Genomic DNA, 54,853 nt, shown 5'->3' with positions numbered 1-54,853 from the left:
GCCCGGCGCAGCGGTCGATCCGCTCAATGTGCCGATTCCCTCGCGGCCTTCGCCTGCTCGCGTGGCCGACGCGCGCAGCGCACAGATGCGCGATCAACGGCGCAACCTGGAGACGATCCGCGATCAGGTGCAACGCGCCTTGCAGCCGCTGATCGACAAGCAGATGGTGGTGGTGCGGAAAACCGCCACCTGGCTCGAAATCGAGTTGCGTACCGACATTCTTTTCAATAGCGGCGAAGCCAAGCTATCCGGCGACGCCGATGAGGTGCTCGACCAGCTGGCAGCGATCCTCAAGCCGTTTTCGAACCCGGTGCATATCGAAGGCTACACAGACGATCGGCCCATCAACACGACGCTCTATCCGTCGAACTGGGAGCTTTCGGCCGCCCGTGCGGCCAGTGTCGCGCGGCTGTTCACCTCGCAAGGTGTCGAACCGAGCCGCCTGGGTATTGTGGGCTGGGGCGAGTATCACCCCAGCGCGGATAACGGCACCGAGGATGGGCGCAATCACAATCGGCGCGTTCAGGTGGTTGTGCTGAGCGATGAATATTCTCCACGGCGCTTGTTCGACAACGATCAGCGCGCAGGCCGGTTTGCCGATGACACTCCGGCCACGCCGCCCGTGCGGCACATTGACGACCAACCACAAGGGGCGGCGTTGCCAGCGGCGTCACATCCTGTTTCTGACTCCGCCGTAGGTGAAGCCACTCAGCCACCTGGCAATGCCGTGCCGGATCGTGCGCCGCTCAACGAATTCAGTCCGCCGAATACGGGAACACCGGCATTGAAGCACGCGCTCCCTGGCGCGAATGCCAATGTCAACGCCGCAGGCCACGTACCTATTGTTCTGCCGGACCACGGCCCTTGATTCACCACGCCGCGCCCGGCGCGGCATCGACGCATGCCACGGAGTTGATCTCGTGAACCCCAACCCGACCCAAGGCGCGGACGAACGCTGGCTCTCTTTTCGGCTCGGCGGGCAGCTTTATGCGGCACCGCTGACGGAAGTGAGCGAAGTGATCCGCGACGGGGAACTCACCCCGGTGCCCGGTGCCGCGAACGACTTGCTGGGCATCCGCCACCTGCGCGGCCGCATCGTGCCCGTGCTGGACGGTCGCAGTCGCCTGGGCATGTCGCTCGCGCACACCAGCGATCCGGCGCAGATGCGCCTGGTGATGCTTTCACATGGTCCGCATCTGGTCGGCGTGCGTGTGGATGCCATCGGCGACCTGATCCCGGTGGCCACTGCGGATATCGCTCCGCCGCCGCCGGGTGGCGACGTGCGCATGGATGAGCCGGTGTTTGGGGTGTATCCCTGGCAAGGGGGATTTGTGGCCCTGCTCGATGTGCGCCGCCTGTGTCGCCTGCCGCAGGAGCAAGACGCGGCCTGAGCCTTCGTTCCATCCATCCGCGCTTCGGCGCGGCTATGCTGGCGGTCGTGCCAGCCTCCGTCGACTGGCTTGAGTAAGAACGGCCAGGAGATCGACCATGTCCGAGCAAGCCCAGGGGGCACCCGCCGCGTCGGCCAGCCAGCGGGCGGTGGTGATCGTCGCCGCCGCGTGCGTGTTGGCTCTGTTGTATTTCGGGCGCGAAGTGCTGGTGCCCATCGTGTTAGCGCTGTTTCTCAGTCTGCTGATGGCGCCATGGGTGCGGCTGTATCGACGCATCGGGCTGGGCCATGCCGCTTCGGTGCTTATTGCGGTGGTGGCCCTGGTGGTCGTGGTGAGCGGCATGGCGACCATGATCGGTTCGCAGGTAGTTCACGTGGCGCGCAGCCTGCCGCAGTACGAGGTCACCATCCGCAGCAAGGTGAAGGATCTGCGTGCGGAGACCTTTGGACGCCTCGACAGCGTGCGCGGCGAATGGGGCAAAGTGATCGAGGAACAAGGCGGTGTCGCGACGCCGGGTGGTGCCGTCGCTCCGTATGCCTTGCCCCCCTACCTTGGCGCGGCTACCGCGCCCAAAGCTGAGCCGACGGCGGCACACGCGCCCGGATCGCCGGTGGGCATTCTCACGCGCGTGCTCAGCGCCGCGTGGACGCCGGTGGAAACCTCCGGCATCGTGCTGGTGGTGCTGATCTTCGTGCTGCTGGAACATGAGTCACTGCGCGATCGTTTCATTCGCCTGGCGGGCGGCGCCGATCTACGTGCGACGACGGCGGCGATCAACGACGCTGGCGAGCGGCTGTCGCGATTCTTCCTGTCGACCTTCTCGGTCAATTTCGGCGTGGGCGTGGCGATCTGGGTGGGGCTTACCTTGGTCGGCGTGCCCAGCGCACCGCTGTGGGCCGCACTCACAGCCGTCATGCGCTTTGTGCCCTATGTGGGTGTGTGGCTGGTGGCGGCGTTGGTGGCGCTGTTCGCGGCGGCGGTGTCGCCGGGCTGGTCGCTGCTATTGATTACGGTGGTGCTCTACCTGGTGGTGGAGCTGGTGGTGTCGCAGTTGATCGAGCCCTTCCTGTATGGCCATACCACCGGCTTGTCGCCGCTCGCGGTGGTGGTGTCGGCGATCTTCTGGAGCTGGCTGTGGGGACCGGTGGGCCTCCTCATGTCCACGCCGCTCACGCTCTGCCTGGTCGTGGCGGGGCGACATGTGAAAGCGCTGGACTTGCTCAACATTCTGCTAGGCGATGCGCCGGCGTTGACGATGCCGCAGCGGGTGTACCAACGTGCCTTGTCCGGCGATGCCAGCGAGATACTCGCGGAGGCGCGCGAGTTCATGAAACGCAAAAGCTTCGCCGCTTATTGCGATACCGTGCTGCTCCCCGCCATGCAACTGGCGCGCATCGATCGCACGCGCGGCGCCATCAATCCCGTGCAACAGACCTCGGTGCGCAACACTATCGCCACGGTAGTGGAGTCGCTCGGCAGCAAGGGACGGCGCTGGTCGCGCTGGCGTCAACGCCATTCGGTGCTCGACGACATGAGCATTGGACGCCGCCTGCGCCAACAGCGGGAGGATGCCACCGGTCGCTGGCAGGGCTCGCTGGCGGTACCACCGGGCTCGGTGGTGCTGTGTGTGAGCTTGGGTTCGATGGTGGATGACCTGGCCGCCGAGCTGCTCACGCGTATCCTGCGCGATCTGCATATCGATGCCCGCCACGTGGCAGTGGAAGATTTCACCGCATTCGCCGCCGAACCCCACCCGGAAGCGACGCCGGGTGCGGTATCCATGGCCTACCTGGTTACGGGCGACCTGGATGTGGAGGGCAGCGAACTAGACCGTCTCGCCACGCGGTTGCGCGGTGACATACCCAAGGTGTGCCTGATCGGCCTGTGGCTTCCCGAACCGTTGGCACGGCACGACCTCACACAGCCTGCGAGTCCCGCGCTCAACGAGATGGCTTATTCCCTGGAAGAAGCCGCCCAGCAGGCTATTGCGCGATTCCCCGCCGATCGGGACGCCGCCTGAGCGCGGTTCAGCCGTTCGATTCCGCCGCGTCGTAGATGCTCGCCATCACCGCGGCAGCGGCGGCATAGAGCAGGGGCGGCACGTCTTTACGCAGGCGTAGCGAGGCAAGCAGCGCGGCCATCTGCGGGTCTTTGTGCAGCGGAATGCCCAGCGCGCGAGCGCGGGCCAACAGCGTTTCGAGCGATTCCGTCGGCAGCGCGGGCGCCGCAGGCGCGTCTGGCTGTCCGCTGGACAGCCGCAGGGTGACGCGGCGCTGCGGAGGGGGGAGGGACGTGCTCATGCCATGGCCTTCAACAGGATGGCGCTGTGCGGATTGCTGGGTTGTGGCAGGCCACGCTGGCAGCTGAGTTGATCAAGGATCAGGCCGTGACTGGCCAGTTGCTGGCGCAGCGCACCGAACTGTGCCTCCAGGCGCTCCACCGTATCGGGCCGTTCCGCCCACAGACGCACCGATAGTCGTAGATCGCGCAGTTGCAGCTCGCCCTGTAATGGCCCGAGCGCGGGCAGGTCGATAGCGAAGCCAAACACCCAGGCCGAAGGGTTCTCGGGATCGGCACCGTACTGCAGGTGGATCTGCAAAATGTCGTTGCCGCCTTCACCCTTCACGGGAATCTCGATCATCCACGCCGGTACGGTTGTGGCTTCCAACTGCGCCACTTCCACACGCGCAAGCGCAGCGTGCACTTCGCCATGCAAGCGCGTCAGCAGGATGTCCACGTCGTCATCGAGCAGCTCGGGTGGCAGCGCCGCGCGTGGCTGAATCTGCATGCCGCGTTGCTGCAGTGGCGGCGGGGTTTCGCTGCCGCTGCCACTGGCGCGACGGTTGGGCAGGTAGTCGTCGAGCAGGCTGGCCAGGCGCAGCAGGGCGCCCTTCCAGTCCTCCTGGCTGAGCGCTGCCATGTCGAGCTGGGATTGGGTCAGCTCCGCTTCGAGGAACAGGCCGCTGCGGTTGATGGCCTCCTTCAGGCCTTCGCCGCGGGTGATCTCAGCCGGGGTACGCACGCCGTGTTCGAGCAAGGCCAGCGCAGGGCGCAGGTAGGCGGGTAGCTGGCGTAGCGCCGGGCGCTGGGACAGTGCTGCCAACGTGGCCAACAGGGGCGCGTAGCCGTTCTGTTGCGGCAGGCGTTCGCGAAGGGCCAATTGGGCGGCGGTTTCCGGGGCACGCGGCGCAATCACTTCCAACTGCGGCTGGGCGCCCAGGGTAAGCACCCGCACCTGGAATTGCGGTGGAAGCTCCCCGCGCGGCGCCTCGGTTTCAACCGCCAGGGCGCCGATCTGCAACACCAGCATGCCCTGTTGGTTGATCCCCAACGGTCGCGCGGACAACACCGTGCCGATGCGCCAACTCTCGGCCGTGGTGCCGGAAGCGGCGCCGGCCCAGGTGAGGGCGGCGAAGCTGGTGGGTTGTATGACCAAGCAGGGCTCCTTGCAGAGGGTCGTCGCGCACGCGCCCATCCGTGCCCTATCCATCGGCCGACGCTGACATAACTTTAGGGCTTTTTGTTCGGCCTCGGTCACAAGCTTTTGGCTGCCCTCGCGCCTAAAGCGATCTGCGCCGATGCCGATAAAACCCACGAAGACGCCCACGGGGCGCAGCGAGGAACACGTGGCATGGGCGGAAAACAGGCGACTAAGCCGGCGGAACAGGGCAAGGCGCGCACCGTGGCGCTGCCGGCCGATTTCCGTTTGGCCGTGCTGGATGAGGTCAAGACCAACCTGATCGAGGCGTTCGACGCGCCCTCGGTGCAGCTCGATGGCGCGGCTGTCGAGCGCGTGGATACCGCCGCCCTGCAACTGCTGGTGGCGTTTCGTCGCGAAGCGGCGGCGCGCGGCCAGGCTCCGACCTGGCTGGGCGTGAGCGGCGCCATGCATGACGCGGCCGGGGTGCTCGACCTGGCGAAGACTTTGGAATTGCCGGCACCGACGCCGGCCTGAAACTGAGGTGGAAGATGGCAAAGATTCTTGCGGTGGACGATTCGGCTTCGATGCGCGGCATGGTGGCATTCACCCTGCGTGGCGCCGGTCATGACGTGAGCGAGGCCGAGAACGGCCAGATGGCGTTGGATGTGGCGCGTGGCGGCAGCTTCGACCTGGTACTGGCCGACGTGAACATGCCGGTGATGGACGGCATCAGCATGGTGCGCGAGCTGCGCACGATGCCGGCCTACAAGGGCGTGCCGATCCTGATGCTGACCACCGAGTCGCATACGGACAAGAAGATGGAAGGCAAAGCGGCGGGCGCTACCGGCTGGTTGGTCAAGCCGTTCGACCCGGAGCAGTTGCTTGCCACGGTCAAGCGCGTGCTTGGCTAAGCACTCCGTGGTCGCGGCCCTGGCGCGCGGCCCCGGATCGTGTGCATCCCCATAAGGCATCGCTGGGTCCCGGCAAGCGCCGGGACCGGGCCGACGCAGTAGCGCCCGTCGGGCGCAACTCCCAAGAGAACTACCCCCATGAGCAAGGCCGGTCTGGCGCAGTTCCAACAAGTGTTCATCGAGGAGAGTCTGGAAGGACTCGACACGATGGAATCGTCGCTGCTGGCGCTGGACGATGGTGGCGACGGGGAACTGGTGCACACCATCTTTCGCGCGGCGCACTCCATCAAGGGCGGCGCCGCCACCTTCGGGTTTCCGGAGATGTCCGCGTTCACCCATGACGCGGAATCGCTGCTGGACGAAGTGCGCGGCGGCAAACGCCAGATCGACAGCGCCATCATCGAGCTGCTGCTCCGTGCCGTGGACTGCCTGCGTGGCATGTTCGCGCGTGCACAGGCGGGCGAGCCTTTGGTGGACGCCGTGTCCGATGGCCTGCGTGCCGAGTTGGCGGCAGCCATGGGGCGCGGTGAGCCCGCCGTCGAATTGCAGGCACGACGCGCCGAGGACCAGGGCGACGTGTGGGTCATCCGGTTTCGTCCTCACGCCGGCATGCTCGCTGGCGGCAACGACCCGCTGCGCTTGATTCGCGAACTGGCGGGGCTGGGCGAAATCTCCGTATCCGCCGAGCTCGACAAGCTGCCAGTCACGCTGGCGGCACTCGACCCGACCCAATGCCACCTGGGTTGGGTGATCGAACTCAAAGGCCTCGCCAAGCGCGCGGACATCAGCGCAGTGTTCGATTGGGTCGAGGACGAATGCGACCTCTCCATCGAGGCCAGGCACATCCCCGAAGCCGCACCTGCACCCGCACCCACGCCGGCAGCGGCGCCCGCGGCCAACGTGCCCGATCTGGGCGCGGCGCGTACGCAGCGCGAAACCAGTGCGGAATCGAGTTCGGTGCGCGTATCCATCGACAAGATCGATGGCTTGATCAACCTGGTGGGCGAGCTGGTGATTACCCAGTCCATGCTCGACACCTTCCGCGGCGGGGAAATCGAGCCGTCGCGACTGGCCATGCTGGAACATGGCCTGGCGCAACTGGCGCGTCACACCCGCGAGCTGCAGGAAAGCGTCATGGGCATCCGCATGCTGCCCATCGGTTCGGTGTTCAACCGTTTCCCGCGCATGGTACGCGACATCAGCCAGAAGCTGGGCAAGCAGGTCAAGCTGGAGCTGGTGGGCGAGCAGACCGAGCTGGACAAGACGGTACTGGAGAAGATCGGCGACCCGATGGTGCACCTGGTGCGCAATGCCATCGACCATGGCCTGGAGACGCCAGACAAACGCCGTGCCGCCGGCAAGGGCGACATGGGCACGCTTAAGCTGGAGGCATCCCATCGCGGCGGCAACATCGTGGTGGAAGTGTCCGACGACGGCGCAGGCCTCAACCGCGACGCCATCGTCAACAAGGCGATCCAGCGCGGCATCATCAGCACCGGCGAGGGCATGACCGACGAGCAGGTGGCCGAGCTGATCTTCCAGCCGGGCTTTTCCACCGCGGCCGTCACCACCGACTTGTCCGGCCGCGGCGTGGGCATGGACGTGGTTCGCCGCAACGTGGCCGATCTCGGCGGCACCGTCACCATCCGCAGCACGCAGGGCAAGGGCAGCGTCTTCACCATCACGTTGCCGCTCACGTTGGCGATCATCGACGGCCTCACCGCGGCGGTGGGCGAAGAGCGTTACATCGTGCCGCTGGTGTCCATCGTCGAGTCCGTGCAGCTCCGCGCCGAAGCGGTGCGCAGCGTGGCGGGCGGCGGCGAGCTGTTCCGCTTCCGCAACGAATACCTGCCGGTGATTCGCCTGCACGATGTGTTTGGTTGTGCGGATGCCGTGCACGCCATCGACGAGGGTCTTATGGTGGTGGTGGAGGGCGACGGCACCCGCGTGGGCCTGTTTGTCGATGGCCTCATCGGCCAGCAGCAGGCCGTGGTGAAGTCGCTGGAGGCGAACTATCGCCGCGTGCAGGGCGTATCGGGCGCCACCATCCTTGCGGATGGCTCGGTTGCGCTGATCGTGGATATCGCCGGACTGGTGCGCATGCAGGCCCGTCGCAAAGCGGCCTGATTCGCGCTTGGCGGCATGCCGCCCCGAGGGGAGTCGGGGCGGTGACGACAACCTCTTTGGCAACACCCCTAAGCCGCGACAGGAAGCCGCGGCCACCGGCCGGCTGGACGGTGTCGAGCAGTGCAGGGAATGAACTCGGGCAATCGCAACCCGCCCTCTTCATTCTGAAGGTAGTTTTCATGAAGTCCCCTTTGCAATACGTCGATCGCCTTAGCCTGCGGGCCAAGGTGTGGTTGGTGATCGCCTTCGTGGTGGCCGGCCTGGCCGCCCTTACGACCATTTCCTCGGTAGGTAGCCGGCGTCAACAGCTCGAAGCGCGTGAGCATGCGCTGCGGGACGAAGTAAGTACCGCCATGGCGGTGATGCAGAGTTACTACGACCGCTACAAGGCCGGCGAACTCACCGAGGCCGAGGCGCAGAAGCGGGCGCTCGACGAGTTGCGCGTCATGCGCTGGAACAACGGCCTGGGCTACGTGTTCGTGTTCGACGGCAACTACGTGCTGCGCATGCATCCCGTGCTCGCCGGCGACGAGGGGCGCAACGTGCGCGACGACAAGGACCCCAACGGGCGTCCGCTCTACCAGCTGATGTTGGGCACCGACCGCGCCAATGGCGGCGGACTGACCGAGTACGTGTGGCCCATGCCGCCGGACAAGAAGTTCGAGCCCAAGATGACCTACACCACATGGTTCAAGCCCTGGGATTTCCACATCGGCAGCGGTGCCTATTTCGTGGATATCGACAACCAGTTCGTGCGACTCATGGAGGTCAGCCTGCTGCGTGCACTGCTGGTGGCTGCGCTGGTGATCCTGGTGGTCTGGCGCTCCATGCATAGCATTCGTCTGAGCATCGGCGGCGAGCCGGCCTTTGCGGTGGCCATGGCTGGACGCATCGCCGATGGCGACCTCCGTCAGGACGGCGGGGACCAGAACTTCCGTGCCGGCAGCATGCTCGACGCCCTGCAGCGCATGCGCGGCAAGCTAGTGGAGATCGTGCGCGAGGTGCAGCAGGGTTCACAGGCGGTGTCCACCGCCGCCGAGCAGATCGCACGCGGGAACGACGACCTGTCTCACCGCACCCAGGAGCAGGCCTCCAGCCTGGAAGAAACAGCAGCCTCCATGGAGGAGATGACCTCCGTGGTGCGCCAGAGCGCCGACAACGCCGGCCATGCGGACCAACTGGCCCGCAGCGCACGCATGCAGGCCGAGCACGGTGGCGAAGTCGCCGAGCGCACCAGCGGCGCCATGCGCGAGATCGAATCGGCTAGCCGGCAGATCACCGACATCGTGCAACTGATTGACGAAATTGCCTTTCAGACCAACCTCTTGGCTCTCAACGCTGCCGTTGAAGCGGCCCGCGCGGGCGAGCAGGGTCGGGGCTTTGCGGTGGTGGCTGGCGAGGTGCGCAACCTGGCCCAGCGCAGCGCCAGTGCGGCCAAGGAGATCAAGACCCTGATCGGCGACACCGTGGACAAGGTGCAGGCCGGTTCAGTGCTGGTGGAGGAGTCAGGCCAGGTGCTCGCCGCCATCGTGGACAGCGTCAAGCGTGTCACCGACATCGTGGCGGAGATCGCCGCGGCCAGTCAGGAGCAATCCGGCGGCATCGACCAGGTCAACCGGGCGGTGATGCAGATGGATGAGGTGACCCAGCAGAACGCCGCCCTGGTGGAGGAGGCTGCCGCCGCCGCCCGCGCCATGCAGGAGCAGGCCGATGAGCTGCAACGCCAGGTGCGCTACTTCCGTTTGCAGGGCGGCGCCCCTGAAGGCCCTGCGCGCAGCGTCTCGGCGACGGCGTCCAAGGCCCCGTCGACAGCCCCGCGCAAAGGCGCCCCGGCAGCGGTGGCCGCAGGCGGCTGGAGCGAGTTCTAAGCCAGCGTTCCCCTCAAGTTTCCACCCTTACCGCCGATTCAGTTTTCTGAAAGGGGCCGCGCATTGGGCTCCGACGACGAGGCAATCATGTCCGATAACACCCGGAGCGAGGCGCTCCAGTCGCAGTACCTCACCGTCAACCTCGCCCATGAGGAATACGGCATCGACATTCTGGCGGTGCGCGAGATTCGCGGCTGGACGCCGGTGACGCGCATTCCCCAGGCGCCTTCCTATGTGTTGGGCGTGCTCAACTTGCGTGGCGCCATCGTGCCCGTCATTGATATGCGCCTGCGCTTTGGCCTGGAGCGCGAAACCTACTCTGCCACCACCGTCACCGTGATCATCACCGTGGCAGGCCGCAACTTTGGCGTGGTGGTGGATGCGGTGTCCGACGTGCTGGACGTGACCGCCGACGTCATCCGCCCGGTGCCCGACTTGGGCACCACCGTGGATACCGAATACCTCAAGGGACTGACCTCAGCCGGCGAGCGCATGGTGCTGCTGCTGGACGTGGACAAGCTGTTGCAGCCCCAGGATGCCCAAATGCTGGAGGCGGCGCTGCCCGCCGCCTCTGATGTGAAAGCCGTGGCCTGATGGATTTAGCGGGAAGTCGAATCGTCATGAAGAAATTTGCTTTGAAGGTGCCCCAGCTGTCTGTTCGCAATCGCCTTCGCGTGGTGTTTGGCCTGCTTGGCCTGATGCTGATCGGCGGCGCAGTGATCGGTCTTGGCTCCATGCAGATGCAGAACAACGGCATGGGCAAGATCTACGAAGAGGAAATCATTCCGTCGCAGGTCGTGTCGCAGATTGCCCAGAACCATCTGATGTCGTTTGTCCTGTTGGGTGAATCCAGTTCGCTGGTGGGCAAGCAACCAGACCAGGTCAAGTCCAAGCTCGCCGAGTACGGCAAGCTGCGCGAAACCATGGGCGCGCTGAAGAAACAGCTTGCGACCGTGTCCATGAGTCCGCCGGTCAAGAAGCTCTACGACGACTGGCACACCACCGACGCCGATTACCAGGACGCGTTGAGCTCGATGGTCGACGCCCTCAACCAGGGCGACACCACCGCGAACGAGCTGCTGGAAATGCAGGTACGTCCGCTGATGATCCAGCGCGCCGACGCACTGGCCAAGCTGGTGGAAGCGCAGCGTGCCGACGCCAAGCAAATCTACGACGCCCAGGTCGAGCGCTACCATGTGATTCGCGCGCTGAGCATCGCCTCGCTGCTGGCGGGCCTGGTCATTGCGGGCATCATGGCGATTCTGCTGATGCGCTCCATCATGAGCACGCTGGGCGTGGCCGTGAAGGTGGCCGACGACATCGCCACCGGCAAGCTGGGTCATGAGATCAAGGTGACCCGCAAGGACGAACTGGGCGAGCTGCTGGGTGCCTTGCGCACCATGGATCAGCGCCTCGGCGCCATCGTGGGCGAAGTGCGCCACGGCGCCGGTTCCGTCAGCTCGGCCGCGCAGCAGATCGCTCGCGGCAACGACGACCTGAGCCAGCGCACGCAGGAGCAGGCATCGAGCCTGGAGGAAACCGCCTCTTCGATGGAGGAGATGACCTCCACCGTCAAGCAGAATGCCGAGAACGCCAGCCACGCCAACCAGCTTGCCACCGCGACGCGTCGCCAAGCCGAGCATGGCGGCGAAGTAGCCGCACAGGCCAGCGCGGCCATGCGCGAGATCAACGAATCCAGCCGCAAGATCTCCGAAATCGTCAGCTTGATCGACGAGATCGCCTTCCAGACCAATCTGCTGGCGCTCAACGCGGCGGTGGAAGCGGCGCGTGCCGGTGAGCAAGGCCGTGGCTTCGCGGTGGTGGCGACCGAAGTGCGCAACCTGGCACAGCGCAGCGCCGGTGCCGCCAAGGAGATCAAGGGCCTGATCAACGACAGCGCCGAAAAGGTGCGCGTGGGTTCCTCGCTGGTGGATCAATCCGGCAAGGCCCTGGCCGAGATCGTGGACAGCGTGAAGAAGGTCACCGACATCGTGGCCGAGATCGCCGCGGCCAGCCAGGAGCAGTCGGCCGGCATCGACCAGGTGAATCACGCCGTATTGCAGATGGACGAAATGACGCAGCAGAACGCCGCGTTGGTGGAGGAGGCCGCTGCCGCCGCCCGCGCCATGCAAGAGCAGGCCGGCGAGCTGGCGCGCCAGGTGGGCTTCTTCCAGGTGGGCGTAGGTGCGGCTGTCTCGGCGAGCGAAAAGGTTCGTTCGCAGACCGTGATGGAAGAGGCCGAAGCCGTGTTTGCGGCGGTGCGTGGTTCCTCGGCGCCGGCATCCAAGCCGTCGCGTCAGGAATCGGCTGACGCGGGTTCCTGGAAGGAGTTCTGAGCATGACCACCACCGCCACGATGGACAACAACAACGCCGTGGCGGGCATGGGTGGCCCGTCGCTCGGTAATACGGAGTTCGAATTCCTGCGGGCGTTCGTCTACGAGCATTGCGGCATTTCGCTGGGCGAGCACAAACGACAGCTGGTGCAGGGCAGGTTGCTGCGCCGGCTGCGTGCCCTGCAATTGCGAGATTTCGCCGCCTATTGCGACTTGCTGCGGCGCGACCCGAAAGGTGAACTGGGTGAGCTCGCCAGCGCGATCAGCACGAACGTCACGGCGTTCTTCCGCGAGTCGCACCATTTCGATCTGCTGACCGACGAGTTGCTGCCGCGTTGGATCGCCGAGAAGAAGAAAGACGGCGGCCGCTTGCGCATCTGGTCGGCCGGCTGCGCCACGGGCGAGGAACCTTATACGCTCGCCATCGTGCTGGCCGAGGCGCTGGAGAAACATGGTGCCGCGCAGCTCGACGCCAAGATCCTCGCTACCGATCTCTCACCGCAGGCGCTGGAGACCGCGCGCAAGGGCGTGTATCCCATCGAGCGGCTGGAAGGCGTGAGCGATGAGCGTCGGCGCCGCTGGTTCCTGCGCGGCGAAGGCGAGTACACACAGTTCGCCTGCGTGCACCCGCGCTTGCGCGAGCTGGTGAGCATCCTGCCGCTGAACCTGTTGCACGACTGGCCGATGCAGGGGCCGTTCGATGCGATTTTCTGCCGCAACGTGGTGATCTATTTCGACAAGCCGACCAAGCAGCGGCTGTTCCAGCGCTACGCCGGCCTGTTGCCCGACGGAGGATATCTTTTCCTCGGTCATTCGGAGTCCATGTACGGGCTCAACGATAACTTCGACCTGATGGGACGCACGGTCTATCGGAAACGTAGCGTATGAGCGTCCCCGCCGTACAGATTCCTCCAGGATCGACCTACGACCCGGCCCGCGTGCTTCCCGGTTTCGAACATTTGCGGCGCTTCTGGGATCCGGCCCATGCCTGCATGACGGTCAAAGTGCTTCCGGGTGATTTCTACGTGAGCCAGCAGGAGGAGATGATCTCCACCGTGCTTGGCTCCTGTGTGTCGGCCTGTGTGTTCGATCGCCTGCGGCGCATCGGTGGCATGAACCACTTCATGTTGCCCGAACCCATGAATGGCGAACGCGGCAACTGGGCCGACACGGTCGGGCGCGCGGCGCGCTATGGCAACGACGCCATGGAACAGCTGATCAACGCCATTCTCAAGGCGGGTGGCCAACGCGCCAACCTGGAAGTGAAGGTGTTCGGTGGCGGCCGCGTACTGGCCACCATGACCGATATCGGCGCGCGCAACATCGCCTTCGTCAGGCGCTACCTGGAAGCCGAGCACCTGCCGGTGAGCGCCGAGGACCTGGGCGACGTGCACCCGCGCCATGTCCAATTCTTTCCCACCACGGGCAAGGTGCGCGTGCGTCATTTGAGTGGCCGGGCCGACAAGGTGCTGGTGGATGGCGAGCGGCTGTACCTCAAGCGTTTGGCAAATGATCCGATAAAGGGAGAGGTGGAGCTGTTCTAAGCGCAACGCGCGCGAACGCCACCCTGGCAAGTATCCGGCGCCGGCATGGGCCTCTCGGCAAGGACGGAACCCGTCCGTGCCGCACGACGAAGGCGAGACGAATACGCAATGGAAAGAGTTCGCGTCCTGGTGGTCGATGACTCCGCACTGGTGCGGAAGCTGCTGTCGACCATGCTCTCCTGCGACCCTGGCATCGAGGTGGTCGGCACCGCCGCCGATCCACTGATCGCTCGCGAGAAGATCAAGCAGCTCAACCCCGACGTGCTCACACTCGACGTGGAGATGCCCCGCATGGACGGCATCACCTTTCTCGAGAACCTGATGCGCCTGCGCCCGATGCCGGTGGTGATGGTGTCGTCGCTGACCCAGGAGGGCGCAGAGGTCACGCTGCGCGCGTTGGAGTTGGGCGCGGTGGATTTCTTCACCAAGCCGGGCAACGATCTCGCCAGCACGTTCGCCGAAGGTGCGCAGGAAATCTGCGCCAAGGTGAAGCTCGCCGCACTGGCCAAGCCGCGCCAGCGCACCGCTGTGCGCAAGCTGGAGGTGCCACCTCGTCTGAGCGCCGACGCGGTACTGCCGCGCGCGCAGACCGCCGGCACGCGTGGCGGCAGCCCGATCATCGCCATCGGCGCTTCCACGGGCGGCACCGAGGCCATTCGCGTGGTGCTGGAGGCCATGCCGCCCGATGCGCCGCCGATCGTCATTACCCAACATATTCCCGCCGCCTTCAGTGGCCCCTTTGCTGCGCGCATGGATACGTGTTCGGCCATGCGTGTCTGCGAGGCCCGGGACGGCCAGCCACTCCAGCCGGGGCATGCCTATATCGCTCCCGGTAGCCAGCACCTGCTGGTGATGTGGGATGGCGCCAAGTACGTATGCCGCCTGCACAACGGGCCGCCGGTGAACCGCCACAAGCCGAGCGTGGATGTGCTGTTCCGCTCCATGGCCGCCACGGTCGGCAAGGCCGGCATCGCCGCACTGCTGACCGGCATGGGCGACGATGGCGCCCGCGGTCTCTTGGAAATGCAGCAAGCCGGTGCGCGTACCCTGGTGCAAGACGAGGAATCCTCGGTGGTGTGGGGCATGCCCGGCGCCGCCTGGAAGCTCGGCGCCGCCAGCGAAAAGCTCCCGCTGGATCACATCGCCGCGCGCTTGCTCGCGCTGGCGCACCAACCCCAAGCCCGCGCCGCCGTGCCGGTCACCTGATTGTTCGGATATCCCCATGGACGCCATCTATTCCTTCATGCGCGCGCGCCCTGTGGTTGGCCTGTCTGCCAGCGCCGCCGCCTTGCTGTTGAGCTTGTTCTGGCCGAGCGCATGGTTGTCGCCAGTGCTGATCGTGCTGGTCGCCGCCGCGTGGATCGTGGAAATGCGCCGCACGCCACCTGTGGTGGAGACGGTGATCGAAGAATCGCTGGCGCATCACGCCCCGGTGCGCGAGGCGCTCGAAGAGGTCCGCGGCTCCCTGGTCGATGAGTTGGGCCACGCCACGCGCGAACTGCACCAGGCACTGGATCTGCTGCGCGATGCGGTGTCCGAACTGGGCGGCGGCTTCGACGGCCTTTCGCGCAAGACCGGCATGCAACAGTCCCTGCTGCGCCAGATCATCGACGCACAGAACGAAGGTGTGTCCGTGCAGGACTTCGCCGCCCGCACCGGCGATTTGCTGGAGCACTTCGTGGATATGGTGGTGCAGATGTCGCGGGAAAGCCTGCGCATCGTCTATCGCATCGACGGCATGGCCAAGGAAATGGACGCCGTATTCGGCCTGCTGAAGAACGTGAACACCATTGCCGAGGAAACCAACCTGCTGGCGCTCAATGCGGCCATCGAGGCGGCGCGCGCGGGTGAGTCGGGCCGTGGTTTTGCCGTGGTGGCCGGCGAGATCCGCAACCTGGCCAGCCATTCGAACCAGTTCAACGAACAGATCGGCAGCCATGTGGAACGCGCCCGCACCGCCATGGAGCAGCTGCGTGGTCTGGTGGGCACCATGGCGTCACAGGACTTGAACGTGGCGCTGTCCGCCAAGGGCGGCATCGACGCCATGATGGCGCACGTGACCGAAAGCGATGCACGCACCAGCCAGGTCGCCGACCAGGTGGTGGAGATCAACCGTGGCCTGGGCAGCGATGTCGCCACCACGGTGCGCTCCCTGCAGTTCGAGGACATCCTCAGCCAGCTCATCAACCAGACGCGTCAGCGCTTGGTGGAACTGCAGGACGTGACCTCCGAGTGCACCCGCGATATCGAAGAGCTGGCCTGCAGCCCGATCGATGCCGAGTTGCTGGCGCAGCGTGCGGAGCGTGTGCGTAACCGCCTGGCGATCCAGCGCGAGAAGGCACGCATCCGTTCGCGCGGTCCGGCGCTGCAGAACTCGATGGATGCCGGCGAGATCGAACTCTTCTGAACCTGATGGCGGGGAGGCATTCGTGTCTCCCTGCCAGCTCAAGACCGGGACTGGCCCGGGCTTGGTTTCGACAGATCAGGCACCGGGTGCTTGATTTGCGAGCGGTCCCCCATGGATCGCCTTTGCCTTAGGAAATGCCGCCATGAGCCTCACTGTTCACCACGATTCCGAGCAAGACTGCCTGACCCTGCAGATGGGCGAGCGCTTCGATTTCAGCGTGCATCGCGATTTCCACGACGCCTGCCTTGGCGGCCGCGCCGCACGCAGCTACGTGATCGACCTGGGCGAAGTCACCAGCATGGATAGCTCCGCCCTGGGCATGCTGATGCTACTGCGCGAGCACGCGGGCTCCGACCGTGCCGACATCCGTATCGTCAACGCGGGTAGCAGCCTGCGTGGAACGCTGCGTGTGGCGGGCTTCGACAAGTTGTTCGTGCTGCACTGAGCCCGCCATCGCGGCGGGTGTACCAACGGCGCGCTGATCTCGCGCTATGCTCCCGATTCATCACCCCAGGGAACGGCCGCCAGGCCGGGGGGCAGGGAGAAGCACGATGAAGCGGATGGCATGGTGGTTGACTGCCGGTTTGGTCGCTGTGGGCGGCACGTTGGCGGTGGCGGCTTATCTGCAGTTGGCGCCCGCGCCCCTGCCGCCGCCCAATAGCAAGCAAGCCTTGCGGGCACCGCATGCGGTTCGCTTGGAGCCGCCACCGTTCGATGAAGCGGCATTTCGAGACTTCATGGACGCGGCTCGCAAGGCCGAAGCCATCGAGGACCCCCTGCAGCGTTGCCTGGCGTATCCCGAGCCGCCAGGCGTGCATTGGTCCAAGGCGACTACATCCGCCTACTGCCATTACCTGCTCGACCCGGTGATCACACTGGCGCAGGCGCGTGCATGGATCGAGCAAGGGCACATCGCCGAGCTGGAAGCACAGCTGGCGAGGGCCAAGCAGGCGCAGCTCGCGCGCAGCGGAACGCCCGGGCTGTTCGATGCCACCTATAACCATATATTTCGCGACGCATCTGCCGATACGCGCGCTCTGATCGATGCCTGGAAGCGCCAGGCGCCCGATAGCCCTTACGCCTTGGCTGCCAGTGGCGTGGCCTATGTGGCCATGGCTCAGCGCCAACGTGGCAGTGCTTATGCCTCTCAGACATCGCAAAGCGCGTTCGATGCCATGCATCGCCTGCTGGAACAGGGCCGTACCGATCTTGATCGCGCCGTGGCACTCGACCCACAGATGACGCCGGCTTATGGCGGCATGGTGTATGCGGCCACGTTGGACAGCGATGACGCGTATGCCGATCAAGCCGCAAAGGGAGCGTTGGCGGCAGACCCTGCCAACTTCCCGGTGTACATTCGCCTGGTTTGGGGTAGTGAACCCCGGTGGGGCGGCAGCGTAGCGCAGATGCGACAGGTGATCGACGACGCGCAGAAGCACGCTGCGCTGAACCCCCTGTTGCGTTTACTGCTGTCCGAGCGAACCGGTGGCGAAGACAGTGTGGAGAAATGCCGTTGCGACGAGCAGGGCGAGTTCCGGCTCTACCGCGAATTGTTCGACGAAGCCGCTCCCCTCAACATGCTGATAAGTGCTGGCTGGGCTGCGGCCAATCGCAACAACATCCAGCTGTCGGTGATCTATCGCTCCGAGCTGCTGCGTTTTGATCCCAGTCAGATCGATCACCGTCAGAGCCGTGCCTTCGGCCTGATCCAACTGGGGCACCCCGAGTGGGGGCTGGCGGAAGGCGAGGCGCTGGTGAAGTTGGCGCCGCAAGACGAAACCTCATACGACGTGCGCGGACAGGCACGTCGCGCGCTGGGTCAGCCTGGCGCCGCCGCCGCGGATTTCGAGCAGGCATTGCGGCTCAATCCCGCCGATGCCTGGACGCTGGCCGCCGTGGGCGACATCTACCTTAACGAGACGCATGAGTGGGACAAGGGCTGGGATGTCGCCAATCGATTGTTGCAGCTGAATCCGGATGACCCGCAGGGTTGGTTCCTGCGCGCCAACATTCAGAAGGCCCAGCCGCGCGATGGCCTGGAGCAGACCATCGCTGACTTCAAGGCACGTTTTGGAGAGGACCCACGCAAGGAGTGGCTAGTGGCGCAGATGCAGGCGCTGAATAAGCCATCGCCGCGATAGCGCCAGCAGTCAACAGCGCGAATTCCCTGCCTCCGCAAACTGAAAGCCATCAGGCTCCGCCGTACTTACGCCGTTGCGCCCCTCGAACTTGGTACGATACATGGCTTCGTCTGCCTGGCGCACCAGTTGCTCGAAGCGGATGCCCGGGCGTGAGGTGGCTACGCCAATGCTGGCGGTCACGGGTATGGCGTGGTGGTCGATACGCGCATGCGAGTGTGCGAGGGCGTGACGCAGGCGCTCGGCGATGGCGAGGGCTTGTTCCAGCGTGGCGCCGGGCAGGGCCACCACGAACTCCTCGCCACCGTAGCGGCTGGCCAGGTGGCCCGGCCAACGAAGCTGCTCGCGCAGCACCGCACTGACGTGTCTCAGTACGGCGTCGCCCGCGTCGTGACCCCAGCTGTCGTTGATCTGCTTGAAGTAGTCCAGGTCAAAGATGATCAGCGAGAACGGCTGGCCGCGTTGCACCGAGCGCTCCAGGCTGGCGCGGCCTTCCGCCACGATGGCGCTGCGATTGAACAGGCCGGTGAGGCCATCGGTGTGAGCGGCGCGGCGCAGATCCACCATCAGCCGCTCGGTAATGAGCTGCAATAGCGCAAAGTAGGTGGCCAGCCCGGCAATGATGCCCACGATATAGGTGGCCGCCACCGGGGTGCCGGCGCGCATGATGTCCTGGCCGGCTACCGGGTCGATAGGTATGAATACTCTGGCGAGGTAGAACGCCGCATTCATCAACATCACCACCGCGGCGATCCGGCAGCTGGTGCGTATGGAGGGCTCGTTGTAGCGCAGCAGCAGGTAGGCATAGGCGAAGTTGAAGCCGAACGCTTGCAGGCTACCGACGATCAGCCGCATGCCCAGGTTGGGTTCGATATAGGCGAACCAGGCCAGGCAGCCGAGGTACGCGATGATGAAGCAGCCAGGCCAACGCCAGCGAAAGGGCACATCCAGGTGTCTGGCGATGCCCTTGAGGGTAAGCACATTGGCCGTAACCAGCAGGCCGTTGCCGAGCACGATCGAGAAAAGGTCGGGAATGGTGTTGCGCAGGCCTATCAGCAGCACGCCGCCCATGGCGACCCACATGCTCGCCACCCATATGCGCAGCACCTCTTGGTTGTGCAGCACACGAATCAGGGCTGTAAACCCGAGCGTGGCGGAGATGCCCATCAGCAGGCTGACAAAGGTCAGGGTCGGTATGTCGAGATGCATCGCTCTCCCTCACGCCGCTACGCTCCTTGTGCAAGGGAGCGTGGTGGGCCTTGGCCGAGGCCCGCGGATCGGCGTCTCCGCCGTCGTTCGCCACTTTATCGGCAGCACGCCTAAAACTTGAACTGTGTCACAAAATCCGGGGCAGCCCAAAAAAAAGAGGCCCCGGGAGGGGCCTCGAAGATCAAGCAATGCGGAAACGCTGGGGTCTTACCAGGTGCGCACGTCGGCCACGCCGACGGTGTAGGACTGCATTTCGGGGTCAAAGCGGAACAGGCGGCCCAGGTCGAAATCCACCGACTGGCCCGGTCCGATGTTGGTGGTACCGGCCGGCCAGCCCTTCTTGGACTGCAGCACCTTGCCGCTGCCGTCCTTCGCGTCGATGGAGATCTGCGCGGCGGCGGGCTGGGCGCAATGGTTGACCAACTGGCCGCTCAGGCTCAGGCGGGCGCCCATGCCGGAGCCGACAACTTTCATCTTGAAGCCTTCCACGGCGAAATCGGTGGGCGCACATGCATGGGCGGCCAGCGGAGCGAACAGCAGCAGGGCAGAGGCAATCAGGGTCTTCATGGCGGGGTCCGTCAGTTCAAGTCGATAAAAGGGGTGCGACAAGAACGACATCGGCGGCGGCGCCGGATTCTTAAGTGTGGGGGCATGACTTGGGGCTAGCGCATGCGGCCCTTGGGGCCAGAGTGGCTGGCACCCGGCACGGCGTCATCACTCGGGAGGGCAAAGGCTTAGGCCCCCTCCCGGTTCCGCGGTCGGCGCGTACACCGCTTCCGTTGCGGGCCGGTCACCCATGGGTGACCGGAGCGCGGCAGTCAGCCCCGGGCGAGCAGATCGGTGTGTTCGATGAACCACAGGCCGGCGAACAGCTTGGGATCGATCGAGTAGCCTTCGGCGGCGCGTGCAAACAGCCATTGGCCGGCCTCCTTGCGCGGCACCTCGTGCACCACGATGTTCTCGCTTTCGTCGCCGCCGCCCGGGCCGACCTTGGTGAGCCCCCAGGCGCGTACGAAGGTGATCATCTCCGTGCTCATGCCCGACGAAGAGGGGCCCTCGTGCACGTATTGCAGGCGCTCGCAGCGGTAGCCGGTTTCCTCCTCCAGTTCGCGCCCGGCGGCCAGCAGCGCATCTTCGTCGCCATGGTCATGCAGGTCGCCTACCAGGCCGGCCGGCATCTCGATGGTGTTCTTGAGGATGGATACGCGGTACTGCTCCACGAACAGCACCTTGTCCTCCGGCGTGACGGCCAGAATGATCACCGCGCCGCCAGGGTTGTTGCGCTCGGCGTACTCCCAGCGCCCCCGCTTGCGCAGGCTCAGCCAGCGGCCGACGTAGAGGGTTTCTTCCGGTGCGTTGGCGTCGTCGGGGATGGCGCTGTGGGGATGATTCATGGCGTGAGCGGGGCGGTAGGAAAACGGCATGGTGCCCTGCCCATGTGTCAGTCACAACCGGTAGCGTCCATGCCTTGCGGCAGCGCTAGTCGGTTGTGCGCAGCTCCACCGGGCGCGGTCGCACGCGCACCGCCCAGGCCACGCCTGCCACCAGCAGGGCGACACCGGCCAGAGTGAGCGGGCCCGGTGCGTGGCCGCGCAGGGCAAAGGCATAGCCGAGCGCCGCCAGTGTCTCGAACACGATCAACTGTCCGGCCAGCGCCGTGGGCAGTCGCTGGCTGGCGGCGTTCCAGCACAAGGTGCCCAGCCATGAGGCGAACAGGCCGATGGCCGCCATCAAACCCACGAATCGCCAGGGCTGCGGGCCCAGCGGCATGAGGAACGAGCTGCCGCTGGCATGCAGGAACACCCACACGATGACATAGCCCGTGAGCGCGAGCGGCAGCGTCGCCAAGCCCTGAGCGGTTGCCCAGGTGCGCGGGTGTCGGTCCGGATGGCGGCGCAGCCAGTCGGCGTTGCGCAGCGGGTACCAGGTCCAGCAGGCCACCGCGCCGCAGGCGAGCAGGGCGCCGCGTGCGTAGCGCCATGGCGTGGCATCGCCGTCGAACACCAGCGCGTTCAACTCCGCGCGATTCACGCAGGCGATGCCCGCGCCGATCAGCAGCAACGAGGGCAATAGCCCGCGCCAGGGCAAGCGACCGTCGCGATGGGCGTCACGCAGGTTGGCGCTCACCGCGATCACCACCGGCAGCGTGCCGATGATCATGGTGGGCAGCGGTGCGCCGGCCAGTTGAATGGCGCTGGCCAGGCACAGGTAGTAGAGCAGGTTGCCAATGGCGGCGAGCTTGAGCGCTTCGATCCAGTCGGTTCGCGCGAGCTGACGCAGGGCGCGGCGATCGATCCACGCAAGGGGCAGTGCGATCAGCCCGAAGGCGAGATAGCGCCCTACGGATTGGAGTGCCGCCGGGTAGTCGGGCAGCAGCAGCGGGCTGACGAACACCAGCCCCCACATGAGGCCGGCCGCAAGCGCATAGAGAGTTCCTGTCCACATGGGTTGGAGCTTCTCCCATGGCGGGCGCGGCGTCTTGTACCAGATTGCGGTGAGGCATTCGCCGTGCCTCAGCGCTCAAGTTCCCGCTGGTAACGCACCGGCGTTATGCCATAGCGGCGCGCGAATGCCCGGGTGAGATGCGCCTGATCGGCCAAGCCCACCGCATTGGCGACCTGGGCGGCCGATTCGCCGCGCGTCAGCCGCCGCTTGGCCTCGGACAGGCGCAACGCCATCAGCATCTGTTGCGGTGTGGCGTGGTGCTGGGCGCGGAACTGGCGCAGGAAATGGAAGGGGCTCAGGCCCGCGACGTTGGCTAGTTCGTCGAGGGTCAAACGTTGTGAGAGATGAGCGTGCAGGTAATCCAGCACAGGCGCAAAGCGCGCCGCTCCCTCGCTGCGGGGCGATCGCGAGGTGTGCACGTGAGAGCGGAACAACGCCAGCAGTTCGAACAGCAGGCTGTCGAATGCCAACGGCTCGCGTGCTATCCACAAGGCATCGAGGGTCGCAGAGGCGCGGCGGGCCCGGGCAGCATCTTCGTGCACGGGGGCGGTGAACCACCAGGCGGGGTCGCCGGTGATGCGGGCCATGGCCGTCGGCTCGACGTACACCATGCGGTAGCGCCAGCCGCCTTCGGTCTCCGCGCGGCCGGTATGCAGCTCGTCCGGGTTCATCGTTACCAATGAATCCGGTGGCGCCAGATGTTCGGCGCCGCGATAGCGGAACCGTTCCACCCCAGCCTCGATGGCGCCCAGGCCAAAGCCATCGTGCGTGTGCGGCTCGAACGCATGGCGCACGATGTGTGCGCGATACAGCTCCACGCCCGGTCGATGCGCCGCCAGTCGAAACTGTGCGGCGTCATGGAGTGAGGAGAACGGGTCGGGCACGCCTTGCATGGGCTACATGCTAACGCCGGGCCGGCATCAACCGACGAGCGACTTCAGGCGCGTGCGCGTGAGCGGGCCAAAGCGCAGCCGCTCGCACAAGCTGTCCATGCTGGCCGTATCGCCGGCGAGGCGGCGCAAGGCTTCCGCTTCGGCGGCCACCGGCGCATCCAGCGCGATGCGGGTCAGGCGACGGTAGAGCCGCGCACTTTCTCCGTGCTCGCGTAGTTTTGCCGCACAACTGGCGGCACCACGCAGGCGCAGGAAGGGCACTTCCTCGATGCGATCGAGCAGATCATCGAGGTTTCCGAAATGCGCTAGCAGCGCCGCTGCCGTCTTGGCGCCAATGCCGGGCACGCCCGGGATGTTGTCCACCGCGTCGCCGCAAAGCGCCAGGTAATCGGCCACCTGGTGCGGATGCACGCCAAGTCGCTCCAGTACGCCCTCCGGCCCCCAGCGCGTATTGCGAGCGTAGTCCCACTGTTCGTCGTGCTCGCCCAGCAGTTGGCCAAAATCCTTGTCAGCCGACACGATGACGCTGCGGAAACCGTGAGCGCGCAGGCTCCACAGCGCGCTGCCGATCAGGTCGTCCGCTTCGTAGGTGTGGTCGATCAGTACCGGGATACCCAGCGCTTGCGTCACCTCGCGGCACAGCACGAACTGGTGCTCCAGGTCGGGCGGCGGCAGCTCGCGATTGGCCTTGTAGGGCGGATAGATGGCGTTGCGGAACGACGTGGTCAGCGAAGCATCAAAGGCGACCGCCAGGTGCTCGGGCTTGACCCGTTCCAGCAACTCGCACAGGAAACGGGTGAAGCCATGCACGGCGTTGACCGGGTGGCCATCGACATCGTGGAACTCGTCCGGCATGGAGTGCCAGGCGCGAAACACGTACAAGCTGCCATCGATCAAATGGACGGCTGGACGGCTCATGGCGCCCACTCGCTCACCAGGTCGTCCAGTGCGGGACGCTCGCGGTCGGGCACGTCGATCTGTGGCGTGCCGATATGCACAAAGCCGATCACGTGCTCGTGTTCGCGCAGTCCAAGCAGGGTGGCCACGTCACCATCGTAGGCCGCCCAGCCGGTGAGCCACTGCGCGCCAAAGCCAAGGGCCGTGCTGCCGAGCAGCAGGTTATAGGCCACGCAGCCGGCGCTCAGTTGCTGCTCGATCACCGGCACCTTGCTGTGCGGGTCCAGGCGCGCGACCACCACGACCACCAGTGGTGCAAAGTCGTAGCGCGTGCGGTCCTTCTCGCGCTTGGACTCGGGCATGTCCGGGTTCACTTTGAGCGAGAGTTCGGCGAGCTGCGCGCCGAAGCTGCGTTTGGCAGCGCCGCGCAACAGGATCAGTCGAAACGGCTCCAGCTTGCCGTGGTCGGGCACGCGAATGGCGGCCGTGAGCAAAGCCTCCAGGGCATCGCCCTGTGGCGCTGGCTCGCCCAACTGGCGCGACGGGGCGGAGTGGCGCTGCTGGAGCAGGGAAAGAGGATGGGACATGGGGATATCCGGGGAAAACAAAGGCGGCATGCTAACCCCGTGACAAGAGGCGCGTGAAGCGAAGCCGCTGGCTTGACTCAGCTCGCCAACCGAAATGAGCCCGGCAGCAGGGTCTGCACGGTGGTTTCCTGCACGGCACCGGCGAGATTGCCCAGCCATACCGGCATAGTGTCATCGCACAGCTCCGACATCACCTGGCGGCAGGCACCGCAGGGGCTGATCGGTGTGGCGGTGTCGCCGATCACGGCCAGGCCGGCGAAATCACCGGGTTTGCAGCCGGCCGCCACTGCCGTGAACAACGCGGTGCGTTCGGCACAGTTGCACAGGCCGTACGAGGCATTCTCGACATTGCAGCCAGTGAAATGGCGCCCATCGCGGGTGACCAGCGCGGCGCCAACCAGAAAGCGGGAATAGGGGGCATAAGCCATGTCGCGCGCCTGGCGCGCCATGTCCATCAGCTCATTGGGAACAACGACTACGGTCATCGGGATCTCCATGGCGGGACCCCCATCGTGGTGGCCGCCGGAGCGGCATCCGTACCGGTGGCGGGCCAGTTAACTCCGTTGGGGCCCCCGACGCAAGTGGCCGGTGGTTTGCGGCTCGGCGCTTCGGCTAGGATGCGGGGACCTTTCCGCAGGGGATGCACGATGCCGATCACCGTGGCTGCATTGCGCGAAACCGCCGCTGGCGAACGCCGGGTGGCGATCACGCCGGAGGTGGCGAAGAAGCTCCAGGGCAAGGGGCTGCGTGTGTTGTTGCAGCATGGCGCGGGCGAGGCCGCCGGCTTTCCCGATGACAGCTACGCCGGCGTCGATTTCGCCGATGCCGACAGTGTGCTGGCGCAGGCCGACGTGCTCGCCTGCGTGCTACCCCCTCAAGACGATGGTTGGCCTCGCCTGCGCGAGGGTGTCGTGGTGGTAGGGCAATTGCGTCCCTATGGCGCAGCCGCACGCATCGTGGCGATGGGTAAGCGGCGACTCACCGCGTTTGCGCTAGAGCTGCTGCCGCGCACCACGCGTGCCCAAGCCATGGATGTACTCAGCTCGCAGGCGGCAGTGGCGGGCTATCGGGCCATGCTCATCGCGGCCGAGGCCGCACCCAAGTTTTTCCCCATGCTCACCACGGCGGCCGGCACCATTCGCCCTTCGCGTGTGTTGGTCATCGGTGCTGGCGTAGCCGGCTTGCAGGCCATCGCCACGGCGCGACGGCTGGGCGCGCAAACGGAAGGCTATGACGTGCGCCCGGAAACGCGCGAACAGGTGGAGTCGCTGGGCGCCAAATTTCTGGACTTGGGCGTGAGCGCTGCGGGCAGTGGCGGCTACGCGCGTGAGCTTTCCGCCGAAGAGCGCGCCGCGCAGCAACAAGCACTGGCGGACCATTTGAAGAACGTCGATGTGGTCGTCACCACCGCGGCCGTGCCGGGCCGCCCTTCGCCCAAGATTCTCACCACCGCCATGGTGTCAGGCATGAAGCCGGGTGCCCTAGTGGTGGACCTGGCCGCCGAAGGTGGTGGCAATTGCGAGTTGACCCGTCCCGGCGAGCGGGTGGAGCAGGGCGGTGTGGTGATTCTCGGGCCGCTCAACCTGCCTGCCGGCGCACCGCTGCACGCGTCGGAAATGTATGCGCGCAACGTCTATAACTTCCTCGAACTGATGGTGCACGACGGTGGGCTCGCGCCGGATTTCAACGACGAGCTGATCGCCAAGAGCTGCGTCACGCGCAACGGCGAGCCGCACTTTCAGGGCTGATGTGTCGCGGCTGGACGTTACCCAAGAAAAACCCCGCCTAGGCGGGGTTTTTTCAATGCTTCGGCGGCGGGCCGTGCGGACCCGGGCCGTGCGGACCACCGGGGAACGGCGGCGGCTTGTGCATTTCCTGGCGCCATTGGCGCATCAACTGTTGGCGTTGGTCTGGCGGCAGCTGCTGAAAATGCTGGAAGGCCGCATGCAGGCGTTCGCGCTCATCCGGCGGCAACTCGCGGAACCGGCGGCTGTTCTCGCTGGCCTGCTCGCGTTGCTCCGGCGTCATCTTTTGCCACTGATCGATGCGCTGACGGATCGCATCGCGCTGTTCAGGCGGCAGCGATTTCCACTGTTGCGCACGTTGCAACATGCGGGCCTGGCGCTCCGGCGGAAACGAATTCCACTTGTCGGCCAGCGGGCGCAGCATGTCCTGGTCGCTGGGAGAAAGGCTGCTCCACGGACGCGGCGGCGGCGGTGGACCTCCCGCGGGCGTGCCAGGCGGCACGCCCATGGGCGGTGGCGGCGGCAGGTTCTGCGCCAGCGCGGTCGAGGCGGCGCCGCACAGCACGACGACCCACAGCAGCGCAGCGAAAAGACGAGATCGACGCATTATCAACGGCTCGCCTGGCTATCGCCGTTCTTGGCCAACCAGCCATAGAAGTCGAGGTTTTGGTAAAGCGCCGGGTCGGCGGCGGCCGCGTCGGGCGGCAGCTCGCTCTCGGCATCGGTGGCGATGACGGACGTACCCGCGGCGCCGGCTCCCGCCGGGCCCTCCACCGGCGCCGAGAACATCAGCGCGGCAAAGGCGATGGCTGCAAAGGCGCCGGCCGGCAGCAACAATTGCAGCAGGCGATGCGCCAGCGAAGAACCCTCGGCGCCGGACAGCGCCGCACGGCGGGCCGCTTGCAGCCTGGCCGCGGTGGCCGGGTCGAGTTGGTGCGCAGCCTCGCGATAGAGTTCGCGGGCGCGGCGTTCCAGTAGGTTGTCAGGCGCGTTCATCGCCATTCCTCCAGTAGTTCGCGCAGGCGTTGCAATGCGCGCGAAAGATGTGTTTTTACGCTGCCTTCCGAACAGCCCATGGCCTGCGCGGTTTCCGCCACGTCCAGGCCTTCCAGCACTCGCAACATGAAGGCTTCGCGCTGGCGCTGGGGCAGCTGTTTCACGGCCGCTGCCATGTCCGCATACGACTGGGAGTCGTGCAGCCGCTCCAGCGGCCCCGGCCCGGTGTCTGCCGGATCCCAGGCGGGCAGGTCGTCACCTTCATCGTCCTTGCCGCCCAGCCAGCTCACCATGATCGAGCGCACCTTGCGGCGGCGCTGCAGATCCACGATGCGGCGGCGAAGGATGCCCCAGAACAGCGGGGTCCACTCCTGTGGCGGTTTGTCGCCGTAATGCTTGACCAAGCGCAGCATGGCGTCCTGCACGGCGTCCAGGGCGTCCTCCCGATGACCCAGGTTCAGCTCGGCCATGCGAAAGGCGCGACGCTCCACCTGCGCCAGAAACGCATCCATCGAGGCCGGTACTGCGCGGCTATCTTCGGTCAGCAGGTCGGCATCAAGGGCGGAGACAACGCTGCTCATGGCGTCGTCATCCAGTTCACCGGACAGGGCATCCTGTGACTCCATCGGTTCGTCCTTGTGCATCAACGCTCAAGGCTCGCGCAGGTTGACCCGCGCCCGTATGATGCGGAAACAACGATGTCCGGGCAGGGAGGGGTCATGATCGACGGGTTCCTGGCGCTTTACATCTTCATGCTGGCCGCTTTCACGGGGTACGAGATCATCGCGCGGGTGCCGGTGATTCTCCACACGCCGTTGATGTCGGGTTCCAACTTTATTCACGGCATTGTGCTGGTTGGCGCCATGATCGCGCTAGGGCACGCCCAAACCACATTCGAGCTGGTGATCGGCTTTCTCGGCGTGCTGCTGGGGGCCGGCAACGCCGCCGGCGGTTATGTGGTGACTGAACGCATGCTGGAGATGTTCAAGTCCAGCAAGCCTGCCGCAAGCAAGGAGAGCCACTGATGGCCTGGCTGCCGGTGGTGATCAAGGCCTGTTATTTCCTTGCTGCTCTGCTGTTCATCCTCGGTCTCAAGCGCATGAGCTCGCCGCGCACGGCGCGGGGCGGCATCGTGTGGGCCGGCGTGGGCATGCTGGTGGCGGTGCTGGCGACGTTCGCCCTGCCGGACATGCACAACCGGGGGCTGATCCTGGCGGCCGTGCTGATCGGCGTCACGGCGGCCTGGTGGTCCGGGCGGCGGGTGGCGATGACCGCCATGCCCCAAATGGTGGCCCTCTACAACGGCATGGGCGGCGGCGCGGCGGCGGCCATTGGCGCTGCGGAGCTGTTCAGCTATGCCAGCAGCACCGTCACCTTGCTGGACGGCGACCAGTTCACCGCCAGCGGCGCGGCCACGCCGGGCACGGCCCAACTGGCCCTGGCGGTGCTTGGCGCGCTGATCGGCTCGGTGAGCTTCTCCGGCTCGCTCATCGCCTTCGCCAAGTTGCAGGGCTGGCTGGACAAGCGCTTCGTGTTCCCCGGTCAGCGGGTGGTGAACCTGCTGGTGCTGGCTGGCGCGGTGGTGCTGGGCGGGATGATCGCGGCGGGGCAGCTCAGCATGCCGCTCATCGTGTGCTTCTTCGTGCTGGCCCTGCTGTTCGGCTTGATGATGACCCTGCCCATCGGCGGCGCCGACATGCCGGTGGTGATCTCCCTCTACAACGCCTTCACCGGCCTGGCCGTGGCGTTCGAGGGCTTTGTATTGCAGAACGAAGCCATGATTATCGCGGGCACTGTCGTGGGTGCGGCAGGCACACTCCTGACCCAGTTGATGGCCAAGGCGATGAACCGCTCCATCGGCAACGTGCTGTTCGGCAGCTTTGGCGCGGCGGCAGGTGCCGAGGCGCAGGCCATCGGCGGTAGCCAGAAACCGATCGAGGCCAGCGACGCAGCAGTGATGATGGCCTATGCCGAGCGCGTGGTGATCGTGCCGGGCTACGGCATGGCCGTGGCCCAGGCGCAGCACAAGGTATGGGAATTCGCCAAGCTGCTGATCGAGCGCGGGGTGAAGGTGAAGTTCGCCATCCATCCCGTGGCCGGCCGCATGCCCGGCCACATGAACGTGCTGCTGGCGGAAGCGGGCGTGCCCTACGACCTGATCGCGGACATGGAAGACATCAACCCCGAGTTCCCCAACACCGACGTAGCGCTGGTAATCGGTGCCAACGACGTGGTGAACCCGCTGGCCAAGACCGATCCATCGTCGCCCATCTACGGCATGCCCATTTTGGACGTGGCGGCGGCCAAGCAGGTGATCGTGGTCAAGCGCGGCAAGGGCACGGGCTTTGCGGGCATCGAGAACGCGCTGTTCTATGCCGACAACGCGCGCATGCTCTACGGCGACGGACAAGCCGCCGCGAGCCAGTTGGTTACCGAGTTGAAAACGCTGGACGGCTAGCGCCCACGCGTGGAGACCTCGGCATGCACCGAGGTCTCGCCTCACATTCGCAAACACCGCTGTTATTGAGGGCTGCGTTTTAGGGAAGCTCTGATTTTGATCGTCATCCCAGCGAATGCTGGGATCCAGTGCCTGTCATTCTCTGTATGTAAAGGCACTGGAAGACCAGCCCTTCGGCTGTTGAAAGGCACCGCCTGCTCTTGCCCCCTTCTTGGGGGCCGCAGGAATGACGGACAAGAAGTCGATTAATCAGACCTTCCTTAGATCTCGCCGCGAATCATGCGCAGATACAGCGCCTCAAGGTCGCGGCAAAAGCGTTGCGGTTGAAACAGGGGCGATGCGGCGCTGTTCGATTGCAGCCTGTCGCGCAGCGCACCCAGTGCGGCCGGGTCGCGCGCCAGTTCAATCGCACGCTGTCGGTACTGTGTCCGATCCGCCGTGATGAGTTCCGGCAGGCCAAGCGTCATCAGCAGGCTACCCGCCATGCGGCTCACGAAAGTCGCGCCGCTGAAGGTAAGCAGCGGCACACCGGCGCCCAGCGTATCGCTGGCGGTGGTGCCCGAGTTGTAGGGGTGGGTATCCAGGGCGAGATCCGCCAACGCGATCCGCGCCCGATGCTCCGCCAGCGGCTTGCGGTCGCAGAACACGATGTGCGCGGGGTCGACACCACGTCGACGCGCCTCTTCCTTGAGGCGACCCTTGCCGTCCGGGTCGCTCGGTGCAACGAGCCAGAGCACCGAGTGGGGCACCGCAAGCAGGATTTGGCACCAGTCGTCCCACAGCGGCGGATTGAGCTTGATGTCTTGGTTGAAACTGCAAAAGACAAACGCACGGTCGGGCAGATTTTCGCGGGCACGATCGGTACTCAACGGGCCGCGCGAATCCAAAGCGGGGTTGGGCTGAAAGCACAACGGCATGCGGGCGATACGCTCGCTGAAATGCGACTCCAACTCGGGCGGAATGGCATGGCTGTCCGCAATCACATAGTCGGCCAGGCGTGCCTCGCCAAGCGAGCCGATGTAGCCAATCCAGGAGGCGATGATGCGTGCCGGACGCATGGCGGCAATGCCCGGACGCGTCAGCGTCGTATAGCCGGCAAGGTCCACCAGCACGTCGATGCGATCCGCGGCAATGCGTTGGGCTGCTTCGGTGTCGTCGAGCGATTCCAGCGGCACGAAATGATCGGCCGCCTCTTCCAGGCGCTTGCGCTCGGGGCTGCCGTCGTTCGGCCCATAGCTGTACAGCGTGACCTCGACGTCGTCGCCATGCGCTTCGATGACTTCGGTCACCAGGTGTGCCACCGGGTGATTGCGAAAATCCGGAGACAGGTAACCAATGCGCATCGGGCGCCCTTCCATCGGCTCCATCGCATCGGTGGGCACCAAGGGAGGCGCCACCAATTGAACACCCCAACACTTACGGGCAAAGGCCTGCGCGACTTCTCGTTGAACCTGCCCGGTGATGCCCGGCCAGCAAAGCAGCGGCAAGGGCGAGGTAGAGGCGTTGGGCCCCAGCGAGGCGATGAATCGGGCAAGGAGTTCGTCGAAATCCTCCCATTGGGCCATTTCATGGCGTAGCAAAAGCAGCTTGGCCAGCGCGTCCGGGTCCGTCGGCATCAAACCCAGGATGCGTTCGCGCCACAAGGCGGCGGAGCGAAAGTCCTTCTTGATTCTCGCGATCTGCGCCAGTCCCTTGAATGACTGGATGGAGGCTGGGTTTAGTTCCAGCGCTTTGTTGAAATGATCGGTCGCGGCGGCGTAGTCCTTCTTGCGCACCAGCGCCTCGGCCAGGTTGACATGCGCCAGGGTGTAACCCGGTGAATGAGCGATGGCCCGCCGATAGGCTTCGATGGCCGCGTGGTCCGCGTGACGCGCCAGCTCGATGTTGCCCAGGTTGTTCCAGGCGCGGCTGTGCGCAGGTGCAAGCTCGACGGTGCGCCGGTAGGCGCGCTCGGCTTCACCGAGCCGGCCTGCTTCGGCATAGGTCAGCGCGAGGTTGAACCAGCCGTCCTCGGTTTCCTGGATGGCGATGGATTTCTCAAGGCGCTGCGTCGCGCGTTGCAAATCTTTCTTCAAGTAATAGATAGCGCCCGCGAGGGTGAGTGCTTCGACGTGGCGAGGTTGTTTGGCCAGCACGCCTCGTTCGCATTGCGCCAAAGCACCATCGAGGTCGTTGCGGTTATAGCGGGCAAAAGCCTCGTTCAAGGCTTTGCTCACGCCCTGGCTGGCGGGCGCGCGAAACGGGCGCTTTGCGTTCATGTCTGGCGAGTTCCATCGACGCGGTCACGCGACACGGGTGCACGCATCCGCGACGTGACTCAGGAGTTGGGGCGCCGCGCCTGGTGCAACCAGAATGGCTCAAGGCGGGCGGTTGGCCTGTCCTCCTGCCGGGGCGCGGTAGGACAGGTCTTGAACGCGTGATGTTTCACCAAGCCGGCGTGCCGCTGTATCGGCGTAGTCTGAAATGTGCGGTTGGCGAGGCTCGCTATTCAGGCTCGGCCCTGTGGCGAGCGTGCCAGGGAGCGAGCGCCGTGAGCGGACGGCGCCAAGCGGGGCGTCAATGCCGGGGCGCGGGTCGCTTGGCTCGGGTCGCGGCGATAGCCGCCAGGCCGGCGCCGGCCGCATACCAGACGTAGTCGGCCGACAGGCTGCCGAGCTTGCTCAATTGCAGCAGCAGCCCGAGGCCTGCCGTGTGCAGTGCATCGACCAGGCCCAGGCCCATCAGGCCCGCAATGCGGGCGCCGGCGGTGAGCAGGTTCACGTAGACCGCCGCCACCAGCACCGCCAAACCGGCCAGCAGCGCGGCACCGACCACGGAAGGGCGTACCCATGCGCGTATGACCTTGCCCAGCGCCCAGCCGATGGGCAAGGCCAGCCACGGCAGCGGGCGCTGCAGGTAGAGGGTGGGCACCATCCACACCGCGCCCGCGGCAAGGCCCAGTGCGAGGGCGCTGATCAGGGCGAAAACCCAGGAAAAGACATGCCGTGCATTCATGACTGGCGAGGCGTGGGCAGGGTGAAAGGCACGGTAGATCCCAAACGTAAAACGGCCATGATAGCGCGGACGCCGACGCGCCCGATGTCGGCCCCTACCGCCTTGGCCCTTGAGTTTGGCCCATTCTGGCCTGATGTGAGCAGGCATGCCCGGCCGTCAGGCGGCATAATAGTGAGCTTGGCACGACCCCTTGTCGTGCTCTTCGATGAGATTTGGCATGAGTGGTTTCAGTCTTAGCAGTGAACCTTTCACCCTGGAGCGCGACTGCCAGGCCGTGATGGTGCCGCAGGGTGAGTCGGTGACGTTGCCCGCAGGGCAGATCGGCTACATCACCCAGGCGCTGGGTGGCAGCTTCACCGTGTATGTGGAAGGCAACCTGTTCCGAATCGCGGGCAACGACGCCGACGCCCTCGGCAAAGAGCCGCCGCCGCCGATCGAACTGCCCGCCGACGCCACCGACGCCGATGTCGAGGCCTTGGTGTGGCAGCAGTTGCGTACCGTGTTCGATCCGGAGATCCCGGTGAACGTGGTGGAGCTGGGCCTGGTCTACGACGTGAGCCTGGAAAACACGGCCGCCGACCAGCGCAAGGTCTACGTGAAGATGACGCTGACCGCGCCCGGCTGCGGCATGGGCGACATCCTGGTGGACGACGTGCGCACCAAGCTGGAGCTGATTCCCACCGTCCACGAGGCGGATGTGGACCTCGTGTTCGACCCGCCGTGGAACCACTCCATGATGTCCGAGCTGGCCAAGCTCGAAACGGGCATGCTCTAACCCGCTGCGCCCGGCAAAGCCGGGCGCCGACTTGATCCATATCAACGTGCGCATGCCAGGGGCAACGCAGACTTTCGCGTCCTGTCCGCCCCTGGAGCCTTGGCATGTTTCCCGAGTTTCGCGACCTGATCACCGACCTCAAAGGCCGGGATCCGCACTTCTCCCGCCTGTTCCACCGCCACAACACGCTCGACCAGGCGATCAAGAACATGGAGTCGGGTGTGGTGGCCGCCGATGACATGGCGATCGAGCAGCTCAAGAAAGAAAAGCTGCTGCTCAAGGATCAGCTCTACGCCATCCTGCGCCGCGTCGAACCTCGCTGAACCGCTCCAAATCGACTGCCCCGCGCGTCGGAAGAAGGCGCGAGGCGGTGCGCTGTCGTGGGCGTTGCCAGCCATGTTGACCGTGATGCGCCGATGCTCGATTGGCGCCGGGCGGCAATCTGCTCCGCGTGCGCCGATGCTTTGGGTTGATCTTTGGTAAGGCCGGTGAGCGTTTCTTTGCCGGACGACGCCTTGAAACGGGCGAAGATTGCCGAGGTTCAAATGACCAAGGATGGTCTGATTAGGCGACTTCTTGCTCGTCATTCCTGCGGACCCCAAGAAGGGGGCAAGAGCAGGAGGTGCCTTTCAACAGCCGAAGGGCTGGTCATCCAGTGCCTTTACGTTCAAGTGTTTACAGGCGCTGGACCCCAGCTTTCGCTGGGGTGACGATCAAAATCAAAGCATCCATAAGCGCTTCTTTGCGCCGACTAAGTGCCTTGCTGATGCGATAGCGCGCGGAATTCCCTCAGCGTCGAACGAAGAACATTTGGATAGGCCCTGGGCTTTCACGCCAAGATGCAAAGGGTCATGACGGAACGTATCGGAGGATGCGCGTGCGGCGCGATCCGATTTCGAATAACCGGCCCCTTGCTGGGCGTAGGCGTATGCCATTGCACGGATTGTCAGAAGGCGTCGGGCGGTCCGCCAAACTATGTAGCGCTCGCGTTAGACCCGACCTTTGAGGTCGTCAAAGGCGAAGCCAAGGCATACATCACCAAGAGCGACAGCGGCAACAATGCTGCGCGCATGTTCCGCTCCGGGTGCGGCTCGCCATGGTGGAGCGAGATACCCGAGTCGTCGCTAAAGGCGGTGAAGCTGGGTGCACTAGACCACAACTCGGACCTAACGCCCACCGTGCACTTGTACGTTTCGTCCGCAGCGCCATGGCACTTGATGCACTGGCGGCTACCTGCGTTCCCCAAAATGCCGCCACAGGCACCGCCGGGTGCGTGAATCGAAAGCCCCCTTCGGGCGGCTTTTTTTGGTTTAGCCACATGGACGAAAGGCAACTTGCTTCGGCATGCCATGACGAGTCCAGCCACGCAGATCGATGAAGACCTATAGCGTCGCCCGCGACTTGTCGTGGGTGAAATTCATTGTGGGTTTAGTTTTGTCGAGACGTCCTTGACGTCTTGGTGCATGGGTTTGCGCAAATTATTTCGGATGACCCTGCTTCACCCATCCAGAAAATATCGATCCCCGGCCTGCCGTTGAGATCGTGATAATCGCGACACCATGCGGCTTGTCGGCCTGGAAAACAAATGGTCATGTGATATGACCATTTAATTCACTGCATTGATTGCAATGGAAATAGGCGCTTTTCCAGTGACTTGTAGGTTTCGCGAAAGACTTTATTCATAACGCAAGAACAGGCGAATTCATTACGGAATTTCGCATTAATTTGCTTGCGTGACGGTATTCGCCAAAGTGATTTTTTCGCATTGACGCTTCGAATTTTCTTGATTAGCGTCAATTAATCCGTGAGCGGGAGGGTTGACGGATGGTCCCATGGCGGCGTCAGCACCGGCCTTCGCCGAATGCGTGCCGCTCGACAAAGTCTGAGCCGGGTTTGCTGTTCCAGGGAGTGGCAGGGGTAGCGCAAGTCCAGGCGCCAATCGGATCGCAAGACAGTCACGAAAGCTGAGGCCGTGCTCATACGGCAACCCCGTGCATGTGGTGCGTCGCACCGCATCGGGGAGGTGTTTTCTCAAAAAACGTCAAGGAGACAAGAATGACTGTTCGTATCGATTTGCGGGGAAAAGCATTGCGTCGTGCGTTGCTGCCGCTGGCAGTGTCTTTTGCGGTGGCGGGCTCGGTGCATGCGGCAACCGCGGATACGTGGGTAACCACGCGCACCCAGGCCGCCATGGTGCGTAGTGCGGCGCCGGCCACGGCGTTGACCACGGCAGCCACCACTGCCGGTACCCATCAAGGTTGGACGCTGAGCATGCACGGCGCACCCACGGTAGATGCCGCCCTCGTGTCACCGTTGGAGGCGAGCAAGCCAGTGCACGTAGAGCTGAGCTTGAACCTGCGCAACGTGGATCAGTTGCGCGCTTTCCTGCAGGCGGTGAACGACCCCACCAGCCCGCAGTTCCACCACTTCCTCACTCCCGCCCAGTTCAAGGCGAGCTACGCGCCGAGCGACGCCGACGTGGCCCAGGTCACCGCGCACCTGCGCCAGGCCGGTTTCACCAACGTGCACGTGGCCGGCAACAACATGCTGGTATCGGCAGACGGCAATGCCAACACGGTGAACGCCGCGTTCCGCACCACGTTGCGCACCTTTGCCTACGGCGGCAAACAGCGCATCGCCAACGACGCGCCAGTGCAGGTGCCGCAGGCGCTGGGCGGCATCGTGGATGCCGTGCTCGGCCTGCAGAACTTCAATGTGCCGCACACCATGCACCACATTCTGGGGCCGACCCCGCACGCGGGCGCGCAGGCCGTGGGCACGCAGGCCACCGGCAGCCAGGTGGCGCACAGCCCCAAGGATTTCCCGGCGATCTACGACGTGGGCAGCACGCCCACCGCGTCCAACACCACCGTGGGTATCGTGACCTGGGGTGACCTGACGCAAACCATCACCGACCTCAACACCTTCACCACCAACGCCGGCATGAGCAAGGTCAACACCCAGGTGGTGAAGACCGGCACCAGCGCCTATGCGGACGATCCGAACGGCGACGGCGAATGGAACCTGGACAGCCAGACCATCACCGGCACGTCCGGCGGCGTGGGCACCCTGGTGTTCTACACCGCGCCCAACTGCGACGCGAACGATAGCTGCCTTACCGATGCTGCCATCACCGCGGCCTACAACCGCGCCGTCACCGACAACGTGGCGAAGGTGATCAACGTATCGCTGGGTGAAGACGAAAGCGCCGCCAACAGCTCGGGCACGCAGGCAGCCGACGACAAGATCTTCGCCCAGGCCGTGGCGCAGGGTCAGACCTTCTCCATCGCCTCCGGCGATGCGGGCGTGTACCAGTGGTCCTCCGACCCGACCGAAGGTGCGCCCGGCTATGTGACCAACTCCGCCGGCACCGTGGAAATTTCGCTAACCCACTACTCGGTGAGCGAACCGGCCTCGTCGCCCAATGTAGTGGCCGTGGGCGGCACCACGCTCAGCACCAGCGGTACCACCTGGACGGGCGAAACCGTGTGGAACGAAGGGCTGGCGGCGGTCGACCCCAGCAACGGCGACAACAACAAGCGCCTGTGGGCGACCGGCGGCGGCGTGAGCTTGTTCGAAACCGCGCCGGCATGGCAGACCACGGCGCTGGGTTCCTCCGCCACCAAACGTCAGGTGCCCGACGTGGCCTTCGATGCGGCGCAGTCCACCGGTGCCAACATCATCATCCAGGGCACCAGCTACCAGATCGGCGGCACCAGCCTGGCCTCGCCGATTTTCGTGGGCATCTGGGCGCGCATTCTCTCGGCCAACAGCAACAGCCTGGGCCTGCCTACCCAGAACATGTACAAGTACTTCCCCACGGATGCGTCGCCGCTGCATGACGTCACCTCGGGCAACAACGGCTACAACGGCAACGGCTACACCGCCAAGGCGGGCTACGACAACACCACCGGTTGGGGCAGCCTGGATATCGCCAAGTTCAACGCCTACGTGACCAAGTACTGGGGTGGTAGCGGCGGCGGTGGCGGCACGGGTGGCACGCCGACGGCCAACTTCGGCTTCACCACCAGCGGGCTGACCGCCAACTTCACCGACAGCTCCACCGACAGCGGCGGCAGCATCTCCTCCTATGCCTGGACCTTCGGCGATGGCGGCACCGCCACTACCGCCAGCCCGAGCCACACCTATGCGGCCGCCGGCACCTACACGGCAACCGAAACCGTAACGGACGGCGTGAGCGGCAAAACCTCCAGCAAGAGCGCTTCGGTCACGGTGACCTCCAGCGCGCCGCAGCAGATCATCGGCAACCCGGGCTTTGAAACCGGCACGGCCAGCCCGTGGTCGATCAGCTCCGGCGTGCTGTGCAGCAACAGCACCTGCAGCGGCGAGACGGCGCACGCGGGCACGTGGTTCGCGTGGCTGGATGGTTACGGCAGCGCGCATACCGACACCGTGTCGCAGAGCGTGAGTATCCCCAGCGGCAAGAGCTCGGCCAAGCTGAGTTTCTACCTGCACGTGGATACCGCCGAAACCAGCACCACCACGGCGTACGACAAGCTCACCGTGCAGGTGCTCAACAGCAGCGGCACCGTGCTCAAGACGCTGGCCACGTACTCCAACCTCAACAAGGGCACGGGCTACACGCAGGCCAATTTCGACCTGAGCGCCTACATTGGGCAAACGGTAACGCTCAAGTTCACCGGCACCGAGGACAGTTCGCTGCAAACCTCGTTCGTGCTCGATGACGTGAACCTCACCGTGCAGTAAACGGGCACGCTCCATTCGCCCGAACGCCAACGGCCCGGTCAGCGATGACCGGGCCGTTTGTCGTCATACCGCACGTCATTCCTGCGTAAGCTGGAACCCAGCACGTCGCACGTCATTCCTGCGAAAGCAGGAATCCAGCAAGCCCCTCGTCATTCCTGCGAACGCGGGAATCCAGCATGCCCCTCGTCATTCCTGCGAAAGCAGGAATCCAGCGCCTTCAAGATTCGCCGGCGCTGAACAATCAGCCCTTCGGCTCTCGAAAAAACACCTCCAACGTTCGCCGGAATGACCATCCGATTCAGCGCCTCCCAAGCGGGCACGTTCCATTGACCTGAAAGCAAACGGCCCGGTCAACAATGACCGGGCCGTTTGTTTTGAACGTCGCGAAACGCCTTCAGCCGTTGGCTTCTTCAAAGCGGTTGGCGTCGCGGTTCTTGCGCACCTTGGCCGGGTCCCACACGCGGCCGTTCATGGCGATGTACACGCCATCGGGCAGCGTCTGCACGGCGGCCACGGCGCAACCGATGTTGAACACCGCATCCGAACCCTGGAAACGCGCCGGGTTCAGCGCGCCGGTGAGCACGATCACCTTGCCCTTGATGGCCGACAGCTCGCGCGCGGTTTCCACCATGGTGTCGGTGCCGTGCGTGACCAGCACGTGGCGATGCGGCTGCGCCTCGATGGTGGAGCGCACCAGTGCGCGATCCTCGTCGGTGATATGCAGGCTGTCCTTGCGCAGAATCGGAATCACGTCGAACTGAAAAGCGACGCCGAGCTGGCCCAGGATCTCGCCGATCTGCGGGGCACCGATCTTGTAGTCCGACTTGTCGTCGAAATAGATCTTGTCGATGGTGCCGCCAGTGGTGACGATGGTCAGATGCTGCATGGTCTGTGATCGCGAGGTAGGGGAAGCGCCCATTTTAGCGAGTGCCGCCTCCCCGTGCTCGTGAGGGTATGCCTAGCCCCGAATCCCGGCTCAATGGGGACCCAGCAGCAGGGCCGTGTCCGTGGCGTCGGCGTGGCTGAGCCGGGACAGGCCATGGCCCACGAAACGGCGCAATGCCGCCCCGGCATGGGCGCCGCCCCGGGGTGACATCCAGCCGTCGTGGCGAGCCAGCAGCGCCGCCGCAGCGCAGCGCGCCAGGGTGAGGGCCAGGCCGCGCGCCCCTGCTTCCAATGCGTCGCGCTGGCCCGCGTGACTGTGCAGGTAGCTGCCGGCCGCCGCCATGGCGGCGTGAATCTGGTGCCGGGCATGGGCGTCGATGCTGTCGGCCAGCCAGGTGTCGATAGCCTGTTGCAGCGCGCCGAACTGGTCGCCCGCCAGGGCGCGCAGGCTATCCAGCGAGAGCACGTTGGTGGTGCCCTCCCAGATCGCATACACCTGCGCGTCGCGCAGCAACTGGGGCAGGCCGGTATCTTCGATGTAGCCGGCACCGCCGAAGCACTCCATGGCCTCCGAGCACAGCCGCACGGCCAGCTTGCCGGTCCACAGCTTGGCCAATGGGGTGAGCAGGCGCAGCAAGGCCGCTTCGTGCGGGGCCGCCGTGCCGTGCTCCACGCGGCCGAGCAAGTGCGCCACCTCAAAGGTGAGCGCAAACGCGCCCTCGAATTCGGCCTGCATGTCCGCCAGCGTCTGCGCGTGTAGCGGTTGGTTGATCAGGCGCTTACCAAACGCCTCGCGGCGCATGGCGTAGTCGCGAGCGAGCGAGATGGCGCGCGCCATGCTGGCGGTGGCGCACACCGCGTTCCAGGTACGGGTGATGTTGAGCATGGGCGCCACTTGGCGCACGCCGTTGGCCAGTTCGCCCAGCGGCCAGGCCGGCAGGCCTTCCAGGTGAATCTCGGCGGTGGGTAGTTCGTGCGTGCCGAGTTTGTCCTTGAGGCGGTCGATCACCAACTCCGGTTTGCGCCGCTCGCCGTCCATGGTTTCCACATAGAACAACGCCAGCGCGCCGGGGCCGTGGCCGGCGCCTTCCGGGCGCGCCAGGGCCAACGCCATCTCACCCACCACGGCGGAGCTGAACCATTTGCGGCCATACAGGCGCCACTGGCCGTTGGCGTCCTGACGGGCGACAGTTTCGGTGCGGCCCACATCGGAGCCGCCGGTGTTCTCGGTCATCCATTGGCCGCTGAGCCAGAAGCTGCGCGCATCGCGGCTAAGCACGTGCGGCAGCGCGCGATCCAGCAGCTCCTCATTGCCGGAGGCCTTGAGCGCCGTGGCGGCGCCATCGGTCATGGCGAGCGGGCAGGTGTAGAACTCGCTGGCGAGGTGATACAGGTACACGCGGGCGAACTGTTCCAAGCGCGCGTGCTCGTGCGCTTCATGACCGGCCGCGAGCACCGCGTGGCGCGTGGTGAGCGTGGCGCCCTCCTGCCAGGCGGTGGTGAGTTCGATGCGGTCCACGCGCTGGCCCCAGGCGTCCCACTGGGTAAGCACGGGCTTGCGTCGGCTGGTGGCGCAGGCACGTTGCCATGCCATCTGCGCGTAGTCGCCGAGCGCTTGCAAATCGGGTTCCAGCGCGGCGCGCCGATGCGGGGGCAAGCTGCGTTCGAGCATGCTGAGCAGCAGGCGATCGTCACGATACGGATGCGCGAGCTGCGGCGGTTCTTGCAGGAATCCCATGGTCGGCCCTCGGTAGTGCGATAGCCGAGTATAGGCGCGCCGTACGGCGGCGTACCGAGGGCGCCGGCTAGGGTTTGCGTAGGCGCAGCAAGAAGCGGTCGGTGTGGCCGCGCAAGGACGGGTCGCGAATACCGAGCGTGTGTTGGTCCGCCGGGTTACGCAGTACGTCGCTTTCGCCGTCGAGCCGGAACCCGGCAGCGAGCCATTCGCTTTTCACCGACGCAACGTCGATGCGATGCAGGTCGTCGGTATGGCTCAAGCCGCTGCCCGGTGCGGCGGCATGGTCCAGCACGATCAGCACGCCGCCCGGCTTGAGTGCATCGAACAGGCCTTTGTCGAGCGCGGCGATGTTCGGCGAACCCATGAACGGGTCGTGCAAGTCGTGATAGTTCTGCGAGGTGAAAATCGCATCCACTTGTTCGGGCAACGTCATCGCCGCCACCGGCTGCAACAACACCGCGACATTGGCATAAGCCACGCGGCCGGCGAACGCGTGCAGGCTCTGCAAGCCCTTGGGCGCGGCCTTGTCCATCTCCACCGGTTGCAGCGCGTAAACCTTGCCCTTAGGCCCCACCAAGCGGCTGAGCAGGCGCGTGTAATAGCCCGAGCCTGGCATCAAATCCACCACCACATCGCCCGGCTTGATGCCGCTGAAGGCCAGCACCTGGGCGGGCTTGCGCTGCGCATCCTTGGCGCGGTCATCGGCGGGGCGCTGCGCATCGGCCACGGCGGCCACGATCGCATCAGGCGCGGCCTGCGCCACACACACACGGGCGACGGGCAACAGCACCACCAGCACGAGCAGCTTCAAGGTTTTCATGGCTACCTCCGTTGGGCGCGCGGGCCGTTGAGGTCACGCGCGTCAATGCACCACGTTGAGGGCAAACGCTGGGGTTATCGATGACGCCGTGCGTTGCCCCGAAGGAATCACGCGCACGCCAAACAGCAGACCGATATTGGGCGACCAGTTGTATTCCACGGCGGGCGCGATGCCGAATGCAGCGCTGGTGCCGCTGCCCAATCGCGTATCTGGCGGAAACGGGTCGGCGTTGCCGAGGTATTCCTCGCCGCTCACGCGGGTGCCGCCGTTGTGGCTGTAAGTAAGGTCCAGTGCCAGCACCCAGCGCTTGGTAAGGCTGTATTCCACGGCGGCGTCCGCGAACAGGTTGGTGCCGGGGCGCGCATGCCCGCGAAAATCCGCGTCGGTGCCATACACGCTCACGCCCTGCACATCGGCGCGCGAGGAGAACGTGGCGGACACGTTGAAACGCACGCGCAGGATGCGCCCGTTCGGCATCCACACGTACGTCTGCGAGTTGATGCCGATGGTGGTGCCATAGGCGCCGCTGCCCAGCCCGTTGGCGGGGCGATCGCCGAGTTGGTCGTACTTGCCGGTGGGCAGCGTCTCCTGAATCAGCACAGCGATGGTCGGCAGCCAGCTACCTTCATGAAACTGTGTAAGCCGGTATTGCGCTTGCACCGTCCAGTCACCCATCTGCACGCCGCTGCTGTTGCGCGCGCCGCTTACGCGGTTGTAGCCGAACACGGGAATGATGCCCACGGTCAGGCGATTGGCCAGCCCGTAATTGAGGTACGCGCGTGAGCCGAAGCTGTCCACGCCCTTGCTCTGCACGTCGTACAGATAGGGCTCCAACAACAGGTGCCCCTGGGGCAGGGTTTCGGCGGAATTGGCCAGCATGGGGCCCGTCCACCAGGCCTCCTCGCGCGACTGCGGCGCCTCCTGCGCGCAGGCCGCGAGCGGCGCGATCAGCACGTGCACCAGCAAGCCCAATGCGGCGAGGCGACGCCAGCGCGTCGATGGTCGGGGGGAGGCTTGTGCCAGTCGATTCATGGGGCGCAAGCTAGGCCCGAAAGTGGTTATGGGAAATAACCACTTTCAAGGTTTTCGATATAGCCACTTTAAGGAGCGCCGAATGAGCCGTCTGCCCGCCGGTTTCGTGCCGCCGGTTGCCCTGGACCCGCATGGCGGCGTGCCGATGTACCTGCAACTGTCCGACTGGTTTCGCCAAGCCATTTTGGGTGGGCAATTGCGGCCCGGCCAGCGCGTGCCCTCCAGCCGCGCGCTGGCCGGCGAGCTCAAGATATCGCGCATCCCCGTGCTGGGCGCCTATGAGCAATTGCAGGCCGAGGGTTACCTGGAAAGCTTCCAGGGCGCCGGCACTTGCGTGGCGCGCGCCATCCCCGAGCACCTGGCGCGCCCGGCGCGCGTGCGTCGCCAACGCAGCACGCCCGACGCACCGGCTCGCGAGGGCACGCGGCAGGTGTCGCGACGTGTAGCGAACATGCGCGGCCCCGAGCAGACCTGGCTGGGCAACTTGGGGGCCTTTCGCGTGGGTGTGCCGGCGTTGGAGCATTTTCCGCTGGGCACATGGGCGCGCCTGGTCAGCCGCCATGCGCGCAACCTGAGCGGGCAGGGCATGGTGTATGGCGACGCCATGGGGCATTTGCCGCTGCGCGAAGCCATTGCCGATTACCTCGGCGCAACGCGCGGCGTACGTTGCGACGCCTCGCAGGTCATCATCACCACCGGCTCGCAGCAAGGCTTGCAGATCTGCGCGCACGTACTGTTCGACGACGGCGATGCGGTGTGGATGGAAGACCCCGGCTACCCCGGCGCGCACCAATCCCTGCGTACGGCGGGCGCACGCTTGATCCCCGTGCCGGTGGACGACGACGGCATCAACGTGTCGTTGGGCGAGCAGTGTGAGCCGCGAGCACGTGCCGCCTACATCACGCCCTCGCACCAGTTTCCTTTGGGCAGCACCATGAGCGCCGCGCGCCGCATGCAATTGCTGGATTGGGCAGCGCGCGAAGGGGCGTGGATCATCGAGGACGATTACGACAGCGAGTTTCGCTTCGGCGGCCGCCCGCTGGTGTCGTTGCAGGGTACCGATGCACACGCGCGCGTGATCTACGTGGGTACCTTCAGCAAAGTCATGTTTCCCGCCATTCGCGTCGGCTACCTGGTGGTGCCTCACGACCTGGTGGATGCCTTTGCGGCGGGTCGCGACGCCATCGATACCTTCACCGCCACGCTCTACCAATACGCGCTCACCGATTTCATCCGCGAAGGCCATTTCGCCCGCCACATCCGCAGCATGCGCAGCCACTACCAGGCGCGCCGCGCGGCCGTGCTGGCAGCCATCGAGCGATATATGAGTGGCCGCCTGGAAGTGCTGGGCGCCGATGCCGGCATGCAGGTGGCCGTGCGCCTGCCCGCCGGCGTGGACGACCTCGCTGTATCGCGCGCCGCCGCGCAACGCGGCGTTTCCGTGCGGCCGCTATCGCAGTGCTATCTCAACGCACCGGAACAGGGCGGCTTGATCCTGGGTTACGGCGGTGCATCGCTGGATGAGGTCGACGAGGGTGTGCGCCAGCTTAGTCGTTGCTTTTGAGCTGGCTCGGCTAGCCCATGCCCGAGAGTCACGTAAACGTGCCATGCCTTACGAAGGATGGTCAGATTTTGATCGTCGTTTCTGCCAACCCCAAAAAGGGGGCGAGCGCATTAGGCGCTTTTCAAGAGCCGAAGGGCTGGTCATTCAACACCCTTGTGCTCGACGACTCATAGGCGCTGGATGACCAGCGCTTCGGCTGTTGAAAGGCGCTTCCAGCTTTCGCTGGGATGACGAGCAAAATGTCGCTTATTCAAACCTTCGCTAGAACGTGACGTTCCGCGCGTATGGGGCGGCATGTGCGTGAAGCCGCCGGCGCACGCGCTGACAGCGACGGCTGTGGCGTCTGCACGGCTGAAGCCGCATGGCGTAACGGGCAATCGCCTGACAAAGTGTTCCGTGGGGCTCTGCTACTTTGCCACTCGTTGCGCGTGGAGTGTTTCTGAATCCGCACTGCGCGCAATCGTGACCCTCGGGTCATGAAGCGCGGGCCGCGAGTGCAGCAACACTCACGACCCGCTGACCATCACCAACTGTTAGGAAGTTGATCATGGCTGTCCACGATCATACGGCACGCGCACGCCCGTCTTTCCCACCAGAGGCTACGCACGCGACCTCCGCCGACACGCTGGCTCCCCCAGCTGAGGCGCAGGACGCAGAGCAGCGGTTGTTAACGCTGATCGGCATTGCCCGCTCCGCAGACGCCTTGCTGGGTCTGCTGATGGATAGCGAGGAGGCTCTCCTCGCCCCGTCGCGCCGAGGTTCCCAGCCGGTACGCCAGCTTGCCCTAACCCCGTTGGAATCCACGGGGTTATCGTTGGCTGTGCATTACCTGCACTCCTACGCGCGCTTGTTGGGCCAAAAACCCGCCGCCAGCACCTGACCCGTCCGTTGATCGCCCCCGCGGCGCACCGGGCGTGTTGCCGGTGTGCCGCACCTTGGCGATGACGTACGCCTGAACTGGCATTTTGCCTACATATTTCGCTGCGCTCGCGCCGGCGTGTTTAAGCGTGCGCGCACATCAACCAAGGATAGTGATGAGTCGGATTTCTCTCACCCCGCGCATGCACGTTGGCCACCGGGTGCCGCTGCGCTCGCCAGCGCAGGTGCTGCTGCACGATTTTCTGCTGCCGCAGCGGCTGCCGTGGGGGCAGGCAGCCCGGCGCATGGGCGTCACCAGCTTGGCGCTGCAGCGTTGGATGACGGAGGGCGAGCGGACCACACCGGAGTTTGCGCGCGCCTTGGCGCGAGGGTTTGGCACCACGGCGTTTTATTGGATGGTGCTGGAGGCGCGTTGGCTGTTGGAGGGGGATATGAGGCCTTAGGGAGGGTCTGATGAAACGACATGCAGCTCGTCATTCCTGCGAACCCCAAGAAGGGGGCAAGAGCAGGAGGGGCTTTTCAACAGCCGAAGGGCTGGTCATCCAGTGCTTTTACGCTCTGGCGCTTACAGGCGCTGGATCCCAGCGTTCGCTGGGATGACGAGCAGCACCAGAGCATTGTTAGGGAGCTTTGATCAAGCGACATCTAGCTCGTCATTCCTGCGAAAGCAGGAATCCAGTGCCTTTACGCTCAGGCGCTTACGGGCGCTGGATGACCAGCCCTTCGGCTGTTGAAAGGCGCTTCCAGAGTTCGCTGGGATGACGAGCAGAACCAGAGCATCGTTAGGGGAGGTTTGATCAAGCAACATGGTGCTCGTCATTCCTGCGAATGCAGGAATCCAGTGCCGTTAAGCTCAGGCGCTTACAGGCGCTGGATCCCAGCGTTCGCTGGGATGACGAGCAGAACCAGAGCATTGTTAGGGAGCTTTGATCTAGCGACACGGTGCTCGTCATTCCTGCGAAAGCAGGAATCCAGTGCCCTTACGCTCAGGCGCCTACAGGCGCTGGATGACCAGCCCTTCGGCTGTTGAAAGGCGCTTCCAGCATTCGCTGGGATGACGAGCAAAACCAGAGCATCGTTAGCGGAGGTTTGATCTAGCGACACGGTGCTCGTCATTCCTGCGAACCCCCAAAAGGGGGCAAGTGCAGGAGGGGCTTTTCAACAGCCGAGAGGCTGGTCATCCAGTGCCTTTACGCTCAGGTGCTTGCAGGCGCTGCATCCCAGCATTCGCTGGGATGACGATCAAATTCAGCGTTTCCTTAGGGTGCGTTGGCGGCGGAGGGTGCTTGCTGCGAGGCGTTCTTCACGTAGCGATCGAACCAGGTGAGCATTTCGTACACCTCCTGCTCGTTGGATTCCATCGCGGTGTACCAGTGCGGTTCGTGCGGCAGCATGACCAGGCGCGTGGTGCCACCCAGGCCGCGAATGGCCTGGAACAGCTTTTGCGACTGCACGGGCTCGGTGCCCGGGTTGGCGTCGTCCATGCCGTGCATGATCAGCAGCGGCGACTTGACCTTGTCGGCATGGAAGAAGGTGGATGCCTGCTCGTACACCGAGGGTGCTTGCCACAGCGAACGACGTTCGTTCTGAAAGCCGAATGGCGTGAGCGTTTTGTTGTAGCCGCCACTGGTGGCAACACCGGCGCGGAAGAGTTGGGTGTGCGCAAGCAGGTTGGCGGTCATCAGCGCGCCATGACTGTGGCCGGTGACACCGATGCGGTTGCGGTCCACCACGCCCATGTCCACGGCTTTGTCCACGGCGGCTTGCGCGTCCATCACCAGTTGGTCGATGTAGGTGTCGTAGGCCGTGCGCGGATCGCCCACGATGGGGAACGAGGCGTTGTCGATAATGGCGTAGCCCGAGAGCAGCAGCAGGCGGTAGCCGCGCAGCACATCGAATTTCTGTTGTGAGCCGCTGATCTGTCCAGCCTGGCTGGGGTCGGCAAAATCCTGGGGGTAGGCGTAGAGCACGGCCGGCAGGCGCGTGCCCGGCTTGTAGCCGGGCGGCGTGTACAGGGTGAAGGAAAGCTCCACGCCGTCTTTGCGCTTGTAGGTCACCAATTGTTTGCCGATGCCACGCACCTGCGGCGTGGGGTCGGGAATGTGGGTGATGGGCGTGGCGCTGGAGGCCACCGCTGCCTCACCCGTGGCCGCGCCGTTGATGGGCTGGCCGATGGTGTAGAGCAACAGGTTGGGCGGCTCGATCGGAGATTGGCGCGCGGTGATGAAACGCTCGCCACCAGGCAGCACCGCTAGCGGGCGCTCATAGCTGTCGGCGCTGCTGCGGAACAGTCGCTCCGTGTGACCGCTGGCGAGGTTGTAGCGATCCAGAAACGGGCGATCCCCCTTGGGCGTGCCGCCGGGGCCGGCCAGGTACACGTTGTCGCCATCCTGGCGCACCACGCTGGCGCCGTTGGGCAAGGTTTGCGTGAGCAGGCTGCCGGGGTTGTTGTAGATCTCGTTGAGCGAGTAGTCCCAGAGGGTGCGCGCCGGCTTGCCGGGGTGAGCTACGTCGATGCGCGTGATGTGGATCCACTGGCGATTGGCGTCGAACTCATAGACGAACGGCTCATCGCCCTGGGCGAGCCAACGCATGCCGCTGAAGCGCTGCGTGGTGCGGGCGACCTCCTTGGGCTTGCCGCTGAAGGGCGCGCTCCACAGCATGACCTTGTCGCGCTGGGGTGCGTTGACCTTCCAGTCGCCCTGATCGAGCGCTTCGGGCCACACCAGGGTGGCGGGCGCGTTGGCGCGCCATTCGAATTCGCGCGGGCCCACGGGCACACCGCGAACCGGTACGCGGTCGGCGACCGGCAGCGAGGCGATGGGGGCGGACTGGCCGGTGCGCACGTCCAACACGCTCACGTCGCGCGCGAAGCGTTCGTAGGTGGTGACGTAGGAGTAGGGTTTCTTGAGCGTTTCGACCAGCACGTGCTCGCCGTCAGGCGCGCCGGTGACGCCGGCCAGCACACCGGGCTTGCCCACAGCGTGAACTTGGCCGCTGGCGACATCGACCACGGCGAGCTGGGCGGTGCCGTAGTAATCGAACTGGGCTTCGTCCTCGGGGCTGGCGAGTGTGTCGCGCGCCTCGTAGGTGCTGCTTTCACCTTTGCCCTGAATGGACTCCTTGATCTCCGGGCCGCCCGTGGCGCTGACCTTGGGCGCCTGGCCCTGGTTGGCGGGCACCAGTTTGACCAGCAGGGAGTCGCTGTTGTGCAGCCACTGCACGCTGTCTTCCATCACCGTATTGAGCGATACGCCTTCCACGCGATGCGCCGCGCCGGTCAGGGCGTCGCCCAGCCACAACTCGGTGCGCTCGTTGGTGGTGTTGGTAAAGGCGAAGCGGTGGCCATCGGGCGACCACACCGGCAGGCCAGGGCAGGCATCGGCGGGCAAAGTCACCGGCGTTTGCTGGTGGCTGGTTACGTCTTCGAGCGTGAAGCTTTTGAGGCAACTGCGGATGCCGTAGCCGCTGGAGGCATCGTGGCGGCTACGGTTGCGCGGCTCGATGCGCAAGCCGGCGAGCTTTACGTAAGGCTCGGCCACGCGTTCGATGGACGGGTACTGCGACTGCTCCACCAGCAGCATGCGCTGGCGGGTGGGGTCGAGCATGGGTACTGCCGGCAGGGGGGCGTGCATCACGCCGAGCAGGGGCTCCGGTGGCTTGTCGTAGCCGGCCTGCAAGGCCGCCGGCAGCAAGGCCAGCAGGCCGATAAAGAGGGGGGCTCGCCGACGAGGGGTGGCAAGGGGCATCGTGCATTCTCCCTGGGGTGATTATCGGGAGATAACACAGCGGCCTTGCTCGCCCTCCCTGCTGGAAGTCATGGCACGCAAAATTTTTCGATTGGGGCTCTTGGAGGCTGTTGACGATCTCCGTGTCGCTCCCGCAACCCTTCGGGCCGGGGCGGGCAACGCGGAAATCTTGAAGTAGCTCTTAGGCCGGCGACTTGTGGCGCACGCCCCAGCCGAGGGTGCCGATAAGGGTGAGGGTGAGGGCGATTTCGACGAGTGCCAGCACGCGCTGATCGGGCGCGCTCCAGGCCTCGCTGATGCCGTGGCTGAAATAGAACAGGCTGAGGATGCCCACCCACAGCAACGCGCGGCGCACGTTGCCCAGCGCAAGCAAGGGCAGCAACAGCGGCACCACGGTGAGGGCAAGCACGCCGACCAGCGGCATGTGCTGGGGCGGAAACAGCCAGCCATGCCAGGCCAGTTGCAGCACGGTAAGCCCGGCCCAGGCGACCAGGCCCAAGCGATAGGGTGTCGGCAGGCGCGCGCTCATGCGGTGGCGCCCAGGCGGCGCGCCACATCGGCAAGGCGGCGGCCCAGCGCACGGGCCAGTTCGCGTTCGTGCTCGCTGATGGCGTTTTCACCCTTGGCACCGGCCACGTGGCTGGCGCCATACGGCGTGCCGCCACTTTGCGTGGCGGTGAGTGCGGGCTCGGTATAGGGCAGGCCCACCAGCAACATGCCGTGGTGCAGCAGCGGCAGGGCCATGGTGAGCAGGGTGGATTCCTGGCCGCCGTGCATGGTGCTGGTGGCGGTGAACAGTGCGGCAGGCTTGCCGGCGAGCACGCCGCTGGCCCACTCGGCGCCGGTGGAATCGAGAAAGTACTTGAGCGGCGCCGCCATGTTGCCAAAGCGCGTGGGGCTGCCCAGCGCCAGGCCGGCGCATTCGATCAGGTCGTCGCGGGTGACGTAGGGCGCGCCCTCGTCGGGTTCGGGCGGCTGGGCCACTTCGGTCACGGGCGCCACGGGCGGCACCTGCCGCAGACGCGCGCGCATGCCCGGCACTTCTTCCACGCCACGTGCGATCAGGCGCGCGAGTTGGGCGGTGTGGCCGGTGCGGCTGTAGTAGAGGACCAGGATGTCTTGGCTCATGGTTTGGGCGATAGCGGCGTGATCGGTTAGTGTACTGGTCGATCAAGCCGGTGTTGCCCCTCTGTTCACGCCATGTCCATGGGCGGCAGCGCATCCAGGGTGGAGCCGACCACCGGCGTTGTAGAAGGAGCCGTCATGGCCTTGCGTTTCGACCGCGACCGCATGCGCAGCTTCAGCCATTTTCTGTGGCAGCGCTTTATCGACGACAAGTGTTTCGAGACAGCCGGTGCGCTGTCCTACACCACGCTGGTGTCGCTGGTGCCGCTGATCGTGGCCTCGCTGGCGATCTTTGCCGCGTTTCCGGCCTTTGCCGATGCGCGCGGCACGTTGATCCAGTTTGTCTTCAGCAATTTCGTGCCAGCGGCCGGCGAGCGCGTGCAGGAGTACCTCAACGGCTTCGCGGACAACGCGAGCAAGCTCACTGGCATCAGCATCCTGGTGATGTTCTTTAGTGCGCTGTCGATGATGGTGAGCATCGAGGATCGCCTCAATCGCATCTGGCGCGTGCAACGCCAGCGCGGCTGGGGATCGCGGCTGCTGCTTTACTGGGCGGCGTTGACGCTGGGGCCGGTGCTGATTGTGGGCGGGCTGGTGGTGGCGTCTTACGCCACGGCGTTGCCGCTGCTCAACGACGCGGCCGACCAACTGGGCCTACGCCAGCGGCTGGTCGGTGTGCTGCCGTTTCTGGTGACGTTTCTCACCCTCATGCTGATCTATATGGTGGTGCCCAATCGCCGCGTGCGCTGGCAGGAGGCCGCCGTCGGCGCGTTGCTCGGCGCCATTGCTTTTGAAGTGGCGCGCTGGGGTTTCGGGCATTTCATTCGACACGCGCATACCTACCAGCAGGTGTACGGTGCGGCGCTGGCAGCGCTGCCGATTTTGTTGCTGTGGATCTATCTATCGTGGGTGATCGTGATTCTGTGCGCGTCGATTGCAGCCTCGCTTTCGGCGTTTGACTACCAGCCGCCCTCGGCGTGCCTGTCGGAAGACGCCGCGTTTCTCGGCCTGCTCGTGGTGCTGCGTCATTTCATTGAGGCGCATCGGCGCGGAGAAAGCGTGGATATCGATGCGCTGCGTAACAGCGAACCCTCCTTGCGTCGCGCAGCGATCGGCAGCTACGTGGACGACCTGCAACACGCCGGCATGATCTCGCGCGACGAAAGCGGACGCTGGTTGTTGTCGCGCAGCCCGGACAGCACCGAGCTACGGCACGTCTACGCCTACAGCAGCTATCGCTTGCCGTTGCGTCCGGTGGAGGACGTCGAGGCCACCGGCATCGAACTCTCACCCGAAATGGTGGCGGTGTTGCACACTGCTGCCCAATCCCTGCATGCCACGCTCGGCAAGCGCCTGGACCAACTGTATCCGCCGCTGCCCTCCGTGCCCCCCGTTGCCAAGGAACCTGTTGCATGAGTTTGTTCAAGTCGTTCGCCGCCATCGCCCTGGTGGCCGCCTTTGCCGTGCCCGTTCATGCGGCCATGCCCGAACAGCCGTCGATCAAGGTGACCACCATTGATGGCAAGCCGTACGACCTGGCGTCGCAGCGCGGCAAATGGGTGATCGTGAACTACTGGGCCACGTGGTGTGTGCCCTGCATCAAGGAGATGCCCGACATCTCCAAGTTCGTCGAGACACACAAGGACAAGGTGGCCGCCATCGGCCTGGCCTATGACGACTCCGACCCGGCCGACATCAGGGCGTTTCTCGCCAAGCACCCGGTGAGTTATCCCATCGCCCAGGTCACGTTGGACAAGCCGCTGAAGGATTTCGACGAACCACGCGGCCTGCCCACCACCTGGCTGATTCGCCCCGATGGCAAAGTGGCGCAGCGTTTCGTGGGCACGGTAAACGAAACTTCGCTGGGCCAGGCGATCGGCCTGGGCAAGTAACCATGGCCGCCGCGCGCTTCTGGGTCAGCGGCCGCGTGCAGGGTGTGTTCTTTCGTGCCAGCACGCGCGAGCAGGCCCTGTCGCTGGCATTGACCGGCTACGCCGCCAACCTGCCGGACGGTCGGGTGGAGGTGGTGGCCGTCGGCACCGAAGCGGCTATCGATGCGCTGGAGCGCTGGCTATGGCAAGGCCCGCCAGCGGCGCAGGTGGATACGGTGCATCGCGAAGCTTGCGACGCACCGGCACACCATGGATTTCATACGCGCTGAGCGGGCTCTAAAAGCAAGGGCGCTGGACTCCTGCGGGCGCTGCGAATGGCCGAGCAGCGTTCCGGTATGGCGTGAACAATGCGCTGGTGTCGATCACCTTGCTGCTATTGCCCATTGCCGACGAATCCGAAAGGTCCGCTGCGGGTCGGGAGCAGACCCTACCGTAGTTCACGTGTCGTACTACAGCCGCCCAATCTCGAATGATCGCTGCCAGCCCTCGGCGCTTACCACGCGACCTGCTTCAAATGTGAACTCTACGCGGGACACGTACCCGTCTTTGCTATCGATGAACTCGACCTCGACCTTTTGCCTGGGGCAAGGATCTGCCGGCATGTCCATGTAGTTCCATCCGAGAAAGCGGTATGTGTCTGCTTTCATTTCTCGCGCAAGCCCGCGAGCGCCTTTCAAGCCCGTTCCCAAGGGCCGACCGACGTCGCCGCCGCCAAGACTGAAGTTCGCGGAAGGAGCGACCAGGACCGCGAGGTCTTCATCCGGGCCTGCCGCACGCTTGACGACTTCTACGGCACGAAGGATCAGGAAGCGGTCCAGCTCACTTGAGCGGGAGATATCCGGCATTCCGCATCCTGCGGGCGTGGCTAATGCTGGACTCGCGGCTAGTACCACAGCCATACAGACCAACCACGGATATGTTTTCTTTCCCACGCACGCCCCCTAAATTGACTCACTCGCCTACGAGCCTCCGAGGTCCGCTCCGGGTCGAACGCGGACATCAGGAAATGAGCGACGTTCAAACGCTCCAATAGCCGAGCGAGGCACCCATTGAATAGAGAACCGCTGCCATCCCACAAACACCTTCAATGATGACGTAAGTCCAGTACCTCCTCGGCTCCTTTGAACGCTTCACCGGGCGATGGAGGAATGAGAGCGCCCATCCGGCTTTGAGATCTATGGCCGTGAACCCCAACACCACGCAGCCAAAGAGAAAATATCCCCATTCTCGGGAAGACACCCCGGCGCCGTGACGCATCAGGTAGAAAGCGGCAAAAGCAAGCGCACCTAAGAGCAGTGGTAGCCAACCCGGATAGCCATCAAATTCGTCATCTTGAGAGAACTGGTCAACCACCACCTTCTCCTCCGTCCGTCAGGCTCAGATGTTGCAATGCTTAGGCGCGCGACATGTCTGCTCTGGGTTGCGGGCTCAATCGGTCAACGCAACACCCCAATACCGGGCCGGCGGAACGCCAGCTACCACAAGCCCTGGAACCCAATCACGCTGCCCGGCGGCCACAACGCTGGAGGTGCCTTGATTCCAGGAAAAGCCAACGTAATGGACGAACAAGATCGTTTGGCGGGCAGATAAAGAAGGCTAGACCTTTGAAATACCGATGAATTGCGATTTGATCAAAGTGTTGCGTTGACCGGTTGAAACGGCAGTTGAAAACGGACATAAAACACTTGTCGTTCTGGATGAGCAGACCTGAAGCCGCCCCTGGTGTTAGGCACCGTGCAACTCAAGCATACGTTTGGCCTCGTCCGGCACCTTTTCGTAGCTCGGGTACTCAGGCTCCATGGCCGCGACAATCTTCCATTGAGCAATGGCATCCTGCTCGCGCCCGCAATTGAGAAAAGACTCTGCAAGAAACAGCCGCGCATCGCCTAAGCAATATTGGGGCTTGAGCTCAACTCCTCGGGTTAGGGGCGCGACCGATTCATGCCAACGGCCAAGGCGCTGTAGACATACGCCATGTGCAACGTGGTAGCGGGAATCAGACGAATCAGCCGTCAGCGCTTCATAGAGAGCCAAGGCATCACCGTGATTGCCCTGATTCTCAAGAGCGAGAGCATTTCGGTAAATCGTGTCCGAGTCCATTTCACTCTCCAATTCCGCGCTGCATGAATGTCTGCTCTGGGTCGGAAGCGGACGCTCCACTAAATCGGTTTCAGGAAATTATCAGGGCTCGGCTCCTCGACACGCACATCCTTCTGACGAAAGTCCTCAGGCACATCGACGGCGCCCCATGTATGGCATTCCAGGGTCAATTCGTGCTCGCCCAGAAACACGACAAATCCACATACGACATTATCGGCGGTACCAACTATGGGCGGCACGCTCAACGTTCGCCGCTCGGCGGGAAGCTCGGGATCAGTAACAGTCAGGAAGTAACCGCACCCGGTGTACTCGTAACGAGCGGCCGCTTTCGGGTACCTCAACGCCCCGACCTGCTCCGGAGAAAGCACGCCCGAGACCAATCTGCGGATAGCCTCCATCTCGAATTCGCGAAGCTCCTCCACGAATGAAGTCGTCCAGGGCATGCCGGAAATTTCCTTTAGCTCTCATTCAATAGGGTGACGGTGGCTTCTTCGGCAACGTGCGCTGTGGGTCGGAAGCGGACATCCGTTTGGCAGTCCTATGCGAAACGAGGTAGCCCTAGAACAAAACTATTTCGTGAAGACGTAAAGAACGGATAGCACGAGCGCTGAAAAGAGTATCCACCAGATTACCTTCCCTTCGGGCGTTTTTGGCGACGTCCCACCTACACCAACCATGGCAGCTGTCCTTCTTGGGGATATGGAGTCCGCCTTGGGTCGGAAGCGGACCTAACCACACGGAGCCAACAGCTCCAATAGCTTGGCGAATGATGGGGCAACGAGCCAAGCATCTTTCGCCCCCATGCCAATGAACGGCATACGCACGACTGAGCCGATTGGGGATAGGGCTATGAGCTCGCCACCACCGTTGGTCGCAAACATGAAGTACCCAGGTGCGTACTCTGGAACCTCGTACTCCACGTTGTAGCGCAGCACCACGTCCTCCCCGTAGAACTCGCAGTCCAATTCCTGACTTGGAATATTTCGGATGAGCGGAGCTCCTGAACGGTAATAGTTCAGAACGTCATCAGGTATCTGCACTCTTAGCCCCTTCTATGCACAACATGAAGCAGTGGCGTCAGGTCTGCTTTGGGTTGCCGTTTCAACCGGTCAACGCAACACTTTGATCAAATCGCAATTCATCGGTATTTCAAAGGTCTAGCCTTCTTTATCTGCCCGCCAAACGATCTTGTTCGTCCAT

54 protein-coding genes (1 of these 54 cut by a window edge) are annotated in these 54,853 nt (G+C 64.6%); 28 read left to right on the top strand and 26 right to left on the bottom strand.

The features are described 5' to 3' along the window. From motD to AC3G2C_RS16855, 3 genes are all read left to right on the top strand, one after another. Positions 1 to 868, top strand: the 3' portion of a protein-coding gene (gene motD, locus AC3G2C_RS16865; protein ID WP_488385800.1) for a flagellar motor protein MotD. 254 nt of this gene lie to the left of the window's left edge; 868 of the gene's 1,122 nt are visible here — the last part of the coding sequence; its start codon lies beyond the left edge, outside the window; it ends in the stop codon at positions 866 to 868. A gap of 52 nt (positions 869 to 920) precedes the next feature. Then, the gene (locus AC3G2C_RS16860) at positions 921 to 1,391 is read left to right on the top strand and encodes a chemotaxis protein CheW (protein ID WP_488385799.1); all 471 of its coding nucleotides are present in this window, start codon (positions 921 to 923) and stop codon (positions 1,389 to 1,391) included. 97 nt (positions 1,392 to 1,488) lie between these two features. Beyond that, positions 1,489 to 3,411: an AI-2E family transporter gene (locus tag AC3G2C_RS16855; protein ID WP_488385798.1), complete on the top strand. Its 1,923-nt coding sequence runs from the start codon at positions 1,489 to 1,491 to the stop codon at positions 3,409 to 3,411. A gap of 7 nt (positions 3,412 to 3,418) precedes the next feature. Here AC3G2C_RS16855 and AC3G2C_RS16850 read toward each other — a convergent pair whose 3' ends face one another. Beyond that, a complete protein-coding gene (locus AC3G2C_RS16850; protein WP_488385797.1) occupies positions 3,419 to 3,691 on the bottom strand; it encodes a flagellar biosynthesis protein in 273 nt (90 codons plus the stop codon). Beyond that, positions 3,688 to 4,827 carry a flagellar hook-length control protein FliK gene (gene fliK, locus AC3G2C_RS16845; protein WP_488385796.1) on the bottom strand — a complete coding sequence of 380 codons (1,140 nt, stop codon included), beginning with the start codon at positions 4,825 to 4,827 and terminating at the stop codon, positions 3,688 to 3,690. Before fliK ends, AC3G2C_RS16850 begins: the two co-directional genes overlap by 4 nt. 195 nt (positions 4,828 to 5,022) lie before the next feature. Here fliK and AC3G2C_RS16840 point away from each other — a divergent pair, with 195 nt between their 5' ends. The 12 genes from AC3G2C_RS16840 to AC3G2C_RS16785 all read left to right on the top strand — a co-directional run bounded on the left by AC3G2C_RS16840 (position 5,023) and on the right by AC3G2C_RS16785 (position 18,145). After that, entirely contained in the window at positions 5,023 to 5,346 is a 324-nt protein-coding gene (locus tag AC3G2C_RS16840) for an STAS domain-containing protein (RefSeq protein WP_488385795.1), read from the top strand. Between the two features lie 14 nt (positions 5,347 to 5,360). Next, complete coding sequence (locus AC3G2C_RS16835) at positions 5,361 to 5,723, top strand: response regulator (protein WP_488385794.1); 363 nt, start codon at positions 5,361 to 5,363, stop codon at positions 5,721 to 5,723. Positions 5,724 to 5,861: 138 nt separating this feature from the next. Beyond that, positions 5,862 to 7,850, top strand: a complete 1,989-nt coding sequence (locus AC3G2C_RS16830; RefSeq protein ID WP_488385793.1) for a chemotaxis protein CheA — start codon at positions 5,862 to 5,864, stop codon at positions 7,848 to 7,850. Between the two features lie 179 nt (positions 7,851 to 8,029). Beyond that, entirely contained in the window at positions 8,030 to 9,718 is a 1,689-nt protein-coding gene (locus tag AC3G2C_RS16825; RefSeq protein WP_488385792.1) for a methyl-accepting chemotaxis protein, read from the top strand. Between the two features lie 87 nt (positions 9,719 to 9,805). Next, positions 9,806 to 10,312 carry a chemotaxis protein CheW gene (locus AC3G2C_RS16820; RefSeq protein WP_488385791.1) on the top strand — a complete coding sequence of 169 codons (507 nt, stop codon included), beginning with the start codon at positions 9,806 to 9,808 and terminating at the stop codon, positions 10,310 to 10,312. Positions 10,313 to 10,338: 26 nt separating this feature from the next. Then, positions 10,339 to 12,054: a methyl-accepting chemotaxis protein gene (locus AC3G2C_RS16815; RefSeq protein WP_488385790.1), complete on the top strand. Its 1,716-nt coding sequence runs from the start codon at positions 10,339 to 10,341 to the stop codon at positions 12,052 to 12,054. A gap of 2 nt (positions 12,055 to 12,056) precedes the next feature. Further along, positions 12,057 to 12,941 (top strand): CheR family methyltransferase, encoded by an 885-nt coding sequence (locus AC3G2C_RS16810; protein ID WP_488385789.1) that lies wholly within the window; start codon positions 12,057 to 12,059, stop codon positions 12,939 to 12,941. Further along, entirely contained in the window at positions 12,938 to 13,597 is a 660-nt protein-coding gene (cheD, locus tag AC3G2C_RS16805) for a chemoreceptor glutamine deamidase CheD (protein WP_488385788.1), read from the top strand. Before AC3G2C_RS16810 ends, cheD begins: the two co-directional genes overlap by 4 nt. Before the next feature lie 108 nt (positions 13,598 to 13,705). Then, the gene (locus tag AC3G2C_RS16800) at positions 13,706 to 14,803 is read left to right on the top strand and encodes a protein-glutamate methylesterase/protein-glutamine glutaminase (protein WP_488385787.1); all 1,098 of its coding nucleotides are present in this window, start codon (positions 13,706 to 13,708) and stop codon (positions 14,801 to 14,803) included. A gap of 16 nt (positions 14,804 to 14,819) precedes the next feature. After that, a complete protein-coding gene (locus AC3G2C_RS16795; RefSeq protein ID WP_488385786.1) occupies positions 14,820 to 16,004 on the top strand; it encodes a methyl-accepting chemotaxis protein in 1,185 nt (394 codons plus the stop codon). Positions 16,005 to 16,146: 142 nt separating this feature from the next. Beyond that, positions 16,147 to 16,449: an STAS domain-containing protein gene (locus AC3G2C_RS16790; protein WP_488385785.1), complete on the top strand. Its 303-nt coding sequence runs from the start codon at positions 16,147 to 16,149 to the stop codon at positions 16,447 to 16,449. A 106-nt stretch (positions 16,450 to 16,555) separates the two neighbouring features. Then, complete coding sequence (locus AC3G2C_RS16785; protein ID WP_488385784.1) at positions 16,556 to 18,145, top strand: tetratricopeptide repeat protein; 1,590 nt, start codon at positions 16,556 to 16,558, stop codon at positions 18,143 to 18,145. 9 nt (positions 18,146 to 18,154) lie between these two features. Here AC3G2C_RS16785 and AC3G2C_RS16780 read toward each other — a convergent pair whose 3' ends face one another. The 8 genes from AC3G2C_RS16780 to AC3G2C_RS16745 all read right to left on the bottom strand — a co-directional run bounded on the left by AC3G2C_RS16780 (position 18,155) and on the right by AC3G2C_RS16745 (position 24,658). Next, the gene (locus AC3G2C_RS16780; protein ID WP_488385783.1) at positions 18,155 to 19,351 is read right to left on the bottom strand and encodes a GGDEF domain-containing protein; all 1,197 of its coding nucleotides are present in this window, start codon (positions 19,349 to 19,351) and stop codon (positions 18,155 to 18,157) included. A gap of 207 nt (positions 19,352 to 19,558) precedes the next feature. Then, the gene (locus tag AC3G2C_RS16775; protein WP_488385782.1) at positions 19,559 to 19,918 is read right to left on the bottom strand and encodes a hypothetical protein; all 360 of its coding nucleotides are present in this window, start codon (positions 19,916 to 19,918) and stop codon (positions 19,559 to 19,561) included. Between the two features lie 251 nt (positions 19,919 to 20,169). After that, positions 20,170 to 20,745: an NUDIX hydrolase gene (locus AC3G2C_RS16770; RefSeq protein ID WP_488385925.1), complete on the bottom strand. Its 576-nt coding sequence runs from the start codon at positions 20,743 to 20,745 to the stop codon at positions 20,170 to 20,172. An 85-nt stretch (positions 20,746 to 20,830) separates the two neighbouring features. Then, positions 20,831 to 21,796, bottom strand: a complete 966-nt coding sequence (locus tag AC3G2C_RS16765) for a DMT family transporter (RefSeq protein WP_488385781.1) — start codon at positions 21,794 to 21,796, stop codon at positions 20,831 to 20,833. Positions 21,797 to 21,864: 68 nt separating this feature from the next. After that, complete coding sequence (locus AC3G2C_RS16760) at positions 21,865 to 22,689, bottom strand: AraC family ligand binding domain-containing protein (protein ID WP_488385780.1); 825 nt, start codon at positions 22,687 to 22,689, stop codon at positions 21,865 to 21,867. A gap of 27 nt (positions 22,690 to 22,716) precedes the next feature. After that, positions 22,717 to 23,607: a 5'-3' exonuclease gene (locus tag AC3G2C_RS16755; RefSeq protein ID WP_488385779.1), complete on the bottom strand. Its 891-nt coding sequence runs from the start codon at positions 23,605 to 23,607 to the stop codon at positions 22,717 to 22,719. After that, positions 23,604 to 24,173 (bottom strand): nitroreductase family protein, encoded by a 570-nt coding sequence (locus AC3G2C_RS16750; RefSeq protein WP_488385778.1) that lies wholly within the window; start codon positions 24,171 to 24,173, stop codon positions 23,604 to 23,606. Before AC3G2C_RS16750 ends, AC3G2C_RS16755 begins: the two co-directional genes overlap by 4 nt. Before the next feature lie 77 nt (positions 24,174 to 24,250). After that, positions 24,251 to 24,658, bottom strand: coding sequence for a cytidine deaminase (locus tag AC3G2C_RS16745; protein ID WP_488385777.1), 408 nt, complete (start codon positions 24,656 to 24,658; stop codon positions 24,251 to 24,253). A gap of 162 nt (positions 24,659 to 24,820) precedes the next feature. Between AC3G2C_RS16745 and AC3G2C_RS16740 the strand changes: the two genes are divergently transcribed. Beyond that, entirely contained in the window at positions 24,821 to 25,921 is a 1,101-nt protein-coding gene (locus tag AC3G2C_RS16740) for an NAD(P) transhydrogenase subunit alpha (protein ID WP_488385776.1), read from the top strand. Positions 25,922 to 25,973: 52 nt separating this feature from the next. On the opposite strand, the gene AC3G2C_RS16735 is transcribed toward AC3G2C_RS16740, so the two are convergent. The 3 genes from AC3G2C_RS16735 to AC3G2C_RS16725 are packed head-to-tail and all read right to left on the bottom strand — an operon-like array spanning position 25,974 to position 27,540. Beyond that, positions 25,974 to 26,525, bottom strand: coding sequence for a DUF3106 domain-containing protein (locus tag AC3G2C_RS16735; RefSeq protein ID WP_488385775.1), 552 nt, complete (start codon positions 26,523 to 26,525; stop codon positions 25,974 to 25,976). A 2-nt stretch (positions 26,526 to 26,527) separates the two neighbouring features. Beyond that, the gene (locus AC3G2C_RS16730) at positions 26,528 to 26,914 is read right to left on the bottom strand and encodes a hypothetical protein (RefSeq protein WP_488385774.1); all 387 of its coding nucleotides are present in this window, start codon (positions 26,912 to 26,914) and stop codon (positions 26,528 to 26,530) included. Then, positions 26,911 to 27,540: an RNA polymerase sigma factor gene (locus tag AC3G2C_RS16725; protein ID WP_488385773.1), complete on the bottom strand. Its 630-nt coding sequence runs from the start codon at positions 27,538 to 27,540 to the stop codon at positions 26,911 to 26,913. The genes AC3G2C_RS16730 and AC3G2C_RS16725 overlap by 4 nt, the downstream gene beginning before the upstream one ends. A gap of 93 nt (positions 27,541 to 27,633) precedes the next feature. Here AC3G2C_RS16725 and AC3G2C_RS16720 point away from each other — a divergent pair, with 93 nt between their 5' ends. After that, complete coding sequence (locus AC3G2C_RS16720; protein ID WP_488385772.1) at positions 27,634 to 27,939, top strand: NAD(P) transhydrogenase subunit alpha part 2; 306 nt, start codon at positions 27,634 to 27,636, stop codon at positions 27,937 to 27,939. Further along, the gene (locus AC3G2C_RS16715) at positions 27,939 to 29,372 is read left to right on the top strand and encodes an NAD(P)(+) transhydrogenase (Re/Si-specific) subunit beta (RefSeq protein ID WP_488385771.1); all 1,434 of its coding nucleotides are present in this window, start codon (positions 27,939 to 27,941) and stop codon (positions 29,370 to 29,372) included. The genes AC3G2C_RS16720 and AC3G2C_RS16715 overlap by 1 nt, the downstream gene beginning before the upstream one ends. Before the next feature lie 260 nt (positions 29,373 to 29,632). Here AC3G2C_RS16715 and AC3G2C_RS16710 read toward each other — a convergent pair whose 3' ends face one another. Together AC3G2C_RS16710 and AC3G2C_RS16705 are read right to left on the bottom strand one after the other, a co-directional pair. Then, entirely contained in the window at positions 29,633 to 31,630 is a 1,998-nt protein-coding gene (locus tag AC3G2C_RS16710) for an O-linked N-acetylglucosamine transferase, SPINDLY family protein (RefSeq protein WP_488385770.1), read from the bottom strand. A 298-nt stretch (positions 31,631 to 31,928) separates the two neighbouring features. Continuing rightward, positions 31,929 to 32,366 (bottom strand): hypothetical protein, encoded by a 438-nt coding sequence (locus AC3G2C_RS16705; protein ID WP_488385769.1) that lies wholly within the window; start codon positions 32,364 to 32,366, stop codon positions 31,929 to 31,931. A 217-nt stretch (positions 32,367 to 32,583) separates the two neighbouring features. Here AC3G2C_RS16705 and sufT point away from each other — a divergent pair, with 217 nt between their 5' ends. The 4 genes from sufT to AC3G2C_RS16685 all read left to right on the top strand — a co-directional run bounded on the left by sufT (position 32,584) and on the right by AC3G2C_RS16685 (position 37,869). Beyond that, the gene (gene sufT, locus AC3G2C_RS16700) at positions 32,584 to 33,141 is read left to right on the top strand and encodes a putative Fe-S cluster assembly protein SufT (protein WP_488385768.1); all 558 of its coding nucleotides are present in this window, start codon (positions 32,584 to 32,586) and stop codon (positions 33,139 to 33,141) included. Positions 33,142 to 33,245: 104 nt separating this feature from the next. After that, entirely contained in the window at positions 33,246 to 33,464 is a 219-nt protein-coding gene (locus AC3G2C_RS16695; protein ID WP_488385767.1) for an HP1242/YdcH family protein, read from the top strand. 516 nt (positions 33,465 to 33,980) lie between these two features. Beyond that, a complete protein-coding gene (locus AC3G2C_RS16690) occupies positions 33,981 to 34,418 on the top strand; it encodes a GFA family protein (protein WP_488385766.1) in 438 nt (145 codons plus the stop codon). A 778-nt stretch (positions 34,419 to 35,196) separates the two neighbouring features. After that, positions 35,197 to 37,869 carry a protease pro-enzyme activation domain-containing protein gene (locus tag AC3G2C_RS16685; RefSeq protein ID WP_488385765.1) on the top strand — a complete coding sequence of 891 codons (2,673 nt, stop codon included), beginning with the start codon at positions 35,197 to 35,199 and terminating at the stop codon, positions 37,867 to 37,869. A 394-nt stretch (positions 37,870 to 38,263) separates the two neighbouring features. On the opposite strand, the gene AC3G2C_RS16680 is transcribed toward AC3G2C_RS16685, so the two are convergent. The 4 genes from AC3G2C_RS16680 to AC3G2C_RS16665 form a co-directional block, all read right to left on the bottom strand. Next, entirely contained in the window at positions 38,264 to 38,755 is a 492-nt protein-coding gene (locus AC3G2C_RS16680; protein ID WP_488385764.1) for an asparaginase domain-containing protein, read from the bottom strand. A gap of 90 nt (positions 38,756 to 38,845) precedes the next feature. Next, positions 38,846 to 40,492 (bottom strand): acyl-CoA dehydrogenase family protein, encoded by a 1,647-nt coding sequence (locus AC3G2C_RS16675; RefSeq protein WP_488385763.1) that lies wholly within the window; start codon positions 40,490 to 40,492, stop codon positions 38,846 to 38,848. Positions 40,493 to 40,559: 67 nt separating this feature from the next. After that, a complete protein-coding gene (locus AC3G2C_RS16670) occupies positions 40,560 to 41,312 on the bottom strand; it encodes a class I SAM-dependent methyltransferase (RefSeq protein ID WP_488385762.1) in 753 nt (250 codons plus the stop codon). A gap of 42 nt (positions 41,313 to 41,354) precedes the next feature. Then, entirely contained in the window at positions 41,355 to 42,344 is a 990-nt protein-coding gene (locus AC3G2C_RS16665) for a transporter family protein (protein WP_488385761.1), read from the bottom strand. Positions 42,345 to 42,426: 82 nt separating this feature from the next. Here AC3G2C_RS16665 and pdxR point away from each other — a divergent pair, with 82 nt between their 5' ends. From pdxR to AC3G2C_RS16650, 3 genes are all read left to right on the top strand, one after another. After that, the gene (pdxR, locus tag AC3G2C_RS16660; RefSeq protein WP_488385760.1) at positions 42,427 to 43,908 is read left to right on the top strand and encodes a MocR-like pyridoxine biosynthesis transcription factor PdxR; all 1,482 of its coding nucleotides are present in this window, start codon (positions 42,427 to 42,429) and stop codon (positions 43,906 to 43,908) included. 547 nt (positions 43,909 to 44,455) lie between these two features. Then, on the top strand, positions 44,456 to 44,788 hold the full coding sequence (locus tag AC3G2C_RS16655; protein ID WP_488385759.1) for a hypothetical protein: 333 nt from the start codon (positions 44,456 to 44,458) through the stop codon (positions 44,786 to 44,788). Positions 44,789 to 44,942: 154 nt separating this feature from the next. Further along, entirely contained in the window at positions 44,943 to 45,230 is a 288-nt protein-coding gene (locus AC3G2C_RS16650) for a helix-turn-helix transcriptional regulator (protein ID WP_488383407.1), read from the top strand. 816 nt (positions 45,231 to 46,046) lie between these two features. Here AC3G2C_RS16650 and AC3G2C_RS16645 read toward each other — a convergent pair. The 3 genes from AC3G2C_RS16645 to wrbA all read right to left on the bottom strand — a co-directional run bounded on the left by AC3G2C_RS16645 (position 46,047) and on the right by wrbA (position 49,664). Beyond that, the gene (locus tag AC3G2C_RS16645; protein WP_488385758.1) at positions 46,047 to 48,536 is read right to left on the bottom strand and encodes a S9 family peptidase; all 2,490 of its coding nucleotides are present in this window, start codon (positions 48,534 to 48,536) and stop codon (positions 46,047 to 46,049) included. Between the two features lie 181 nt (positions 48,537 to 48,717). Beyond that, positions 48,718 to 49,065 carry a DUF2069 domain-containing protein gene (locus AC3G2C_RS16640; RefSeq protein ID WP_488385757.1) on the bottom strand — a complete coding sequence of 116 codons (348 nt, stop codon included), beginning with the start codon at positions 49,063 to 49,065 and terminating at the stop codon, positions 48,718 to 48,720. After that, positions 49,062 to 49,664 (bottom strand): NAD(P)H:quinone oxidoreductase, encoded by a 603-nt coding sequence (gene wrbA, locus AC3G2C_RS16635; RefSeq protein ID WP_488385756.1) that lies wholly within the window; start codon positions 49,662 to 49,664, stop codon positions 49,062 to 49,064. The genes AC3G2C_RS16640 and wrbA overlap by 4 nt, the downstream gene beginning before the upstream one ends. Before the next feature lie 135 nt (positions 49,665 to 49,799). Between wrbA and AC3G2C_RS16630 the strand changes: the two genes are divergently transcribed. From AC3G2C_RS16630 to AC3G2C_RS16620, 3 genes are read left to right on the top strand one after another with little or no spacing between them, the layout of a single operon-like run. Beyond that, positions 49,800 to 51,077, top strand: a complete 1,278-nt coding sequence (locus AC3G2C_RS16630) for a YihY family inner membrane protein (RefSeq protein WP_488385755.1) — start codon at positions 49,800 to 49,802, stop codon at positions 51,075 to 51,077. Continuing rightward, positions 51,074 to 51,553 carry a TlpA family protein disulfide reductase gene (locus AC3G2C_RS16625; protein ID WP_488385754.1) on the top strand — a complete coding sequence of 160 codons (480 nt, stop codon included), beginning with the start codon at positions 51,074 to 51,076 and terminating at the stop codon, positions 51,551 to 51,553. The genes AC3G2C_RS16630 and AC3G2C_RS16625 overlap by 4 nt, the downstream gene beginning before the upstream one ends. Before the next feature lie 2 nt (positions 51,554 to 51,555). Continuing rightward, on the top strand, positions 51,556 to 51,822 hold the full coding sequence (locus AC3G2C_RS16620) for an acylphosphatase (protein WP_488385753.1): 267 nt from the start codon (positions 51,556 to 51,558) through the stop codon (positions 51,820 to 51,822). A 180-nt stretch (positions 51,823 to 52,002) separates the two neighbouring features. Here AC3G2C_RS16620 and AC3G2C_RS16615 read toward each other — a convergent pair whose 3' ends face one another. From AC3G2C_RS16615 to AC3G2C_RS16600, 4 genes are all read right to left on the bottom strand, one after another. Continuing rightward, positions 52,003 to 52,398 carry a hypothetical protein gene (locus AC3G2C_RS16615; RefSeq protein ID WP_488385752.1) on the bottom strand — a complete coding sequence of 132 codons (396 nt, stop codon included), beginning with the start codon at positions 52,396 to 52,398 and terminating at the stop codon, positions 52,003 to 52,005. A gap of 172 nt (positions 52,399 to 52,570) precedes the next feature. Continuing rightward, positions 52,571 to 52,906 (bottom strand): hypothetical protein, encoded by a 336-nt coding sequence (locus AC3G2C_RS16610; RefSeq protein WP_488385751.1) that lies wholly within the window; start codon positions 52,904 to 52,906, stop codon positions 52,571 to 52,573. A gap of 372 nt (positions 52,907 to 53,278) precedes the next feature. Continuing rightward, positions 53,279 to 53,653 carry a hypothetical protein gene (locus AC3G2C_RS16605; RefSeq protein ID WP_488385750.1) on the bottom strand — a complete coding sequence of 125 codons (375 nt, stop codon included), beginning with the start codon at positions 53,651 to 53,653 and terminating at the stop codon, positions 53,279 to 53,281. Positions 53,654 to 53,712: 59 nt separating this feature from the next. After that, a complete protein-coding gene (locus tag AC3G2C_RS16600; RefSeq protein WP_488385749.1) occupies positions 53,713 to 54,096 on the bottom strand; it encodes a hypothetical protein in 384 nt (127 codons plus the stop codon). Positions 54,097 to 54,853 lie beyond the last annotated feature (757 nt).

The organism is Frateuria sp. sgz306004 (assembly GCF_057750885.1).
The sequence above is the reverse complement of the archived record's forward strand: the minus strand, read 5'-3'. Positions and strand labels throughout refer to the sequence as shown.

What these genes read in the sequence shown, in the direction of transcription:
- AC3G2C_RS16795 (WP_488385786.1), top strand. Translation starts at nt 14,820, where the DNA reads ATGGACGCCATCTATTCCTTCATGCGCGCGCGCCCTGTGGTTGGCCTG.
- AC3G2C_RS16770 (WP_488385925.1), bottom strand. Translation starts at nt 20,745, where the DNA reads ATGAATCATCCCCACAGCGCCATCCCCGACGACGCCAACGCACCGGAA.
- AC3G2C_RS16670 (WP_488385762.1), bottom strand. Translation starts at nt 41,312, where the DNA reads ATGAAAACCTTGAAGCTGCTCGTGCTGGTGGTGCTGTTGCCCGTCGCC.
- AC3G2C_RS16680 (WP_488385764.1), bottom strand. Translation starts at nt 38,755, where the DNA reads ATGCAGCATCTGACCATCGTCACCACTGGCGGCACCATCGACAAGATC.
- AC3G2C_RS16695 (WP_488385767.1), top strand. Translation starts at nt 33,246, where the DNA reads ATGTTTCCCGAGTTTCGCGACCTGATCACCGACCTCAAAGGCCGGGAT.
- wrbA (WP_488385756.1), bottom strand. Translation starts at nt 49,664, where the DNA reads ATGAGCCAAGACATCCTGGTCCTCTACTACAGCCGCACCGGCCACACC.
- AC3G2C_RS16725 (WP_488385773.1), bottom strand. Translation starts at nt 27,540, where the DNA reads ATGGAGTCACAGGATGCCCTGTCCGGTGAACTGGATGACGACGCCATG.
- sufT (WP_488385768.1), top strand. Translation starts at nt 32,584, where the DNA reads ATGAGTGGTTTCAGTCTTAGCAGTGAACCTTTCACCCTGGAGCGCGAC.
- AC3G2C_RS16740 (WP_488385776.1), top strand. Translation starts at nt 24,821, where the DNA reads ATGCCGATCACCGTGGCTGCATTGCGCGAAACCGCCGCTGGCGAACGC.
- AC3G2C_RS16625 (WP_488385754.1), top strand. Translation starts at nt 51,074, where the DNA reads ATGAGTTTGTTCAAGTCGTTCGCCGCCATCGCCCTGGTGGCCGCCTTT.
- AC3G2C_RS16785 (WP_488385784.1), top strand. Translation starts at nt 16,556, where the DNA reads ATGAAGCGGATGGCATGGTGGTTGACTGCCGGTTTGGTCGCTGTGGGC.
- AC3G2C_RS16600 (WP_488385749.1), bottom strand. Translation starts at nt 54,096, where the DNA reads ATGCCCTGGACGACTTCATTCGTGGAGGAGCTTCGCGAATTCGAGATG.
- AC3G2C_RS16775 (WP_488385782.1), bottom strand. Translation starts at nt 19,918, where the DNA reads ATGAAGACCCTGATTGCCTCTGCCCTGCTGCTGTTCGCTCCGCTGGCC.
- AC3G2C_RS16620 (WP_488385753.1), top strand. Translation starts at nt 51,556, where the DNA reads ATGGCCGCCGCGCGCTTCTGGGTCAGCGGCCGCGTGCAGGGTGTGTTC.
- AC3G2C_RS16790 (WP_488385785.1), top strand. Translation starts at nt 16,147, where the DNA reads ATGAGCCTCACTGTTCACCACGATTCCGAGCAAGACTGCCTGACCCTG.
- AC3G2C_RS16650 (WP_488383407.1), top strand. Translation starts at nt 44,943, where the DNA reads ATGAGTCGGATTTCTCTCACCCCGCGCATGCACGTTGGCCACCGGGTG.
- AC3G2C_RS16855 (WP_488385798.1), top strand. Translation starts at nt 1,489, where the DNA reads ATGTCCGAGCAAGCCCAGGGGGCACCCGCCGCGTCGGCCAGCCAGCGG.
- AC3G2C_RS16615 (WP_488385752.1), bottom strand. Translation starts at nt 52,398, where the DNA reads ATGCCGGATATCTCCCGCTCAAGTGAGCTGGACCGCTTCCTGATCCTT.
- AC3G2C_RS16720 (WP_488385772.1), top strand. Translation starts at nt 27,634, where the DNA reads ATGATCGACGGGTTCCTGGCGCTTTACATCTTCATGCTGGCCGCTTTC.
- AC3G2C_RS16745 (WP_488385777.1), bottom strand. Translation starts at nt 24,658, where the DNA reads ATGACCGTAGTCGTTGTTCCCAATGAGCTGATGGACATGGCGCGCCAG.
- AC3G2C_RS16800 (WP_488385787.1), top strand. Translation starts at nt 13,706, where the DNA reads ATGGAAAGAGTTCGCGTCCTGGTGGTCGATGACTCCGCACTGGTGCGG.
- AC3G2C_RS16820 (WP_488385791.1), top strand. Translation starts at nt 9,806, where the DNA reads ATGTCCGATAACACCCGGAGCGAGGCGCTCCAGTCGCAGTACCTCACC.
- AC3G2C_RS16850 (WP_488385797.1), bottom strand. Translation starts at nt 3,691, where the DNA reads ATGAGCACGTCCCTCCCCCCTCCGCAGCGCCGCGTCACCCTGCGGCTG.
- AC3G2C_RS16690 (WP_488385766.1), top strand. Translation starts at nt 33,981, where the DNA reads ATGCAAAGGGTCATGACGGAACGTATCGGAGGATGCGCGTGCGGCGCG.
- pdxR (WP_488385760.1), top strand. Translation starts at nt 42,427, where the DNA reads ATGAGCCGTCTGCCCGCCGGTTTCGTGCCGCCGGTTGCCCTGGACCCG.
- AC3G2C_RS16665 (WP_488385761.1), bottom strand. Translation starts at nt 42,344, where the DNA reads ATGAATCGACTGGCACAAGCCTCCCCCCGACCATCGACGCGCTGGCGT.
- AC3G2C_RS16735 (WP_488385775.1), bottom strand. Translation starts at nt 26,525, where the DNA reads ATGCGTCGATCTCGTCTTTTCGCTGCGCTGCTGTGGGTCGTCGTGCTG.
- AC3G2C_RS16760 (WP_488385780.1), bottom strand. Translation starts at nt 22,689, where the DNA reads ATGCAAGGCGTGCCCGACCCGTTCTCCTCACTCCATGACGCCGCACAG.
- AC3G2C_RS16825 (WP_488385792.1), top strand. Translation starts at nt 8,030, where the DNA reads ATGAAGTCCCCTTTGCAATACGTCGATCGCCTTAGCCTGCGGGCCAAG.
- AC3G2C_RS16640 (WP_488385757.1), bottom strand. Translation starts at nt 49,065, where the DNA reads ATGAGCGCGCGCCTGCCGACACCCTATCGCTTGGGCCTGGTCGCCTGG.
- AC3G2C_RS16685 (WP_488385765.1), top strand. Translation starts at nt 35,197, where the DNA reads ATGACTGTTCGTATCGATTTGCGGGGAAAAGCATTGCGTCGTGCGTTG.
- AC3G2C_RS16645 (WP_488385758.1), bottom strand. Translation starts at nt 48,536, where the DNA reads ATGCCCCTTGCCACCCCTCGTCGGCGAGCCCCCCTCTTTATCGGCCTG.
- AC3G2C_RS16705 (WP_488385769.1), bottom strand. Translation starts at nt 32,366, where the DNA reads ATGAATGCACGGCATGTCTTTTCCTGGGTTTTCGCCCTGATCAGCGCC.
- AC3G2C_RS16830 (WP_488385793.1), top strand. Translation starts at nt 5,862, where the DNA reads ATGAGCAAGGCCGGTCTGGCGCAGTTCCAACAAGTGTTCATCGAGGAG.
- cheD (WP_488385788.1), top strand. Translation starts at nt 12,938, where the DNA reads ATGAGCGTCCCCGCCGTACAGATTCCTCCAGGATCGACCTACGACCCG.
- AC3G2C_RS16715 (WP_488385771.1), top strand. Translation starts at nt 27,939, where the DNA reads ATGGCCTGGCTGCCGGTGGTGATCAAGGCCTGTTATTTCCTTGCTGCT.
- AC3G2C_RS16835 (WP_488385794.1), top strand. Translation starts at nt 5,361, where the DNA reads ATGGCAAAGATTCTTGCGGTGGACGATTCGGCTTCGATGCGCGGCATG.
- AC3G2C_RS16755 (WP_488385779.1), bottom strand. Translation starts at nt 23,607, where the DNA reads ATGAGCCGTCCAGCCGTCCATTTGATCGATGGCAGCTTGTACGTGTTT.
- AC3G2C_RS16675 (WP_488385763.1), bottom strand. Translation starts at nt 40,492, where the DNA reads ATGGGATTCCTGCAAGAACCGCCGCAGCTCGCGCATCCGTATCGTGAC.
- AC3G2C_RS16710 (WP_488385770.1), bottom strand. Translation starts at nt 31,630, where the DNA reads ATGAACGCAAAGCGCCCGTTTCGCGCGCCCGCCAGCCAGGGCGTGAGC.
- AC3G2C_RS16630 (WP_488385755.1), top strand. Translation starts at nt 49,800, where the DNA reads ATGGCCTTGCGTTTCGACCGCGACCGCATGCGCAGCTTCAGCCATTTT.
- AC3G2C_RS16815 (WP_488385790.1), top strand. Translation starts at nt 10,339, where the DNA reads ATGAAGAAATTTGCTTTGAAGGTGCCCCAGCTGTCTGTTCGCAATCGC.
- AC3G2C_RS16765 (WP_488385781.1), bottom strand. Translation starts at nt 21,796, where the DNA reads ATGTGGACAGGAACTCTCTATGCGCTTGCGGCCGGCCTCATGTGGGGG.
- AC3G2C_RS16780 (WP_488385783.1), bottom strand. Translation starts at nt 19,351, where the DNA reads ATGCATCTCGACATACCGACCCTGACCTTTGTCAGCCTGCTGATGGGC.
- AC3G2C_RS16810 (WP_488385789.1), top strand. Translation starts at nt 12,057, where the DNA reads ATGACCACCACCGCCACGATGGACAACAACAACGCCGTGGCGGGCATG.
- AC3G2C_RS16750 (WP_488385778.1), bottom strand. Translation starts at nt 24,173, where the DNA reads ATGTCCCATCCTCTTTCCCTGCTCCAGCAGCGCCACTCCGCCCCGTCG.
- AC3G2C_RS16840 (WP_488385795.1), top strand. Translation starts at nt 5,023, where the DNA reads ATGGGCGGAAAACAGGCGACTAAGCCGGCGGAACAGGGCAAGGCGCGC.
- AC3G2C_RS16730 (WP_488385774.1), bottom strand. Translation starts at nt 26,914, where the DNA reads ATGAACGCGCCTGACAACCTACTGGAACGCCGCGCCCGCGAACTCTAT.
- AC3G2C_RS16655 (WP_488385759.1), top strand. Translation starts at nt 44,456, where the DNA reads ATGGCTGTCCACGATCATACGGCACGCGCACGCCCGTCTTTCCCACCA.
- AC3G2C_RS16605 (WP_488385750.1), bottom strand. Translation starts at nt 53,653, where the DNA reads ATGGACTCGGACACGATTTACCGAAATGCTCTCGCTCTTGAGAATCAG.